This is a genomic window from Sphaerotilus microaerophilus (genome assembly GCF_023734135.1).
Classification (GTDB): domain Bacteria; phylum Pseudomonadota; class Gammaproteobacteria; order Burkholderiales; family Burkholderiaceae_C; genus Sphaerotilus; species Sphaerotilus microaerophilus.
The window spans coordinates 1805689-1863359 of record NZ_AP025730.1 but is presented as its reverse complement, the minus strand read 5'-3'; the positions used below and the strand labels follow the sequence as shown (position 1 = coordinate 1863359).

Below are 57671 nucleotides of genomic sequence, written 5' to 3'. Positions count from 1 at the left end.
GTGGCGCACGAGCTGAACAACCCGATCAGCTTCGTGCTCGGCAACGTGCACGCGCTGGGGCGCTATGGCGAGCGGCTGCGCACCTACCTGGGCGCCATCCACGCCGGCGCCGCCCCCGTGGCGCTGGCCGAGCTGCGCCGCAAGCTGCGCATCGACCACCTGCTGGCCGACCTGCCTTCGCTGATGGAGGGCACGCTCGAAGGCGCGCAGCGCACCGCCGACATCGTCAACGGCCTGAAGCGCTTTTCCGCCAAGGACCGCGGCGAGATCGCGCCGGTGGACCTCAATGGCGTGATCGAGCGTGCCATCCACTGGGTGCAGAAGGGCACCGCCCCCGCCTTCACGGTGCACTGGCAGCCCGGGCCGCCCTGCCACGCGATGGGCAACGCCGGCCAGCTGCTGCAGGTGCTGATGAACCTGGTCCAGAACGCCTACGACGCCGCCGCCGCCCGGGTCCAGGACGGCAGCGGCGCCACCACGCCGACGCTGTGGATCGACGGCCAGTGCGACGGCCCGCTGGCGCGCCTGACCTTCCGCGACAACGGCCCGGGCATCGCCGACGAGCACCTGAGCCGGCTGTTCGACCCCTTCTTCACCACCAAGCCGGTGGGCAAGGGCACCGGGCTGGGGCTGTCGATCAGCTACGGCATCGTCGAGCAGCACGGCGGGCGGCTGCTGGCCGGCAACCACGCCGAGGGCGGCGCGGAGTTCGTGCTGGAGTTGCCGCGCTGCGCCGATCCGACCCCCGCCACGGCGGCTTGAAAGTGGCCGGCCCTGCATGAGCGGCGAAGATCGCGGCCCATTCCGCTCTCCGCTCCCTTCGCTCCCCTCGCTCCCCATGCAAGCCCTGCCCACGCCCCAAGCGCAACCGGACCCGCTCCCGCTCCCGCAACCCCAACTGCCCCGCGACACCCTGCTGGGGATCGTCGAACACACGCCGCTGGTCTCGATCGACCTGATCTGCCACCGCCCGGGCGGCGAGGTGCTGCTGGGCTGGCGGCACAACCGCCCAGCGCAGGCGAGCTGGTTCGTGCCGGGCGGGCGCATCCGCAAGGGCGAACGGGTGGCGCAGGCGCTGCGGCGCATCGCCTCGGTCGAACTCGGCCTGGACGCCGACGCGCTGCCGCCGGTGACCTTCCTGCGCGTCTGGGAGCATCTGTACGACGACAACTTTGCCGGCGCGCCGGGCATCGGCACGCACTACGTGGTGCTGGCCTACCAGCTGACGTTGGACGAGGCGCAGGCCGCCACCCTGCAGCCCGATGCCCAGCACGGCGAGCTGCGCTGGTTCGCGCCCAACGCCCTGGTCGCCGACCCGCAGGTGCACCTGAACAGCCGCGCCTACTTCGACACCGGCATCGACGCCACGCGCATCCCCTGACCGGGGCGCCCCCCGGGGAGCCCATCGCGCCGTCGGTTGTGCTCGATCAGCCGGTCGAGCAGGTCGCTGAAGAGCTGCTGCTCGGCCTCGCTCAGGCAGCCGAAGATGCCGCGGCTGCGCTCGTTGACCAGCTTCACGGTGCGCGCATGCAGCTCGCGCCCGGCCGGCGTGAGGGTCAGCACGACGCCGCGGCCGTCCTCGGCGCTGCCGCGCTTGTGTGCCAGGCCCTGGTCCACCAGCGCCTGGGCGGCGCGACTGGCCTGGCCCTTGTTCAGGCTGCAGGCCTCGGCCAGCGCCACCACCGACAGCGGCTCGAAGCTGCCCAGCGTCGCCAGCGCCCGGCCGTCGCTGGGCGTCAGGCCCAGTGCTTCGAGGAAATCGACCGCGCTGCTGCGCTCGCTGAGCTTGTGCAGCATCAGCAGGCGAAAGCTCAGGGTGCGCTCCAACGGCAGGTCGCTAGGGGCGGTCTCGGGCAGGGGGTCGGACAAGGCGTGCTCGCAGGGCAAGGAAGGCGCAACCGGGTCGCAGAGCCGGCGGGCGCAGTGTAAGCGCCGTGTTCCAGCTCGGGGTTACCCCTGAATCGGCACGGCCTGGGTGACCATATAGTTGCGCACGCAACCAAATTCCTCGCTGCCATGCACCAGCCCACCACCACCCCGCGCCCGTCGATCTACTACCGCTATGAGGTCTTCGAGCCCTGGCTGCCCTCGGCGCACCCGGCCCAGGAGCGGCAGAAGGTGGTCATCGTCGGCTCGGGCCCGGCGGGCATGGTGGCCGCGCTGGAGCTGGCACGCCATGGCGTGCCCAGCGTGCTGCTCACCGCGGAGCTGCAGTTCTCGCAGGGCAGCCGGGCGATCTGCTTCACGCGCCGCTCGATGGAGATCCTGCAGCAGGTTGGCGTGGCCGACCGCATGACCGCCGGCGGCCTGCCCTGGCGCTTTGGCAACTCCTTCTACCGCGGCCAGCGCGTGTTCCGCATGGAGGCACCGCACAGCGAGGACGACCGCTTCTTCCCGATCCTCAACGTGCAGCAGCAATCCATGGAGGAGTACCTGCACGACGCCTGCCGCGCCCAGCCGCTGATCGATGTGCGCTGGGGCAACCAGGTGGTGGCGGTGACGCAGCAGGGCGACCACGCCGAAGTGCGCATCGACACCCCGGATGGCGAGTACACGCTCACTTCCGACTGGGTGGTCGATGCCTCCGGCGGGCGCTCGGTCATCCGCGCCGCGATGGACCTGCAGATGGAGGGCGCCTCCTACGAGGGCTTCTTCGTCATCTGCGACATCCGCATCGACCTGCCACTGCCCACCGAGCGGCTGGCTTTCTTCGACCCCGAGTGGAACCCGGGCAACACCGTGCTGATGCACCGCGAGCCGCATGGCATCTGGCGCGTCGACTACCAGCTGCCCAAGGGCGAGACGCCCGAGCAGGCGCTGCAGCCCGAGTCGCTGAAGGCGCGCATCGACGCGCAGCTGGCCTCCATCGGCCACGGCGGCCTGCCGTGGGAGATGGATTGGTGCTCGGTCTACTCAGCGCGCACGCTGACGCTGCCCGACTACGTGCACGGCCGCGTGATCTTCGCCGGCGATGCCGCCCACCTGCTGCCGATCTTCGGCGTGCGCGGTGCCAACACCGGCTTCCAGGACGCCCAGTCACTGGCCTGGCACCTGGCCTTTGTCGTCAAGGGGCTGGCCAGCCCGGCGCTGCTGGCCAACCACAGCGCCGAGCGCGTCGGCGCAGCGCGCGAGATCATCGATGAAGGCGGCAAGAGCACCCGCTTCATGACGCCGCCGACCCACGGCTTCCAACTGCTGCGCGACGCGGTGCTGTCGCTGTCGCTGTCGCAGGACTTCGTGCGCCCGCTCTACCACTGGCGCACCTCGCGGCCGCACGAGTACAGCCACTCGGCGCTCAACGACCCGGGCGACGACAACGCCCTGTTCACCGAGGGCCCGGCACACGGCGCACCACCGCGCAACGTGCGCCTGGGGGCGGACGACTTCCTGCTCGACCACCTCGGCGGCGCCCACGGGGCGGGCTTCGAGCTGCTGTACTTCACCGAGGCCGCCGAGCTGCCCGCGGCGCTGCGCGAGGTCATCGACGCCGCCCGCGCGCGGGGCGTGCCGCTGCGGGTCATCGCCATCGGCGCGGCCCGGCCGGTGGCCGGTGCCGACGCCACGCTGGCGGACGCCGAGGGCCGCTGCCGCCAGCGCTACGGTGTGAGCGCCAGCGGCGGCGCCTACCTGCTGCGCCCGGACCAGCACGTCTGCGCCCGTTGGCTGGCGCTCGACGCCACCCGCCTCCAGGCCGCCCTGAACCACGCCCTGCCGCAGTGAGCCGACCATGAACCCCACTCCCGCCCCCACCCTGGCCATCGACGCCCTCGAAACCGTCTACGACCAGCTCGCCCAGGCCATCGACCAGGCCGCAGCCAGCGGCCGCACCGAGCTCTTCCTGACCAAGCTGGCGCTCCTCAACGCCAACGCGCTGGGCAGTGCCGAGCGGTTCCAGCAGCAGCTGGAGGCGGCCCTGCGCGACCTCTGATTCACCGCGCAGTCGGTGGAAAGCCGCGCGGCAGCGGTTAAACTGCCGCTCGTCAGGAGAGAGCCGCGCCGTTTCGGGAACCCGCAACGCAGCGCAGCCGCCGAAGGCGCCGGTGAAAGGGATCTCGAGGGATCCTCAGGCCGATCGAACGCTCAGGCAAAAGGACTGGCAAGCGTTCCCGCAGGGAACGTCACCTCACTGGAGAGAGGCTGCGGCGGCAGTGATGCCGCAGCCCACCGAAGGGGCAAGTGCTGCGGCGATCCGATCGCCGCGGTGCCAATCTCTCAGGTAAAGCGGACAGCGAGGGCACCTCCCACACCGGCCACGCCGGGGTGGGTCCAGCGAATGGCCCGTCGGTCGGACGGGCTGCCGCGACCGATGCCCTGGAGCCCTGCCATGTCCGCCGCTGCCTCGTCCCCCACGCCGTCCACCGAGCTGCATCACACGCCGCTGCACGAACTGCACCTCGAACTGGGCGCGCGCATGGTGCCCTTTGCCGGCTACGCGATGCCGGTGCAGTACCCCGCCGGCATCCTGGCCGAGCACCGCCAGTGCCGCGAATCGGCCGCGCTGTTCGACGTCTCCCACATGGGCCAGGTCCGTCTGGTCGGCAGCGATGCCGCCGCCGCCCTGGAGTCGCTGGTGCCGGTGGACGTGCAGGGTCTGTCGCTGGGCCGTCAGCGCTATGCCTTCTTCACCAACGCCGCGGGCGGCCTGCTCGACGACCTGATGATCACGCGCCGGGCCGAGGACCTCTTCCTGGTCGTCAACGCCGGCTGCAAGGACGCCGACCTGCGTCACCTGACCGCACAGATCGGCCACCGTTGCCAGGTCATCGCCCAGCCGGAGCTGGCGCTGTTGGCGCTGCAGGGCCCGAAGGCGGTGGACGCGCTGGCGCGCATCAACGCCGGCGTGGCCAGCCTGACCTTCATGACCGGTGGCTGGTTCGCCCTGGCCGGGGCGGAGTGCTTCGTCACCCGCTCGGGCTATACCGGCGAGGACGGCTTCGAGATCTCCGTGCCCGCCACCCACGCCATCGCGCTGGCGCGCACCCTGCTCGCCCAGCCCGAGGTGCAGGCCGCCGGCCTGGGCGCACGCGACACGCTGCGCCTGGAAGCCGGCCTGTGCCTGTATGGCCACGACATCGACGCGACCACCACCCCGGTCGAGGCTGGCCTGACCTGGGCGATCCAGAAGGTGAGGCGCGAAGGGGGCGAGCGGCACGGTGGCTACCCCGGTGCCCAGGTCATCGACAGCCAGCTCGCCCAGGGCGCGGCCCGCCGGCGCGTCGGCCTGGTCGGGCTGGAGCGCGCCCCGGTGCGCGAGGGCACGGTGCTGGTCGACGCCCACGGCCACAAGGTGGGCAGCGTCACCAGCGGCACCCTGGGCCCGAGCGTGAACCAGCCCATCGCGATGGGCTACCTCGCGGCCAATCACGCGGTCCCGGGCGGCGAGGTCTACGCCGAGGTGCGTGGCAAGCGCCTGCCGATGCGCATCACGCCGATGCCCTTCGCGCCGCACCGCTACCGCCGTTAAGCTGCACACCGGCCTGCAGGTCATCGACCCGCAGCGCGAGGCGGCCCGCTCTTCCCCGGCTCTTTCCGTTTCATTCCGACTTTCTTCCCTCACCTTCCAACGAGGAACGCCCCATGACGACCATGTTCACCCCCGACCACGAGTGGATCAACATCGAGGACCACGAAGCCGCCGTCGTCGGCATCACGCTGCACGCGCAGGACGCGCTGGGCGACGTCGTGTTCGTTGACCTGCCCGAAGTGGGCCGGACCTACAAGAAGGGCGAGATCGCCGGCGTGGTCGAGTCCGTCAAGGCCGCCGCCGACATCTACATGCCGGTCGATGGCGAAGTCGTCGAGGTCAACGAGGACCTGCGCAACGACCCGTCGCTGGCCAACTCCGACCCGATGGGCAACGGCTGGTTCTTCAAGGTGCACGTCAGCAACCTCGCCCAGTTCGAGGAGCTGATGGACCCGCCGGGCTACGACGCCCTGCTCAAGACGCTGTGATGGCACACGCCTTCGCCTGACCCCGCCGCGCCATCGCCACGCCGACGCCACGCCCAAGCCACGCACCCGCCCATGTCCCAGCCTGCCCTGCCGACACTCGCCGAGCTCGAGAACGACGCCGAATTCCGCGCCCGCCACCTCGGGCCCGACGCCCATGACGAGCAGCGCATGCTGGCCGCGATCGGCGTGCACAGCCGTGCCGCGCTGATCGATGCGCTGGTGCCGGCGGACATCCGCCGTGCCGCGCCGATGGACCTGCCCGCCCCCGCCACCGAGGCCGCGGCGCTGGCCGAACTGAAGGCCATCGCGGGCCGCAACCGCCAGCTGCGCAGCTTCATCGGCCAGGGCTATCACGGCTGCCACACGCCCGGCGTCATCCTGCGCAACATCCTGGAGAACCCGGCCTGGTACACCGCCTACACGCCCTACCAGGCCGAGATCAGCCAGGGCCGCATGGAGGCGCTGGTCAACTTCCAGACAATGGTCACCGACCTGACCGGCCTGGCGATCGCCAACGCATCCATGCTCGATGAGGCCACCGCCGCCGCCGAGGCGATGACGCTGGCCAAGCGCTCGGTCAAGAGCCGGAGCAACGTGCTGGTCGTCTCCGGTGACATGCACCCGCAGATCCTGGAGGTACTGGCCACGCGCGCTGGGCCGCTGGGCCTGCAGCTGGTGGTGGCCGATTCGGCCGAGGCCTGGGACGGTGCGCTCGACGGTGAGCTCTTCGCCGCGATGGTGCAGTACCCCGCCAGCAGCGGCTGGCTGCACGACTGGAGCGCCGACGCCGCGCGCGTGCACCGCAAGGGCGGCGCCTTCATCGTGGGCGCGGACCCGCTGGCGCTGGCGCTGCTCAAGCCGCCGGGTGAATTCGGTGCCGACATTGCCTTCGGCTCGACCCAGCGCTTGGGCATGCCGATGGGCGCAGGCGGCCCGCACGCCGCCTACCTGGCCTGCCGCGACGAGTTCAAGCGCTCGATGCCCGGCCGCCTGGTCGGCGTGAGCGTGGACAGCCACGGCAACCCGGCCTACCGCCTCGCGCTGCAGACGCGCGAGCAGCACATCCGCCGCGAGAAGGCCACCTCCAACATCTGCACCGCGCAGGTGCTGCCGGCGGTGATCGCCAGCATGTATGCGGTCTACCACGGCCCCGAGGGCCTCAAGCGCATCGCCCTGCGCGTGGCCACCTACACCGCGATCCTGGCCAAGGGCCTGTCGATCCTGGGCTGGCCGTCCACCCGCACGCACCACCTCGAATATGGCGTGTTCGACACCGTCTGCCTGAAGACCGGTGCCGACACCGAGCGCCTGCTGGCGCGCGCCGTCGAGCGCGGCGCCAACCTGCGCCGCGCCTGGGGCGAATACCTGTGCCTCTCGCTGGACGAAACCACCACCCGCGCCGACCTGGCGCTGCTCTGGGAGGTCTTCGCGCCCGCCGGCACCCCGCTGCCGACGGTCGAGGCGCTGGCCGAGGGCATCGAGCCGATGATTCCCCACGCGCTGCAGCGCAGCAGTGCCTACCTGACGCACCCGGTGTTCAACACCCACCACAGCGAAACCGAAATGCTGCGCTACATCCGCAGCCTGTCGGACCAGGACCTGGCGCTGGACCGCAGCATGATCCCGCTGGGCTCGTGCACGATGAAGCTCAACGCCACGGCCGAGATGATCCCGATCACCTGGCCGGAGTTCGCCCACGTCCACCCCTTCGCCCCGGCCGACCAGCTGGCCGGCTACGCCCAGCTCAACGAGCAGCTCTGCGCCTGGCTGAGCCAGGCCACCGGCTACGCCGGCATCAGCCTGCAGCCCAACGCCGGCTCGCAGGGCGAGTACGCCGGCCTGCTGGTCATCCGCGCCTGGCACGCCAGCCGGGGTGAGTCGCACCGCGACATCTGCCTGATCCCCGAATCGGCCCACGGCACCAACCCCGCCTCGGCCCAGATGGTGGGCCTGCAGGTGGTGGTCACCAAGTGCGACAAGGACGGCAACATCGACCTGGCCGACCTGCGCGCCAAGTGCGAGCAGCACCGCGAGCGCCTGGCCGCGATCATGATCACCTACCCATCGACCTACGGCGTCTACGACACCCAGGTCAAGGCGATCTGCGCGCTGGTGCATGCGCACGGTGGGCGAGTCTACGTGGACGGCGCCAACATGAACGCGCTGGTGGGCGTGGCCGCGCCGGGCCAGTTCGGCGGTGACGTGTCGCACCTGAACCTGCACAAGACCTTCTGCATCCCGCACGGCGGCGGCGGCCCGGGCGTGGGCCCGGTCTGCGTGGTTGAGGACTTGGTGCCCTTCCTGCCCGCCCATCGCAGCGCGGGAGTCGGTGGTGAGCAGAGCGTCGGTGCCGTCAGCTCGGCCCCTCTCGGCAACGCGGCGGTGCTGCCGATCAGCTGGATGTACATCCGCCTGATGGGCGCCGACGGCCTGACCCAGGCCACCGAGACCGCGATCCTCAGCGCCAACTACGTGGCCGCCCGCCTGGCCGACGCCTACGACATCCACTACAGCAGCGGCATCCCCGGCGTGAAGGGCGGCGGCGTGGCGCACGAGTGCATCCTGGACCTGCGCCCGCTGAAGGAAACGTCGGGCGTCAGTGCCGAGGACGTGGCCAAGCGCCTGATCGACTACGGCTTCCATGCGCCCACGCTGAGCTTCCCGGTGCCCGGCACGCTGATGGTCGAGCCCACCGAGAGCGAGCCGCTGGTCGAACTGGACCGCTTCTGCGACGCCATGCTGGCCATCCGCGAGGAGATTCGCCAGGTCGAGGTCGGCGCCGACAACGGGGGCTGGAGCCGCGACGACAACCCGTTGAAGCACGCCCCGCACACCGCCGCCAGCCTGCTGGCCGGCGAGTGGACGCACGCCTACTCCCGTGAAGTCGCCGCCTACCCGCTGGCCAGCCTGAAGCGCCAGAAGTACTGGGCGCCAGTGGGCCGGGTGGACAACGTGTATGGGGACCGGAATTTGTTCTGCTCGTGTGTGCCGGTGAGCCAGTACGCGCAAAGGGAGTGAGCGGTGCCCGTCATCTCGATGTTCTACGGCATCATCATCCGGCTCTACCTGCTGGATACGGTGCATCACAATCTGCCGCACATCCATGCCCGCTACGCCGAGTTTGAAGCCTCGATTGGGATCGACGACGGTGAAGTGCTGGCCGGAGAACTTCCGCGCAAGCAGTTGAGGCTGGTGCAGGCATGGATCGAACTGCACCGAGATGAGCTCATGGCCGATTGGCAGCTCGCTGCCAACGGCGAAACGCCCTACAAGATCGATCCACTGTGAGGTAACCATGCATTGGGATGTCACCTCGGTCAAACCGCTGGATGGCCATCGCATTTACGTCGAACTCGCCGATGGCCGACGTGGAGTCTTTGACCTCACCCCGTACCTGAATCACGGCGTCTTCCGTGAATTGCAGGATCCCGTCTATTTCCGGCGAGTTGGCATTCAGTTTGGTGCTGTGACCTGGCCACACGATCAGGACATCGCGCCGGAGACACTGATCGCTGAAATGACACTGATGGAGCCTTTACAGGCCTGTTGACGCTCGACAGGCTACGGATGCCGGCCCTCCGACGAGCCTGAAGCGCCAGAAGTACTGGGCGGTCGGCCGGGTGGACAACGTCTACGGGGACCGGAATCTGTTCTGTTCGTGTGTGCTGGTGGGGCAGTACGCATCAGGGGAGTGAGTCAAACCCCGGAGTCGCCTATGCACCGGGATGTCACCTCGGTCAAACCGCTGGATGGCCATCGGATCCATGTCGAACTCGCTGACGGCAGGTGTGGCATCTTCGATCTCACGCCCTACCTGGACCACGGTGTCTTTCGCGAACTCAAGGACGCGGCGTACTTTGCCCGAGTGGAGATCCAGTTTGCTGCGGTGACCTGGCCACACGGTCAGGACATTGCGCCTGAAACGCTCATCGCGGAAATGACGCCGACGGAGCCGTCACAAGCCTGCTGAAATCCGACAGACCACGCCTGCTCCCGCGAAGTGGTGGCCGACTCGCGCGCGGCAGAGATCAAACCGGTTGAAGAGAAACCAGTCGGCCAAGAATGACTCGATGCAGGTGCGTAACAAATACCCATGCAGCAATCTTCAAGAACTGCAACGCATGCGCACGGATTGAAATAGACGCGATTATCTCGACGCCATTGGCCTGCGAATACCCCCCAGCCCCAACGGATCACCGCCAAAGATCGTCACTATTCTCAACAAAAGTCCCGAATTTCCCCCGGATTCGATTTTCATGTACGGAATACCACGGCCAGACCGCATAAATGAAAAACGCTCGACATCCTTCCCTCGCCCAATAGATAAACGTCCATTGCCGCTGTCATAAGCCCCTGTCCCGCCATCACCATCGATCGCAGAACAATTATCGGTCAGATGGAATCTGTATCCAACAAATTTCACGGACCGATCCGATGTGAAATCAGGCGCCAGTGCAATATAAGTACGCCCGCAAGCTTTCTCTTTGCTTGGAATCACCTGCTCCACTTCATTGGACTCTATGGCCGACTCATGCCCATCAATAGGTCTTCTCGCAAGTAAACTCCAAGCCACGCTGCTGTCCTCGGTCCATGCGAGGCGGTTTCCATTCTTAGTACGTTTTCGATCAACACGCGGCTTTCCGGTCGCTACCCCAGACGAAAAATAGGCATTTTCATAAGCAAAGAGATCTGCGGACTGCCTATCCCATCGTGTATCGAGCGCCAACAGGTTGATCATCTTATTGAGATATGACAACTTATTGCTTTTGAAAACCTCAGGCCCTCCAGCGCTTTCAAGAGCTGAGCTGATCACAGAATCCATCATTGAACAGTCAAATGCAGCACGACTCTCTGAGGCAGCCTCCGAAAGTTGACCGGACTGTCTGCCCTGAGAACTTCTCACAGCATCCCTTGAACTCCGATCAGAATCTACACAGTGAGAAATGCGAAGTGTACGATCGCCTGCAACGCGCGATCTTCCCCTGCTCTTTTGAACAGCAAGATCATAGGCGAGCCCAACACCAAGTGGATCTTTCTGCAAAAAGACAAGAACACGGTAGGCAATTCCCGATCGATTCACCAGATACGCTTGACCTTCGTCGTCCTGCTTAGCGCTAAAGCATAACCCGCCACCACTAAAGTCCTTCAAACACAGGTTCCCATCGACAACCTCATACCTTGATGATTTGCCAGTCGAAAACACTACATAATTTTCGTCAACAAAATACATTGTAAACATCGCAACCGATGGCATTTCATTGGATTCAGCGGGAGCAGCAGCATATACTGTAGTATCCCTGAAAGTTGACTTGGTCAAAGCAACTGGCTTCAGAGTATCAATTTCAGCCGAACTCTTCAGGCCTTCCGATGATCCGAACATGTTCATACCGGATCGAAGCAGTAGTTCCAATGCTGCAACATCAACTCGCCCACTCGGCCGGTCCCAAGTCGCTTTCGGAAGATCCGCCAGCGCCTTGGATGCCACCTTCAGATTTTCAAGTCTTGAGCCAGACTTGGACTCATGAATGGCACCCTTCACTTTGCCGATTGCTGAATCGATCAATTCATCAGGCCGAGGTACCCTCGGCGGACCTCCAGCGCAGCCAGCAATTACGCAAGCCCACATGAGCAGCCAAGCACTATTGGAAAATTTCTTAATTCTCACACCAACCTCGCAGAAATGATGCTTTATCAAACCAGTAGCCGGCCTTGAATAGGCTACCTTTATACTTAGGACTTACGCAAACGTTTAAATCAAACTAGATTATTTAATATATCGGCGCCGATTTCGTGGTATTTGTGATAATATATTCACCATGAAACCCACGAGCCGAGACTACTGCCAATTTCTGATATCCACACAAATCAACTACACGCAGACCTATTTTGCGGATCACCATCAGAGGTTTTCTCATGACGCCATAAATCGCTACTTGCAGGCTGCCAATATCAGCCCGGCCGATGTCTGGAATCTGGCCCGACGAAACATCGAATTTGACGACGATGCCTGCCTGGTTTTCGATGACAGCGTTCTGGACAAGAACCACTCGCACAAAATCGAGCTGGTGCGCAAACAGTACAGCGGCAACGCCCACGGCCTGATCAAGGGCATTGGGGTGGTCAACTGCCTGTACGTGAACATCAAGACCGGCCACTACTGGATCATCGACTGGCGCATCTATGCGCCTGACGAAGACGGCAAGTCCAAGCTGGATCATGTCCAGGAGATGTTCGACAATGCCATGGCGCACAAGAAGCTGCCCTTTCGCACCGTGCTGATGGACTCCTGGTACGCCACCATGGATCTGATGAAGCACATCCACCGGGCGGGCAAGCACTTCTACTGCCCGCTCAAGAGCAATCGCAAGGTTGACGACAGCCAAGGCCAGCAGCCCTACAAGGCGGTCAGTACGCTGCAGTGGAGTGCCCAAGAACATGTGCATGGCAAACACGTCAAACTGTTCAAGTTTCCCAGTGACATCAAGCTGAAACTGTTCCGGGTTGTGGTTGATACCAATCGCACGGACTGGGTTGTGACAAACGACCTATCTCAAGATTCGACGGACGATACGCATGAGATGTGTGCCGTGCGCTGGAAGATTGAGCAGTACCACAGGGAGATCAAGCAGGTTCTTGGCATCGAAAAATGTCAGTGCAGAATGGCCCGGTCACAGAAGAATCACATCGCCTGCGCGATATTGGCCTGGGTCCACCTCTGCGAGACGGCCAAAGCGCTGAAGACAAACATCTACAGCCTGAAGAAGGGAATCCTCTCGGAATTCCTCAAGAAGGAACTTCGGTCACCAACCATTCGCATGGCACCCATCTGACATATTGAGTCGAAATGGCGAATCATTGCGCTAGCTGAAGTGACCCTGCGTAAGTCCTAATACTAAATCAGCGAGCAGGTGCAAGCTGGACTTCCGAGGCTTTCCGGAGCGACCGCCCATTAAAAACATTCCTCCGCAGCCCCACTGACCTCATTCGATTCGAAGTCGAGGCTGCTGCTGTCATTCCACTGAGGTATGTGGTCGACCGAAATAGTCCAGTAGCGTCGGCATCAAAGAAAAACAAATCAATCGCCTGCCCCATTGTGGTTTCTACCACGTAGAAAAAAGCACTTTGCCGTCCAAAATTAATACCCCATCCACCGCCGTCTACGTAACCAGCGGGATTGGCAGGGAACGATCCGTAGTCTTTCAGTACGGCTCCGTTTACAGGATCCAGCAACTGCAGGCTGGCCCCAGGCTGTTTCGCACTGGTTACACCGCTGCCGACCAGTACGAGCATTCCAACTCCAGAATCTGGATCTGATATAGGACTTACGCAGGGTCACTTCAGCTAGCGCAATGATTCGCCATTTCGACTCAATATGTCAGATGGGTGCCATGCGAATGGTTGGTGACCGAAGTTCCTTCTTGAGGAATTCCGAGAGGATTCCCTTCTTCAGGCTGTAGATGTTTGTCTTCAGCGCTTTGGCCGTCTCGCAGAGGTGGACCCAGGCCAATATCGCGCAGGCGATGTGATTCTTCTGTGACCGGGCCATTCTGCACTGACATTTTTCGATGCCAAGAACCTGCTTGATCTCCCTGTGGTACTGCTCAATCTTCCAGCGCACGGCACACATCTCATGCGTATCGTCCGTCGAATCTTGAGATAGGTCGTTTGTCACAACCCAGTCCGTGCGATTGGTATCAACCACAACCCGGAACAGTTTCAGCTTGATGTCACTGGGAAACTTGAACAGTTTGACGTGTTTGCCATGCACATGTTCTTGGGCACTCCACTGCAGCGTACTGACCGCCTTGTAGGGCTGCTGGCCTTGGCTGTCGTCAACCTTGCGATTGCTCTTGAGCGGGCAGTAGAAGTGCTTGCCCGCCCGGTGGATGTGCTTCATCAGATCCATGGTGGCGTACCAGGAGTCCATCAGCACGGTGCGAAAGGGCAGCTTCTTGTGCGCCATGGCATTGTCGAACATCTCCTGGACATGATCCAGCTTGGACTTGCCGTCTTCGTCAGGCGCATAGATGCGCCAGTCGATGATCCAGTAGTGGCCGGTCTTGATGTTCACGTACAGGCAGTTGACCACCCCAATGCCCTTGATCAGGCCGTGGGCGTTGCCGCTGTACTGTTTGCGCACCAGCTCGATTTTGTGCGAGTGGTTCTTGTCCAGAACGCTGTCATCGAAAACCAGGCAGGCATCGTCGTCAAATTCGATGTTTCGTCGGGCCAGATTCCAGACATCGGCCGGGCTGATATTGGCAGCCTGCAAGTAGCGATTTATGGCGTCATGAGAAAACCTCTGATGGTGATCCGCAAAATAGGTCTGCGTGTAGTTGATTTGTGTGGATATCAGAAATTGGCAGTAGTCTCGGCTCGTGGGTTTCATGGTGAATATATTATCACAAATACCACGAAATCGGCGCCGATATATTAAATAATCTAGTTTGATTTAAACGTTTGCGTAAGTCCTATGATAGACTCATAGCCCCTGAGGACAGCGCCCCCCACAACTCGGCTCCCCCGGCAAGCGTCTGCCGTGCTGAATTATCCGAGCGTATCCATTCCACCGAACTGTACGCCGTTGAATAGGGACTGTCGGTCCAGACCGTTTCACCCACGACGACAACAGCCCCGTAACTGGTAACCCCGAACGGTCCCGGGACGCTCAGGTGAGTCCAACTGGCGGCTCCGCCCTTGGGCAGACTCCACAGCCCAGAGCGTGAGCCATGAGCAACTAAACGCGTCGGCGTCATCAGGAGTTGCTGCACTTGGCCAGGGGTAGGGGTCAAGGCCGTTGCTTGCAGCGCTGAGTTCAGTTTCAGCACGCGGGCATAGCTTCCGTTGTTGATGACAACAAAATTGGTCGTTGCATCACCTTCGGCCAGCACAGAATCTGTACTGACCTCACCGGCCGTCAAGGTTGCGATTTCCACCTTGGATCCGCGTGCTGCAGCGGTATCTAGACCCCAAAGTTTCTGACCGTCACGAAATACCCAGACCGAGCCTGCGAATTCATAGCTACTGAAAGTCGCTTCGTCGACAGTGAACAACACAACAGGGCTCTGCAGATCCGCGTTCAATCGCACGATTTGAGCACCGCTCTTTGCAATCGCCCCCGTCAATGAGTGAGTCACTGGGTCCCACAACCCGAATAGGATGCGGCCATCCAATTGAACCGGCGCATCGGAAGCGGTCATCCCCAACCTTACGGCCACCCAGCGGGTGTTGTCGTCCTCCGGCAAGCATTTTCCATCGCCCCCCGGTGTAGGAAAGTAAATCCAACTCCGAGAAACATCGGCCACATCGAACAATTGCTCGCCGTAGGAATACCGGCCGCAGACAGTTTGGCTCGTCAGCGTTGACACCTGAGAAACGACTCTCGGGTCCGAAGTATGCAGATCACTCCGATAAAGCCGTCCGTCCGGAGCAAAATAAGTGATGTAGCGGTCAGAACCATTACGTAGCACGGTTCCGCCATCCGAGACCTGCGCTTCGGGGAAGACGGTTGCCAATCGATGGCGTCCCGCCGCTGCCAACGTGAGTACGGAAGTCGGATTCTTCGGATCCACCACAACCAGAGCGCCGCTCTCCAGAACTTCAGCACCGTCGGCCCAGGTCACGCTGCCGCTCGACGCCAGACCTGCCCGACCCGGCAACCATCGGCTACCAGACGGTTGTTGTGTGGTGACGGTGAGGGTGACGCTCGCGCTGGTCAGGCTTTGACCTGAACTGTTTCTGATGACCACAGTGAAAACAGCGCCACTGTCTGCGGCCGATGTTTTTGCCGTCACATATGTCGGATTGGTTGCTCCAGCAATGTCGACCCCGTTGCGGCGCCACTGATAGCTGAGCTTGCCAGCACCGATCGCACCGACGCTGAAGCTCGCAGCTTCTCCGATGCCGACTGAAGTGGAAACCGGCTGCCGGGAAATCACGATCGGCTCAGCCAGCACAGACAACGTCGCCGGTTGAGAGACGACTGCTTTGCCGTTGCTGCTGCTGACCAGCACATCGAAGATGGCCCCGTCGTGGGCCAATTGGAGATTTGAAAGCGTCAGGACGGCGTTCCGTCCCTCCGGCGTGATGTTGACGCCATTGCGTCGCCACTGGTAACTCAGCGTACCGCCATAGGATTCGGCCGACACTGCAAACTGGACAGCCCCACCGACGACACCGGTGGCCGAAAGTGGATGTCCGTTGATGACTGGTGCCAGGGCCGGTCCTGTGCTGACAGTCAGCCGGGCCGCATTGCTGGTGGTTGCGCCGGCATTGTTACGAACCACAACCCGGAATGAAGCCTGATCGTCTGCCGTCGTTGCTGTGGGCAGCACCAACACCCTCGAAACTGCACCTGGAATATCTTTACCGTCGCGCTGCCATTGATACGACATCAACGGGGTACCATTCGCCCCCACGGAGAAGAGGGCCGGCCCATTTTCGAGTGCGTAGAAGGGCATCGGATCCTGATACACAACCGGTGCCGCGGCGTCGCGAGTCAAGGAAATGCACGCTGGCAACCGCAACTCATTCAGGATCGGACCGATCGACATGCTGTTGCCCACCTGGTTGCCGGCGATGGCGGCAAGTCGGGTCACACCATCACGCTTCACCCACAGCACAAATTCGCCTTTGGCGTCGGTCACGCCCTCGTCCAGCATCCAGTGATCAACCGCAACCGAAAACACCTGCGCACCCGCCACGCGGGTGCCGACGCCCGATTCAACACAGCCCAGCACGGAAACCACCTCAACGGGAAGCGCCGCAGCCCACCAGCTGAAGTGGCTGACCTCGCCGTGGTAATACTGGTTCGGCTCCGTTCCGCCAAGGAAAGCACTGCCCTCCTGCTTCCAAATGCCGCTGGCCGGATCAAAGGAAAACAGCCCCACTGACGATGGCAACGCCGTTGCACGGGGCGCAACTGGGATGCGGATTTCAGCTGTCTTGCCAGATGCCAGATTGACTGCCCGACCGGTCGAATCGGCAAGATCCACTCTCATGGCTCCGAACGCTTCGAACATGACGGAGGCACCATCGGACGCCTGTGCCCGGTACCGACCTGGAAGGCTGGCTGGATCAACCGCAGGGTTGACCACCCCAAAACCAATGGACACGGATCCGGACGCAGCGGAAGTCGTGCCTGAGACCACCAGCCCATTCGCCGGCAGCACAACGTGTGCCTTGGCGTTCGCTGCTGTCACGGTGCCGCCCACGGCAGCATCAATGGCCCGTTCCACCGCAATGGGTGTCAGCTTTGCATCGCGCGAGACCGACGAGTCGTCAATGACAGCAACCGTGGCCGTCTCCGCCAAATAGCCTGCTTTGGAGAACTGCACCGAGGCATTTCCCACGGGTACCTTGTCGAGCCGATAGCGCCCATCAGCGCCTGTGACCGTCGATCGATCCCCTGAACGGATCGAAACGCCAGTCAGTGCTGACCCGGTTGATGTATCAGTGACTACGCCATCGATTGATCCGACCGGCTCCGGAGGACTGCATGCTCCCAAAAGCCCAGCCAACACGACCAGGAAAACAGCGACCAGCCAGCACTTCAGCCGGCCGGCGATTTCGATCGACCAAGGCCACGGCGCGGCAACAGAGGCACAAACGGAACCAGGACTTTCAGTCGACCAGTGCGTTTCCGCGAGAACACAGTTCGATTGATCGCCAGCGGCACGAAATCGAAGCGAACTGCCGTGCAGAACACGGAAAGGAAATGTCAGTGGTGTTGGTTGGATGTGTGCGGGGGGGGGGGGGTAAACCCGCAGTCCCGCGTTACCCAAACATTGAACCCGATGTTGCCCATTTTGACCCCCATCAAAACGCAAGATCGCACACAGCCAATTGCGGCTCGTGCCTGAGATCACCTCCCCGCGTTTCGAAGTCAACACCTGACTGAGGCCGCGGGCACTTGGCCTGAATCGGCAAATCGAGCAGATTTGCCGTGAGCTATCTCTTTTTGCTTTTTTACGTGTTTTTCTGGAGTCTACGACCGCGTTCAGCAGGTTCCACACGGCGAATACGCGGCATGTTGCGTGAAGCCAACAGGTTGTTTCGGTAGCAGGCTCGGTCTGCGTGCGGAAGGATCTCGTCACCTTCCTGGCCCCCATCGCGATGCATACATCGGCAGAGAACTGAGTGCCGGCACCATCAGCTCCGCGCCACTAGGCAGCGATGCCGAGCAGCAGGATGTACAGCCAGATCGGTGGGTGACGTGGCGCACGAGTGCATCCTCGACCTGCGCCCGCTGAAGGAAACGTCGGGCATCAGCGCCGAGGACGTGGCCAAGCGCCTGATCGACTACGGCTTCCACGCGCCCACGCTGAGCTTCCCGGTGCCCGGCGCGCTGATGGCCGAGCCCACCGAGAGCGAGCCCCTGGTGGAGCTGGACCGCTTCTGCGACGCCATGCTGGCCAGCCTGAAGCGCCAGAAGTACTGGGCGCCGGTGGGCCGGGTGGACAACGTGTATGGGGATCGGAATTTGTTCTGTTCGTGTGTGCCGGTGACCGCTTTCGACCAGGGTTGAAAGTCACCCGTGTCGTTGCACTTGCATCAACCAAGTGATGTAATTGCAGCATGACCTATCCCACCACTGCCCCATCGGTCAGCCGCAGTCAGGCGCGCGCGTCGGTCTGGGCGTTCCTGGATGTCGGCGCCAACGCCAACGCCAACGCCGATACCGCGCCAGGCCTGACCGGCCCGGCCGGGCTGCGGCTCGACACCGTCTCGGCCGACCGCCTGATCCGGCGGGGCATCCCCAGCCGGGTCGTGTCGCCGTTGGGCGAGTTTCTCGGCCTGGCCAAGGGCACGCTGGCGGCCTACCTGGACCTGGATCGCAGCACCGCCTCCCGCCGCGCAGCGAAAGATCAGGTGCTGCCCACCCACGCCGCCGAGGGGGTGGTTCGCTTTCTCGAACTCGACCAGATGGCCTGCGACACCTTCGAGTCCGAGGCCGACGCCTCACGCTGGCTGCGTCAGCCCCACCCGATGCTCGATGGCGAAACGCCCCTCGAAACCGCCAAGACCGGCTATGGCGCGCAGCGCGTGAAGGACATCCTGCTGGCCATCAAGTACGGCGGGGTCGTTTGACGACCGTCTGGCGCATCGGCCACTGCCCGAACCCAGTCCCCGCCGAACCCGCACTGCTGGCTTCGCGGGGGTTTGGCTCCACCCTCGGCAACGGCCGCTGGCATACCCGCGGCCCGCTGCAGGTGGTCTACGCCGCGTCCAGCCGCGCCCTGTGCCAACTCGAAAAGCGGGTGCACTGCAATGGCGCCCATCCAAGAGATCAGGCCTTGATGCAACTCGACCTGCCGGACGATGCGCCCATCCTGGACGTTGTCGACCTCGGCCTGCCGGCCGATTGGCGCCGCAACGAAGCAGCGACGCAGGCCATCGGCATGACCTGGCTCGTTGGCATCGCCAGCCTGGGCCTGTGGGTACCGTCCTTCGTCGAACCAGCCGAGCACAACCTGATCCTCAACCCGGCCCACCCCCGCTACAGCGCCATCCGGCTGAGAATCGAGCGTCAGCCGTTCCAGTTCGATCCACGGCTGTTTTGAATGCCTGTTGTCGATGGACGAAATTGCACTGACGAACTGACTCAATCCATATCGTGCTAATCTGGTCAGCATGACCAGTCTTGAATTGTCCAACCCGTTGCGCGCCGAGGAACAGCCCGTCGCGTCATGGCGGCTGCAGGACGCGAAGGCGCGATTCAGCGAAGTCGTCCGGCTCGCGCATCAGGCCGGGCCGCAGCGCGTCACCGTCCATGGTCGGCAGGCGGTGGTAGTGGTGGACGCCGCCGAGTTCGACCGGTTGCAGGGTGACCAGACCGGCCGGGCGCTGATCGACGCGCTGCAGGCATCGCCCCACCGGGACATCGAGATTGAGCCCGCCCGGTCGACGCCGATGCCGGTGCGAGAGGTCGAGCTGTGAGCGGCTGGCTGCTCGACACCAACGTGCTGTCGGAGCTGCGGCGGCCGCGCCCGGACGCGCGCGTGGTCGACTTCGTCGCCGGCCAACTGCTGGAGAGTCTGTTCGTCAGCGAGGTGACCCTGGCCGAGATCCGCTTCGGCATCGAGTGCGTCGACGACGCCCTGCGCCGCCGCGAGCTGCACGAGTGGCTAGACGGGCGGGTGCGGCCGATGTTCCGTCAGCGCACGCTGCCCGTCTCGGAGGACGTGCTGCTGCGCTGGCGCCTGCTGGTCGAGCAGGGCCGCAAGTCAGGCCACACCTATTCGCAGCCGGATCTGTTCATTGCCGCGACCGCACTGCACCACGGCAAGACGCTGGTGACCCGCAACACGCCCGACTTTCTTCGCACCAGCGTCCCTCTCTTCGACCCATGGACATCCGTACCGCCATGAGCGCTTCCGCCCCGAATCCCCGCCAACACTTCGCCAGCGACAACTACGCCGGCATGTGCCCCAACGCCGAGCGCTGGTTCCACGAGGCCAACGGCAGCGGCCATGAGCCGGCCTACGGCGAGGATCGCTGGACGCAGCGGGTGTCGGACGCGCTGCGCGAGCTGTTCCAGACCGACTGCGACGTCTACTTCGTCTTCAACGGCACGGCGGCCAACTCGCTGGCGCTGGCCTCGCTGTGCCAGAGCTACCACTCGGTGATCTGCACCTCGGTGGCGCATGTGGAAACCGACGAGTGCGGCGGGCCGGAGTTCTTCTCCAATGGCTCCAAGCTGCTGGTGGCCGAGACCTCCAGCGAAGCCGCTCGGCTGGGCAAGCTCACGCCGGACGCGGTGGAGGCCCTGGTCACCAAGCGCAGCGACATCCACTACCCCAAGCCGAAGGTGGTCAGCCTGACGCAGGCCACGGAGCTGGGCACGGTGTATTCGGTGGACGAGGTGCGTGCCATCGCGGCGATCGCCAAGCGCCGGCACCTGAAGCTGCACATGGACGGTGCGCGCTTCGCCAACGCGGTGGCCACGCTGGGCTGCCACCCGAGCGACATCACCTGGCGCGCCGGGGTGGACGTGCTCTGCTTCGGCGGCACCAAGAACGGCCTGCCGGTGGGCGAGGCGGTGGTGTTCTTCGACCGCGCGCTGAGCGAGGACTTCGCCTACCGCGTCAAGCAGGCCGGGCAGCTCGCCTCGAAGATGCGCTTCATCTCCGCGCCCTGGCTGGGCCTGCTGGAGAACGACACCTGGCTGGCCAACGCCCGCCACGCCAACGCGATGGCGCAGCGTCTGTACCAAGCGCTGCTGCCCGTTCCGGGCGTCGAGCTGCTGCACCCGCCGCAGGCCAATGCGGTGTTTGCCAAGCTGCCGCCGGCCGCCATCACGCGGTTGCGTACCGAAGGCTGGCGCTTCTACGAGTTCATCGCCGGAGGCGGCTGCCGATTCATGTGCAGCTGGGACACTCGGCCTGAGTCGGTGGATGCCTTTGCGACGGACCTCCGCGCCGCCTGCTCTGCGGCGGCCGGCTGACGGCGGGTGTCAAAGGTCGAGGGTGTAAACCTGCGCCTCGGCCAGTTCCACCGGGCTGTGGCCTTCGAGGGCCGAGCCCCACTCACCGGCCCGCGCACCCTGCTGGGCATACAGGCCCCTGGTCATCACGGCGACCTCCTCGGAGGCGGCGTCAAAGTCGCTCAGGTGTCGATGTTCGGCATCGAACAGGCGCGCAGTCATCGCACCGGCCGATTCGAGGATGAGGAGGTACTTCGCGGCAGGGCGCATGGAAGTCTCCGGCTGGACAATGAAGCCAGCCTAGCAGATGTGCACCGGCCTGTCCGGACACGCGCGTATCCCTGCCTGGCCAACGAGGGCACAGCACCCCACGCGGCAGACTGTGGGCGCCAAGTTCGGCCGACCAGCCGTGCCCATCCTCGAACGCCGAGTTCAGTTCCGTGAAGCGATGGGAGCGCCGGGCGTCGCTACAGTGTCGCGATGAGCACGACGCCCCCCTCCCCGACCCCGATCGAACTGCTGCCCAGCGACGGCGATGCCAGGCAGCTCTTCATCCTGCTGCATGGCGTTGGCGCCAGCGCCGAAGGGCTGCTGCCGCTGGCGCACTTCCTGCAACGGCAGTTCCCGCAGGCGGCCTTCGTGCTGCCGCAGGGCTTTCACGCCTTTGATGGCGGCGGTGCCGGCCGCCAGTGGTTCTCCGTGCTGGGTGTGACCGAGGCCAACCGCCCGGCGCGCGTGGCCGAGGCACTGCCGGCGCTGCTGGCCTTCATCCGCTCCACGCAGCAGCGCCTGGGCGTGGGCGAGGCAGCCACCGCGCTGATCGGCTTCTCGCAGGGCTCGATCATGGCGCTCGAAGCCATCGCCCAGGCGGATGGCCTGGCCGGCCGGGTGCTGGCCTTCTCCGGCCGCTACGCCTCGCTGCCGGCCCAGCCGCCGCGGCTGACGACACTGCACTTCTTCCACGGCGGGGCCGACCCGGTGATCCCGGCCGCGCACGCCCGCGAGGCCATCGAGCACCTCGGCGCCCTGGACGGGGACGCGACACTGGACATCGCCCAGGGCGTCGGCCACGAGATCCACCCGGCACTGGTCGAGCAGGCGCTGATCCGGCTGACCCGCCATGTGCCCAAGCGGATGTGGCAAGAGGCGATGGGCGCTGCCGCTGGCCGCAGTAGCGACGACGACACCGCCGCGAGTTGAACCGCACCGCTCAGCCCGGCGGCGTCACAGCTCGTCGCGCGGCGCCGCCGGCTGGGCGGACAGCGTTGCCCCTCCTTGCGGGCCCCTGGCAGCCGCGGACCGCTCGCTGCGGCCGCGCAGCTCACGCACCAGGTAGCTGTAGATCACCGGCACCACCACCAGCGTCAGCAGCGTGGAGGTGATCACCCCGCCGATGATGGCGCGGCCCATCGGCGCCTGGATCTCGCCACCCTGGTTGAGCGCCAGCGCCATCGGCAGCATGCCGAAGACCATCGCCATCGTGGTCATCATGATCGGGCGCATGCGCGCCTGGCCGGCCTGGCGCAGCGCCTCGGCCACCGTGGCGCCGCCGCGGCGGGCCTGGTTGGCGAAGTCCACCAGCAGGATGGCGTTCTTGGTCACCAGGCCCATCAGCATGATCAGCCCGATCATCGAGAACAGGTTGATGGTCGACCCCGACAGCAGCAGCGCCCCCATCACGCCGATCAGGCTCAGCGGCAGCGAGGCCATCAGCGCGAGCGGCTGCACGAAGCTGCCGAACTGGCTGGCCAGCACGATGTAGATGAAGATCACCGCCAGCCCCAGCGCCGCAAAGATGGCGCCGAAGATCTCCGCCTGCTCCTTGGTCTGGCCGCCCACGTCGAAGCGGTAGCCCGGCGGCAGCGCGGTGGCCTTGACCAGCTTCTGCACGTCCGCGCCCACATCGCCCACCGCGCGGCCTGATTTCTGGTCCACCCCGGCGTACACGCCCTGGCGGCGCTGCAGGTTCTGGCGCTTGATGACATCCGGATTGGCCACGGGCACCAGCGTGGCCACGCTCTCCAGCGCGATGGGCGTGCCATCCTTCGCGTAGGCCACCGGCAGGCGGGCGAGCTGGGCCACGCTGCGGCGCTGCGCCTCAGGCAGGCGCAGCTGCACCTCCACCTGCTCGCCGTCGGGCGTGGTCCAGTGGGTGGCCACCTCGCCGTTGACGTAGGCGCGCAGGCTGGCGGCCAGCTGCGGCGCGGTCAGGCCCAGCTCGCGCATCGCGTCGGGCTTGAGGCGCACCGCGTAGGCCGGCAGGCCGGGCTTGACCGAGGTCTCCAGGTCGGTGATGCCGGGGATCTTCGCCACCTGGGCGGCAAAGTCGGTGGTCAGCCGCTCCAGCACCGCCGGATCCGGGCCGAGCAGGGCGACGTAGATCGGCCGGTTCCAGCCCAGCGCGATCTCGATGCCCGGCACCGGCTTGAGCGCCTCGCGCAGCGCCTCCTCGACCTGGGCCTGGCGGCGCCGTCGTTCCGCCAGCGGCTTGAGCCCCACGCCCAGGGTGGCTTGGCTGCGGCCGTTCTCGCCGCCGATGCTGGTGGTGAGCGTGCGCACCTCGGGGAAGGCCATCACGATGGCCTCGACCTGGCGGATCTTCTCGTCCGAGCGCGCCAGGCTGCTGCCCACAGGCAGCTTGACGGTGATCTGGGTGTAGCCCTGGTCGGTCTGCGGCATGGTCTCGGCCCCGATCAGCGGCACCAGCGCCAGCGCGCCGGCCAGGCTGGCCGCGGCCAGGCCCAGCACCACGCCGCGCGGCGTCAGCGTGGCCAGCCGCCAGCGGCGCGGCTGCGTGGCATCGCGCCGGCCCCGGGCGTCGAAGGGCCGGCCGTAGACCGGCAGGGGCAACCAGCGCAGCCGATAGCGCCGCCCGCTGAAGGCCCAGCCGATCAGCCCCTCGTAGGCGCGGTGCAGCCCGTCCATCAGGCCGTCGGTCAGCGCGATCGCATGGCGCACCACCGGCCAGCGCCGCACGCGGTCCGAGTGCGGGTCGGGCCAGACCGAGGACAGCATCGGGTCGAGCGTGAAGCTGACGAACAGGCTGACCAGCACCGCCACCGTCACCGTGATGCCGAAGGGGAAGAAGAACTTGCCAACGATGCCCTTCATGAAGGCCACCGGCACGAACACCGCGCAGATCGCGAAGGTGGTGGCCATCACCGCCAGGCCGATCTCGTTGGTGCCGTCTTCGGCGGCACGGTGGTGGTCCTTGCCCATGGCGACGTGGCGCACGATGTTCTCGCGCACCACGATGGCGTCGTCGATCAGCAGGCCGATGCACAGGCTCAGCGCCATCATCGTCATGAAGTTCAGCGTGAAGCCGAAGGCATAGACCGCCATGAAGGTGGCGATCACCGCGATCGGCAGTGTCAGCCCGGTGATCACCGTGCTGCGCCAGCTGTGCAGGAACAGGAAGACGATCACGATGGTCAGCAGCGCACCCTCGATCAGCGTACGCTGCACGCCGGCCAGCGAGTCCTTCACCCAGTCGCTGTTGGCGTAGATCGTCTCCAGCGTCACGCCCGGCGGCAGGCTCTGGCGCAGTTCCTCGGCGGCTTCGAGCACTGCGTCGCCGGTGCGCACCACGTTGGCGTCCTGCTGCTTGTAGACCTGGAAGTTCACCGCCGGGCGGCCGTTGACGCGCGAGATCGATTCCGGCTCGGCCTCGCGGTCCACCAGCGTGCCCACGTCGGCCAACGTCACCACCGCCCCGTTGGCGGCCCGTGCAATCACGACCTCGGCAAAGCGGCGCGGGTCGCGCACGCGGCCCTCCACGCGCAGCACGGCGTCCTCCACCGCGCTGCTGATCAATCCGACCGGCTGGTCGCTGTTGGCGCGTGCGAGCGCGGCCGACACATCGGCCGGCGTGAGCCCCAGCGCGCGCAGGCGCTGCGGGTCCAGGTCGATGCGCAGCTGGCGTTGCGCCAGGCCGGTGCTGACCACCCGGGCCACGCCTTCGGCGCGCTCCAGGCGGCGGCGCACCGTCTGGTCGGCGATCAGCGCCAGCTCGCGCGCGCTGCGGCCTTCAGTGTGCCCCCAGGTCAGGGCTGAGCCCTGCCCGCCCCCCACGGGGGTCAAGGAAACTTGGGGCGGCCCGGCGTTTCCTTGGGAGAGCAGCGCCAGCACCACGGTGGGCTGGGCGTTGTCGTTGTCGAAGCGGCCGACGAAGGGCTGCTTGGCTTCCTTCGGGAAGTTGACCTGCACCTGCGCCACCTTGTCGCGCACCTCCTGGGTGGCGCGCTGCACGTCGGCATCGAGCTGGAACTCGGCCACCGTCTCGCTGCGGCCCTCCCAGCTGTTGGAGCGGATCATCTTCACGCCGGCCACGCCGTTGAGCGCCTGCTCCAGCGGCTGGGTGATCTCGGTCTCGACCGCCTCCGGCGAGGCACCCGGGTAGGCCACCGAGACGAAGACCACCGGCGGGCTCACGTCGGGCAGCTGCTCGACGCCCAGGCGGGCGTAGGCGAACAGCCCGAGCACCGTCAGCGCCACCATCACCATGGCGGCGAACACCGGGTTGCGGATCGCGACGCGCGTCATCCACATGGCTGGAACTCCTGTCGGAAGCGGGGCGCGGCGGTCAACGCGACACCGCCATGGGGACGGGGACGGCCGCCTCGCCACGCACCCGGGCCGGCGCGCCCTCGCGCAGGTTGTCGAAGCGCGCCAGCAGCACCGGCACGCCCTCGGGCAGCCCCGCCAGCAGCTCGACACGGCCGGACGCTGCATCGCGCCGCCCGGTGGTCACGGCCCGGCGCATCAGCTTGCCCGCCTCCAGCGTCCAGACGTGCTCCTGGCCGGAGGCCGAGGTCAGCGCCGTGGCGGGCAGCGTCAGGCGCGGCGTGGCGTCGTCCAGCACGACGCGCGCCACAGCGTAGGGGCCGGCGCGGTAGCGTTCGTCCGGATTGGGCAGCGCCACGGTGACGCCGATCGAGCGCGTGCCCGGCTCGGCCGCCGGGGCGATGCGCTCGATGCGCGCCTGCGCCGGCTGATCGTGCCCCTCAACCTGCACCTGCACCGCCAGCCCAGGGCGCAGCCGCGCCACCTCGTGCGTGCCGACCAGCCCGGCCAGCTCCAGCCGCGCCAGGTCGACGATGGTCAGCACCGCCTGTTCGACGGCCAGCTGCTCGCCCGGCAGCACCTGCCGCTTGGCCACGATGCCGGCGATCGGCGCGGTCAGTGTGGCGTCGCGCTGCGCCAGACGCAGCGTGTCGAGCTGCGCCTGGGCGCTCTGCCACTGGGCGCGCGCAGCGTTCATCTGGCTCAGCGAGGTCTCGAGCGCGGTAGGCGCGATGAACTGCTGCGCCGCCAGCCCCTCGTTGGCACGGTGCTGGCGCTCGGCCAGCGTGAACTGGGCGCGTGCCGCCTCGGTGGCAGCCTCGCGCTCGCGCAGGCGGCTGGCCAGCTCGCTCTGGTCGATCTGGCCCAGCACCTGGCCGGCCCGCACGCGCTGGCCCTCGGCCACCGCCAGGCTCAGCAGCCGCCCGGGGGCCTTGGCGCGCACCACCGCGGTGCCCGGCGCCACCAGGGCGCCGGAAAACTCCACCACGCTCGGCAGTGCCAGCCGCTGGGCGGTCACCACCTCGCGCGCCGAAAACTCCAGCACCATCGGCGCAGAGGCTGCCGCGGCAGCGGACAGCGCCGTCGTGCCACTGGCAGCCCGCGCGGCCCACCAGCCCAGCGCCCCCAGCATGACCAGACTCACCCCACCCACCGCCACTGCACGCCTGCGCATCGCTCACCCCTGACCGGAACGGCACCGGGCCACCACGCCAGCCCGGCAAACGAACCGGCAGTGTAGGCAGACTGTGACAAATGCACAGCGCCCCGTGCGACGAACGGCCGGATGGAAGGGATGAAAGGTGCGAAAGAAACGAACGGCAGGGCGGCCCTGCTCGGCCGGGTCAGGCGTCGCCTGGCGTTGGCGAGGCCGGCAGCGCCTGCACAGCCACCTGCTCAGCCGCCTGCACGTGGACGCAGTTGCGGCCTTCGCTCTTGGCCGCGTAGCAGGCCAAGTCGGCCATTTGCAGCACGTTCGCCACGGTGGCCGTGCCCGGCGGGATGGGCACCACGCCCAGGCTGGCGCCCACGGCCAGCAGCTGGCCGTCGTGGACGAAGCCGATGCTGTGCACCGCGGCACGCACCTTCTCGGCCACGCGCGCGGCGGCAGCGAGGTCGCAATGCAGCAGCACGATGACGAACTCGTCGCCGCCCAACCGGGCCACCAGCTCGTCGCGCCGCACGCTGCCCACCAGGGCGGTGGCGACCTCGCGCAGCACCCGGTCACCGGCGGCGTGCCCGGCGGTGTCGTTGATGGCCTTGAAGTGGTCCAGGTCGATGAACAGCGCCGCCGCCGGGGCATCCGGGCGCACCTGCGGCAGCAGCCGCTGCAGCTCAACCTCGAAATGGCGCCGGTTCGCCAGCCCGGTCAGCGCATCGTGGCTGGCCGACCAGGCGAGTTCGCGGTGCTCAGCGCGCTCGGCGGTGACGTCGCGCAGCAGCCAGATGGTGCCGGCCGTCGGATCCTGGTGCTTCACGGGGCGCCCGCGCAGCTCGCCGACGAAGTGGCTGCCATCGCGGCGGACGAACTCGCAGTCGGTGACAAACTCGAACTGCTGCGCAAAGGCGTCGGCCACACGCCCACCCAGCGCCACGTAGTCGTCCCGGCTGGCATAGATGAGCGAGGCGGGCTCGCCCACCAGCTCGCCGGGGCCGTAGCCCAGCAGCGCGCAGAACTCGTCGCTGACCAACTCGAAGTTGCGGCTGCGCGTGAAGGCGATGCCGATCGGCGCGGTGTGCAGCATCGACTGCATCTTGCCCAGCAGGCTGGCGGTGTCGGCCTCGGCCTGGCTGCGCTGCTGCACCGCCTCGCGCAGCGCATGCACCAGCGCGCCGATCTCACCGCCCGCACTGGGCCAGCCCTCGCCGGGCGCCGGCCCGCCGGGTACCAGCGCACGCGCGCGCCGTTCGAGCTGCTCCAGCGGGCGCATCAGCCAGCCGGTCCACAGCAGGATCAGCCCCCCGGCCAGGACCGCCACCCCCAGCGCGATGGCGGCGACCTCGGTGCGCGCCGCGTCGAAGCCGGCCAGCATCTGCTGCGTCGGCGCCACGCGCAGCACCTGCCACTGCAGTTCAGGCACGCTGGCACTGGCCACGATCACGTCCTCCGGTTCCGGGCGCGCGAGCCCCTCGCCAGCGGCGGCCTGGCCCGCACCGGTCGACGCCGACACCGCCGGTACGAGCGCCGTGGCACGCCACGCCCTGGCCAAGCGCGCATCGTCGCGCACCGAGCGCATCACCATGCGTGCATCGGGATGCGCCAGCACCGTGCCAAAGCGGTCCACCACCACGGTGTCCACGAAACTGCCGGCATCCACGCTCGGCCCGGCCGGCCTCGTCGGCCCCCGCCCGCCATCGCCCCCGCCTGCGCCGCCACCGCCGGTGACCAGATCGATCAGCAGGTCACGCGAGCTCAGGCGCAGCCCCCCGTTGAGGGCTCCCACTACCTGCCGGTCGTCGGCCCGGATCGGGACGGCGAAGAACAGCATCGGCTCGGCGGCCACGCGCGCGATCACCGGGTCTGAGACGGTGCTCACTCCCCGGTCGAGTGCCGCGCGCACGGACGGCCGGTCCGCCAGGTTGATGCGGGGGTGGCGCACACCCGATTCGTCGCGCGCCACCAGGACCTCGCCGCGCCGGTCCACCAGCGTCAGGGTTGCGAACAGCGTGGCCGTGACCTGTCGCTGGTCCATGTAGGCGGCCAGTGCGGCGGTGTCGTCGAAGCGCCCGACCGGCACGACTTTGGCCGCCGAGTGCAGCGCCGCCTGCAGGCGCAGGACACGCTGGCCGAGGATGGCCGCCAGGCGCTGCGCGTTGGCCGCCTCGGACTCGCGCAGGATCTGCGCCGTCTGCGCACGCGCCTTGGCCAGGGCCAGCCAGGCGGCGGTGAACACGCTCGCAGCGATGATGAGCACGCAGGCCAGGGCGATGCGCGCCTTCAACGATGCACCCCAGCGCCGGCCCATCGCCGTCCAGCGGTACCACGGACGCGTCACGGCACCACCGCACGCGTCATCGCATGCCCCATTGCTGCCAACGGCTGTCTCCTGTGGTGATGTTCTGGCAGGAGTGTAATGATTTGCCATCTCGGGGCACCGCATGTCGGCCGGCCGTTTGGCTGCCCGGGCAAGGCGGTGCCCGACGGCTGGCAAGTCAGACCAGCTTGAACTGCGCCATCGCGGCTTCCAGCGTGTCGCCCTGGCCGCGCAGCGCGACCGAGGCGTCGGTGAGCTGGTTCATCAGCTGCACGTTGCCGTCGGTGGCGGTGCCGACTTCGCGGGCCAGGCCAAGCACCTCCTCGGCCTCGGACGTGCTGGCGCGCAGCACCTCGACGATGCGGTTCATGCGCTCGTTGATCGCGGTGATGCGCTCCTCGGTGAGCGTGACCATCTCGCTGGCGCGCCCGCTCAGGGCGTGGCCATCGACGATCTCGGCCGTGGACGCCTCGATGATCCCGGCCACCTGCGTGGCGGCTTCGGCGCTGCGCTGCGCCAGCGCGCGCACCTCCGAGGCCACCACGGCAAAGCCCCTGCCGGCCTCGCCGGCCCGGGCCGCCTCGACCGAGGCGTTCAGCGCCAGCATGCGGGTCTGATGCGCCAGGCCGTCGATCAGGCCGATGACATCGCCGATCTGGCTGCTCTTGCGCTGCAGCGCATCCATGCGCTCGCGCAGGCCGGCCATGCTCTTCTTGCTGCGTGCGGCATCGATGCGCATCGCGCGGGCGTGGTCCACCGCCTCGTCCACCTCGCGGCCGCAGTCGTCCATCTTCTCGGAGAAGGACAGCACCCGGCTGGTCATGCGGTGGATGCCCTGGTCGGCGGTCTGGGTGCGCTGGGCCAGGCCGGCATTGCCGTCGGCCACCTCGTGCACCGCATGCGCCAGCGAGGACACGCCGCGCGTGACGGTGGCGAACAGCTCGTTCATGCGCAGCAGCGACAGGCGCAGGCTGCCCAGCGCCTCGCCCACCTCGTCATGGCCGCGCGGCTGCGGGATCTGCGAGAAGTCGCCCTCGGCCATGCGCGCCGCATGGCTGCGCAACGTGACCAGGCCACCGCTGATGACGCGGTAGCCGCAGACCATGGCGTACAAGGCTGCAGCGGCGCACACCAGCAGTGAAACCAACTCAAGTTTCAGTCCCAGCCAGACCGCCTCGCGCCGAGCGACCAAACCGACCCGTACGGCCGTGAGCGCCGCGTTTCGCGATGCGTCGGCAACACGCGTCAGCTCGGGCAGCACTGGCGGCAATGCGTCGACCAGATGCGCGCTGCCCACTGGCAACTGCAGGGTTGCAAGCCGCGCCAGGAGCACTTCGATGCGATCCAGTTTCGGAAGCAGCTCGCTTCGAACCACCGACTGCCCCGCGGCGTCAGCCAGCTTCAATTCGGAGCGCATTTCATCGAGTTCCTGCCGTGCCATGCCCAAAGTCAGCGCACTGTCGTGCAGGCGCTGCGCGGTCAACTGGCCCTTGTCACGCTCATTGACTGCGACATCTGCGAGTCGATCGGCGGCCTCGACAAGTTCGGAAATGGGCTGCACCGCACCGGCCATCAACGACCGCAAACCCTGGCCGGGCAGCGGCTGCCCCTCTCCCGCATCAAAGATGACTTTCGCCAACTGGTCGGCGGCGTGTTGATAGGCTTCGGCGGCCCTGACGTGCTCCGGCGCTCCGAATACCAGCTTCTGGCCGCCTGATCCTGCCGAACCGGAGTAGAGCGCCAGGAATTGCGCGCGGGCTTTGGTCGCTTCGCCCATGGCAGCGCGCACCACGACAAGGTCTGCCAGTGAACTGCGCTGCAGCGACTGCCAGGCAGCGGCCTCCGCAACCATGCCGTCGGCGGGATTCCGACCAGCGGGTTCAATCGGTACGCCCAGACTGCTGCGCACGGCACGGGCACGCTCAGCACGCACGGCCGCCGACATGCGGCCCACGTCAATCAAGGCATCTACACGAGCCAGATGCAAATCGATCGCATCGACTCGCTCTGACACGCTGCGCAGATAGCTCACGCCGACCAATCCCAACGGAAGCGTCAGCAAGCCCAAGATAACGGTGGCTTTCCACGCCATCGAGAGATTGCGCAGCACCAGCATGCCGGGGCCCCACATCCCGTGGAAGCGCCAGACAGCCCGCAACTCGGCCAGATCGAAGCCATCGGTCCACCGGCGCACGGTGGGCGACGAGGCGTTGGGCGGTGGATGAGTCATATCCCTTGTTGAGATGAAACGGCAGCGGGCGAGCCGCGGTCTGGCGGCGCCCGCCGACGTTATCGGAGCACGCCTGCCTGGGCTTGAACGGCCCGGGGAACGCCAGGCAAGCCTAGCCATCCAGTTGGCGCATCAGCTGCCGATATGGTGCCGACGGCCATGGGTTTTCCAGCCATCACCCCCCGGGTAACGGACCTAAGGTGCATAGCCTGAGCCGACCTGTCCGGTCTGTACACCACCCCAAAATCAAATGGAATCAGGAGCCTCGCCCCCACCCACTGCCGGCGCACCGCCCGGCCCGGCCTGGCGCCAGGCACGCTGGCGGCCAGATGCACGCTCCCTGGGCGCCGGTGCGCTGTCCGCCCTCGCCTGCGCGGCGGCCACCCAGGCCGGCCCCTGGGCATGGGCCGTCGGCCTCGTGGCGGCGCTGGGCGTCACCGCACTGGCATGGCGCCGCGCGAGCGCATCCACCGCCGCACGCCGACCCAACACGGATGGCGATGGGCACGCCAGCGGGCTGACCCGCGAGGTCGTGCCGATCTGGCAACGCAACGTCGACGCCGCCCGCACCGAGGGCGAGCAGCAGGTCAACCTGATCATCGAGAGCTTTGCCACCATCCAGAGCCGCCTGGACGAAGCCCTCAACGCAGGCGGCCAGCTCAGCTCCCCGGCCGGCACGGGCGACGCGCTGATGCAGGCCTGCGAGGCCCAGGTGCAGGCGCTGCTGGAGCCCACACGCCAGGCCTTTGCCCGCCAGGCGACGATGCTGCAGGCCCTGCAGACCACCCGCACCACGCTGGACGAACTGTTGCGCAGCAGCACGCGCATCGGCCAGCTGGCCGGCAGCACCCACCTGGTCGGGCTGAACGCGGCCATCGAGGCCAGCCGGGCCGGCGAACAGGGGCGTGGGTTCGGCTTCGTCGCTCAGGAGGTGCGCCAGCTGGCACGCCAGAGCGGCGACACCGCCGCATCGATCGGCACGCAACTGCAGCAGCTGCTCGAAGGGCTCGACCGCCTGGCCGCTCAGGCCGCGCAGCACGCCTGCGACGACGAGGAAATCGCCTGGCAGGCCGAGGAGCGTGCCCGCGCGGTGGTGCGCCAGATCCTCGATGACCTGCAGCGCCAGCGCGGCAACTCGCAGGCCCTGCGTGCCGCCCGGCTGGACGTGGGCGAGGCGCTGGACCGCCTGTACATGAACATGCAGCACCAGGATCGGCAGAGCCAGATGCTGACCAACGTCACCGCCGACATGCAGCGCCTGGTCGAGTGGCTCGACGAGGGCGGCCGGGCCGACCACGCCACCGTGCAGGAGTGGCTGCACCGGCTGGAGCGCAGCTATTCGATGCGCGAGCAGCTTGACCACCACCACGGCACCGTCAGCGTGCAGGCCGGCCCCGCCGTGGAGTTCTTCTGATGACCGGCCGCCGCGCCAGGCCACCGCCGCCACACCCTTCTTCGCCCCTGAAAGCGCAGATCTGCAAGAGGTTTGCCGCTGATTTCCACGCCTCGTCGATGGCCCATCCCGGCCACAGTACCTGCCAGAGTCTCTAGGAGTCCAGATATGAGCAAGACCATCCTCGTGGTGGACGATTCAAGCAGCTTCCGCACCGTGGTGAAGCTGGCCCTGCAAAAGGCGGGCTACACCGTGATCGAAGCCGGTGACGGCAAGGACGCGAGCGCCAAGCTCAACGGACAGAAGATCAACCTGATCGTCTGCGACGTGAACATGCCCAACATGGATGGGCTGAGCTTCCTGCGCCACGTCAAGACGCAGGCGGCCTACAAGTTCACGCCGGTGATCATGCTGACCACCGAGAGCCAGGAGGCCAAGAAGGCCGAGGGGCGCGCTGCCGGTGCCCGCGCCTGGATCACCAAGCCCTTCCAGCCCTCCCAGCTGGTGGACGCCGTCAACCGCCTGTGCGTGTGACGTGATGGGCACGACGCACACGCTGCGCCTGGAAGGCGAGCTGACCATCCAGACCGCCGCCGACTGGCAACTGGCGCTGCTCACCGGCCTCAACGAGCTGGGCGATGCCCCCGGCGCCTGCCTGGCGCTGGACCTGTCCCCCGTGGCCACGCTGGACAGCGCCGGCGTGCAGTTGCTGCTCGCCACCCGGCGCAGCCTGGCCGCTCGCGGGCAATCGATGCAGCTGGCCGCCAGCAACCGCGGCGTGGACGACGTGCTGGACACCCTGGGCCTGGGCGATGCGCTGTGGGCCGCCCTGCCGGTCGAACCCGAAGGAGTGCTGGCATGACGACCCGCCACGACGACGACGAGATCCTGGCCGCGGCGCGTGCCGGCTTTCTGGAAGAGGCCGACGAGCTGCTGAGCCAGTTCGAGCAGTGCCTGCTCGGACTGGAAACGGACCCGCATGACGCCGAGGTCATCAACGCCGCCTTCCGCGCCGCCCACACGATCAAGGGCACCGCCGGCCTGTTCGGCTGCGACGCCGTGGTGGGCTTCACCCACGAGGTGGAGACCCTGCTCGAAGCGGTTCGCGCCGGCCACCTGGCGGTGGACGAGCCGCTGATCGCCGCGCTGCTGCAAAGCCGTGACCAGATGGAGCGCCTGCTCGACGAGGTGCGCGCCGGCCGCTCCGACACGCCCGACCCCGAACTCGATGCCATCAGCCGTGACCTGGGCGCCCAGTTGCGCACCCTGCTCGGCCTGGAGGCCCCTGCGCAGCAGGCCCACGCGCCGGGTGCCGGCACCGCGGCGGCGGCGGCACCGGTGGGCGGTTCCTGGCAGATCTCGCTGCGCTTTCGCCTGGATGCGCTGCGCAACGGTCTGGACCCGCTGTCCTTCATCCGCTACCTGGCCACGCTCGGCACGGTCGAGCACGTGGCCACGCTGGACGAGCGCGTGCCGGGGCTCGACGCGCTGGACGCCGAGGACTGCCACCTGGGCTTCGAGCTGCGCTTTGCCAGCGACGACGCCGACCGGGCGATGATCGAGCAGGTCTTCGAGTTCCTGATCGACGACTGCGACCTGACCATCCTGGAGCCCGATGCGCCGGCGGCGCGTTGGGATGCCCTGCTGCGGCAGCGCTGCGGCGACGACGACGCGGCCCGCGCCCGGCTGCTGGCCACCTGGGCGGCGCAGGGCGTGGCCCTGCCAATGCGGGGCGCGCCCGCGGCCGCGGCCGGCGCTGCGCTGGAACGGCCCGCCAACGTCGAGGCCGCCGCGACCGGCGAGCCCCCTGCGCCGCAGATCGAACGCCGCGCCGCGGACCCCGCCGAACGCCGCCGCAACGAGCCCGAGCGCCGTGCCGGCAGCAAGGACCGCCGCGGCGACGACACGCGCTTCCTGCGCGTCTCGGCCGACAAGCTCGACCGCCTGATCGACCTGATCGGCGAGCTGGTGATCGCCGGCTCGGGTGCCCAGCTGGTGGCCCAGCGCGAGGCCTCGCCCGCCTTCCTGGAAGCCGCCCAGCGCATCCACGACCTGGTGCAGGAGGCGCGCGACGGTGCGCTCAGCCTGCGCATGGTGCCCATCGGCGAGACCTTCGCGCGCTTCCAGCGCGTGGTGCGCGACGTCAGCAAGGGCCTGGGCAAGGACGTCGAGCTGGAGATCACCGGCGGCGACACCGAGCTGGACAAGTCGATGGTGGAAGCCATCGCCGACCCGCTGATGCACCTGGTGCGCAACAGCCTGGACCACGGCATCGAATCGGCGGAGGACCGCCAGCTCACCGGCAAGTCACCGCGCGGGCGGCTGGCGCTCAACGCCTACCACGAGAGCGGGCTGATCGTCATCGAGGTCAGCGACGACGGCCGCGGCCTGCCGCGCGAGCGCATCCTGGCCAAGGCCATCGAGCGTGGCCTGGTGAGCGCCGACCAGCCAATGACCGACGCCGAGGTGAACCAGCTGATCTTCGCGCCCGGCTTCTCGACCGCCGAGAAGGTCACCGACCTGTCCGGCCGAGGCGTGGGCATGGACGTGGTCAAGCGCAACATCGACTCGCTGCGCGGCCAGATCCACATCGCCAGCACGCCCGGCGCGGGCACCACGATGCAGATCCGCCTGCCGCTGACGCTGGCGATCATCGACGGCTTCCTCACCACCGTCGGCGAGGTGCACTACGTGGTGCCGCTCGAAGGCGTGGTGGAGTGCATCGAGACGCCACCGGCCTGCAAGGCCGACGACGGGCGGCTGTCGGGCTGCTTCGACCTGCGCGGCGAGGTGCTGCCCTACGTCGACCTGCGCCGTGCCTTCCGCCAGGACGGCGAGCGCCCCGCGCGCCAGAGCATGCTGCTGGTGCGCACCCCCACCGGCAAGGTCGGCCTGCTGGTCGACCGCCTGCTCGGCGAGCACCAGACCGTGCTCAAGCCGCTGGGCCGCGTCTTCCAGCACCTGCCCGGCATCGCGGGATCCACCGTGCTGGGCAGTGGCGAGGTGGCGCTCGTGCTGGACCTGCCCAGCCTGGTCGGCCACGCCGCCATCAGCCACGCCGCGCTGCGCCGCCAGGGCCATGCCGGCCTGCGCCCCGCCACCGCCTGAGACCCAGACCACACCCCACCGCCTGAACACTAGGGACCTCCACCGTGCGCACCAATCTCCCGGTCACCCAGAAGGAATATCCGCTGCCCGCGGGCAGCTGCATCGTCTCGCGCACCGACCCCAAGGGGCGCATCACCTGGGTGAACCAGGACTTCATCGAAGCGGCCGGGTTCACCGAGCGCGAGCTGATCGGCCAGCCACACAACCTCGTGCGGCATCCGGACATGCCGGAAGAGGCCTTTGCGGATCTGTGGAAGACCCTGCAGGCCGGCAAACCCTGGTCCGGCCTGGTGAAGAACCGCCGCAAGGATGGCGACCACTACTGGGTGCTCGCCAACGTGACGCCGCTGGAGGAGAACGACCGGCTGGTGGGTTACCTGTCGGTGCGCACCGTGCCCACCCGTGCCCAGATCGACGCGGCAGAGAACGCCTACAAGCGCCTGCGCAACGGCCAGGCGCCAGGCTGGACCGTGCACGAGGGTGCATTCGTGCAGGCCACCGCCGTCCGCCGCAGCGAGCGCCTGGCATCGGCACTGGGCACCACATCCATCGGGCGCCAGCTCACCATCGCCGTCGGGCTGGGTGGCGCGGCCGCCGCCGGCGGGATCGGCATGGCTGCCCTGCAGGCTTGGTGGCTGGCACCGCTACCGCTGGCCGCCGCGGTGGCTTCGGCCTGGGCGGTGCACCGCCTCGGCCAGCGCATGCGCCAGAGCCTGCAGGACATCCGCGAGCACCTCGACCGCTACGCCCAGGGCCGTTTCGAAGGCTTGGTGGGCCGCCTGGACGGGCAGGATGAGCCCGTCGCGGCCCTGCACGCGATCCGGCGCCTGCAGACCCGCCTGGGCTTCGAGCTGGCAGATTCCAAGCGCCGCGCCATGGAGTCCGAGCGCATCAGCCTGGCGCTGGACGTGGCCACGGCACGCATGCTGGTCACCGACGCCGAGGGCTTCGTCGTCTACGCCAATGCCTCGCTGCGCGAGTGGCTGGCCGAGCACCAGGACGCGCTGCGCGTTGATTGGCCCATGCTGGACATGACCCGACTCCAGGGTGCCCGCGTGCATGCCCTGCTGGTCGACCCACAGGGGCAGGCCCTGCTGCCGCCGCTGGACCACCGCCAGCGCGTGACCCGCATCGCCGGCGGCCGCACGGTGGAGCTGACCATCACCCCGGTGCGCACCGGCGACGGGCCGATCACCGGTGCCGTGATCGAGTGGCTCGACCAGACCGAGGCCCTGGCTGCGATCGCTCGCACCGAGGCCGCTGCCGCGGAAGACCGCCGCCAGCGTGACTCGGCGCTGCGCGTCAACCGCGCGCTGGACGCCACGCCGATGCCGATCCGCATCGCCGACGCCAACGGCACCATCGTGTATGCCAACGAGGCGCTGATGGAGACGGTGCGGCGCGACGCCTCGGCCTTCCGCAGCGAGATCCCCGGCTTCGACCCCGAGCGGGTGCTGGGCGGCTCGATCGGCATGTTCTACCGCGACCCGGGTGCGGCGGTCGAACGCCTGCGCGGCCTGCAGTCGCGTGTGACCAGCCGCATGGTGCTGGGCGGCAGGACCTACGACGTCACCACCACCCCCATCGTCAACGCCGACGGCAGCCGGCTGGGCTCGATCGGCCAGTGGCATGACCGGACCGAACAGCTGGCTGCGGAAGCCGATCTGTCCAAGCTGGCCGAGGCCGCCACGCGGGGCGACTTCACCACCCGCATGGATGTGCAACGCCACGAGGGCTTCATCCGCCAGGTCGGCGAGATGCTCAACGGCCTGATCTCGACCATGAACCGCACCCTGTCGGACGTGCGCGGCGCCGCCAGCCGGCTCAACCACGCGGCCAGCGAGACCACCAGCACGGCGCACTCGCTGGCACAGCAGGCTTCCGAGCAGGCCGCCACCGTCGAGCAGACCACGGCGGCGCTCCAGGAGATGTCGGAGTCGGTGCAGCGCAATGCGGCCAATGCCTCGGAGACTGGCCGCATGGCCACCCGTGCGGCCGAAGAGGCCCACGACGGTGGTACCGCCGTGGCCCAGACGGTGGAGGCCATGAAGTCGATCGCCACGCGCATCTCCATCATCGACGACATCGCCTACCAGACCAACCTGCTCGCGCTCAACGCCGCCATCGAGGCCGCACGCGCCGGCGACCACGGCAAGGGCTTCGCCGTCGTCGCCGCCGAGGTCCGCAAGCTCGCCGAGCGCTCCCAGGTCGCCGCCCAGGAAATCGGCCAGCTCGCCGGCTCCTCCGTCCGGATGGCCGAGCGCGCCGGTGACCTGCTGGGCTCCATGGTGCCGGCCATCCGCAAGACCTCCGAGCTGGTCAGCGAGATCGCGCAGGCCTCGGATGGCCAGAACGACAGCGTGGGCCAGATCACCGACGCGATGGACCAGGTCAACCAGGCCACCCAGCGCAATGCCGCCGCATCCGAGGAACTGTCGGCCACCGCCGAGCAGCTCAAGGGCGAAGCGATGCAGTTGCAGAACCTGGTGGCCAGCTTCCAGCTCGCCGAACGCCGCGCCGAGCCCACCGCCCGCAGCAGCGCCTGGCGCCCTGCGGCCGCCACCGCCCGTCACGCCGAGTCCCTGGCCCTGGCCAACTGATTCCGGCCCACCCGTTTCGCCACGCCCCGCCAGCGCCCCGCACCTCTACCGCACACACGCCCCATGAACGCACGCACCTCGTCGGCCGCAACGAGCCATCGCCCATTGCCTTGGTATTTCCGCGCAGTGGCCGCACCGCTCGGGCGCCTGAATCTGGCAGGCAAGTCGATCCTCGTGGGCACGGCGCTGATGATCCCGCTGGCCTGGCTCATCGCCAACACAGGTCTGCGCCAACAGGCCGAACTGACGTTCGCGCGCAGCGAATCGGCCGGCCACCATGCGGTGCACGAAGTGCTCGACCTGTCGATGGACCTCTCGGAAGTGCGGGGGCAGGCGCTGGTCGCACTGGCCACCCACCAGCCGCAGGAGCGGCCGGAGGCGCTGCGCAAGCAGATCGCCGCCGTGCAGTCGCTGGTGAGTGCCAACCCGCAGTGGGGCCTCGACCCCATCTGGTCGGGCATGCGTGACAACCTGCAGCAGCTCGCCAACCCCGTCGCGCCAGGCGCCGACCCGGACCGGCTGATGGCCCAGCACATGCAGTCCCAGCAGCAGATCCGCCTGCTCGCCACCCTGACGGCCGAACAGAGCGGTGTGATCTTCGATCCGGAACCGCTGACCTACCTGCAGATGGACCTGTTCACGGCCGTGCTGCCGCAGCAGATGGACCTGCTGGCCCTCCTGCGCGACAGCGTCACCAAGTCCGCCAACGGGGGCCAGGGCGCCGATGCCATGGCCCTGCGCACGCGCATCGAGACCCTGACCGAACGCATGGCGGAACAGGCCCACCTGGTGAAGATCCGCATGGAGGGGCTGTCGCGCTTCAGCGGTGCGGCACCCGCATCGTGGAACAGCGCTCAGGCCACGCTGGACAGCTACCTGCGCCGCCTGCAGGAATCCGTCGGCCGACCGGGCGCCACCGACCCCGCGGCCCTCTTTGCCGAGGGCAGCAAGGTCATGGCCGCCCTGGATGGCGTGCACGGCGAGATGGGCAAGGCGTTCGAGTCCGGCCTGGAGGCCCGCATCGCGCGCATCGAACAGGAGCGGCTGCTGATGGCCGGCTCGCTGCTGGGCGGACTGGCCCTGGCGATGTACCTGTTCATGGCCGTGCTCGCCTCGGTGGCGCGGGCCGCTGGCGCACTGCAGCACGGCGCACAACGCATGGCCGCCGGCGAGATCGACCGGGCGATCGAGGTGGCCGGGCGCGACGAGTTCGCCCTCATCGCCGGATCGTTCGAGGAAAGCCGCCAAAGCCTCGTGCGGCTGATCCAGGACATGCAGGCGATGTCGGCCGAACACGAACGGGGTGACATCGACGCCGTGATCGACGCGGAACGGTTCAGCGGCGAGTACCGCACGATGGCCGAAGGGGTCAACCAGATGGTCGGCGCCCACATTGCCGTCAAGCGCCAGGCGATCGCCGTGGTCCGGGCCTTCGGTTCGGGCGACTTCAGCCAGCCCCTGCCCGAGCTGCCGGGCAAGAAGCGCTTCGTCAACGATGCCATCGAGCAGGTGCGCGCCATCCTGCGCAGCAATGCCGCGGCAGCCGACGAGAACCTGCGCATCCGCATGGCACTGGACGACGTGCCCAGCGCCGTGCTGATAGCCGACCGCGCCGGCGTGATCCGCTACGCCAACAAGTCCGTCATCGCCCTGCTCACCCGCATCGCCGACGACCTGCGCACCGTGGTGCCGAACTTCGACGTGAAGACCATCATCGGCGCGAACTTCGACCTCTTCCACAAGAACCCCGCCCACCAGCGCCGCCTGGTCGAGGGCCTGACCGGCCCGCACCGCGCCAACTGGAAGTTCGGCGGCCGCGCCATCCAGCTCACCGCCAGCCCGATCTTCAATCACGCCGGCGAGCGCGCCGGTGCGGTGCTGGAGTGGGTGGACCGCACCGAGGAAGTGCGCGCCGAAGAGGAGGTCACCTCCATCGTCGAGAGCGCCGCGCGTGGCGACTTCAGCCGCCGCATCTCCCTGGCCAACGACGCCCCCGCCTTCATGCGCACCCTCGGCAACGGCGTCAACCAGCTCCTGGGCACCACCGAGCACAACCTCGGCGAGGTCAGCCAGACCATCTCCCGCGTCGCCGCCGGTGACCTCACCCAGACCATGACCGGCGACCACGCCGGCATCTTCGGCCAGCTCCAGGGCGACCTCAACCGCATGGTCTCCCAGCTCGTCGAAACCATCTCCCAGGTCACCTCCGCCGCCCAGGCCCTCACTGCCGCCGCCGGCCAGGTCTCCTCCACTTCCCAGAGCCTGTCCCAGGGCGCCTCCGAGCAGGCCGCCAGCGTCGAGCAGACCTCCGCCTCCCTCCAGGAGATGGCCTCCTCCGTGCGCCAGAACGCCGAGAACGCCACCGTCACCGATGGCATTGCCACCAAGGCCGCCCGCGAGGCCGCCGACGGCGGCGAGGCCGTCTCCCAGACCGTCGAGGCGATGAAATCCATCGCCACGCGCATCTCCATCATCGACGACATCGCCTACCAGACCAACCTGCTGGCGCTCAACGCCGCCATCGAGGCCGCCCGCGCCGGTGACCACGGCAAGGGCTTCGCCGTCGTCGCCGCCGAGGTCCGCAAGCTCGCCGAGCGCTCCCAGGTCGCTGCCCAGGAAATCGGCCAGCTCGCCGGCTCCTCCGTCAAGCTCGCCGAAAAGGCCGGCTCCCTGCTCGGCCAGATGGTCCCCTCCATCCACAAGACCTCCGAGCTGGTCCAGGAGATCGCCGCCGCCTCCGGCGAGCAGTCCGACTCCGTCACCCAGATCAACGCCGCCATGGAGCACGTCAACGGCTCCACCCAGCAGAACGCCTCCGCCTCCGAGCAGCTCTCCGCCACCGCCGAGGAGCTCTCCGCTCAGGCCGCCCAGCTGCAGGGGCTGATGAGGTTCTTCCAGCTGGAAGAGGCCAGCGGCCTGCAGCGACACGGCGCGCAAGCGGCCTCAATGGCCTCGGCAGCCACCCACTCGGCGCGGCGCCCAGGCGGCACGGTCGCCATGACCGCGGCGGCAGGCAACCGCCGCAGCCTGAGCGCCGGCGCCCAGATCGACGAGGCCTCCTTCGCCCGCTTCTGATCCAAGGGCGGCACAAGCCTGCCGTCCCGCCCGTTTGAAGAGACAAGCACCATGCGTACCGACCTGTTCCGCAATCTCACCCTGTGGCAGAAGTTCGCCACGGTCACCGCCCTGGCCCTGGCCATGGTCGCACTGCCCAGTGCCTGGGTCGTGCGCGATCGCGTCGACCTCACCCGCCTGGCGCGGCAGGAACAGGCCGGCACCGTACCGGCCGGCGCCCTGCTGAAGCTGATCCAGCTGACCCAGCAGCACCGGGGCATGTCGTCGGCGCAGCTGGCTGGCAACCAGGGCATCAGGGCCGACCGCGAGAAGAAGCAGATCGAGGTCGACCAGGCCCTGGGCGTGGCCGTCGAATCGGTAGGCACGATGGCACAGGCCCTCGACCGCCCGGGGCTGGTCAGCACCGCACAGCGCATCCGCCAGGAGTGGCAGACCCTGGCCGGCAGCGTGTCTGGCGCTGGCATTGACGTGCCGGGCAGCTTCGGCCGGCACACCGAGCTGATCAACGTGCAGTTCGACCTGCTCAGCGCGGTGGTGGACGCCGCCAACCTCGCCCGGGACCCGGACCGCGCCAGCGACAACCTGATCGTCGCCACGCTGGAACACCTGCCCCGCCTGACCGAGAGCCTCGGCCAGGCCCGCGCCCGCGGCACGCCGGTCCTGACCAAGCAGGAGATCAGCGCCGAGCAGCGCGCGTCGCTGGCTGCGCTGGTCGGCTCGTCGCAGCTCAGTCTGCGTCGCGCACAGGAAAGCATGACCCGCTCGATGGAGGCGGACCCCACCCTGCGTGAGCGTCTGGACAAGCCGCTGGCCGACGCCGTGGCGGCGGCCAAGGCAGGCATCAACCTGGTGGACCGGCAGCTGGTGCATGCCGATGCCCTGACCTTCCCGTCGATGCAGTACTGGGCCGAGACCACCCAGGCGATCGATGCCCAGTTCGCGCTCCTCGCGCCGGCCTTCAAGATCGTCAACGAGCGCCTCGACGCCCGCGTGGCCGCCCACCAGCGCACGCTGGTGATGCTGGCGGGCGCCGTGGCCGGCGGGCTGCTGCTGCTGGTGGTGGTCACCACGTTGATCGTCCGTTCCGCCCGCCGCAGCGCGACGCGTGCCATCCATGCTGCCGAGGCGGTGGCCCGCGGCGACCTGTCGGTGCCCGCCGCGATCGATGGCCGTGACGAGTTCGCTGCCGTGGCGCGATCCTTCGAACATGTGCGCCTCACGCTCAACGAGCTGATCGCGCAGATGAACCAGATGTCGGCCGAGCACGAGCGTGGCGACATCGACGTGATGATCGACGTCGGCCGCTTCAGCGGCGACTTCCGCAGCATGGCCGAGGGGGCCAACCAGATGGTCAGCGCCCACATCGCCGTCAAGAAGCAGGCCATGGGCGTGGTGGCGGAGTTCGGCCGCGGCAACTACGACGCCCCGCTGCCCCCGTTCCCGGGCAAGAAGGCCTTCATCAACCACACCATCGAGCAGGTGCGCGCAGTGCTGCGCAGCAACGCCGCGGTGGCCGACGAGAACCTGCGCATCCGCACGGCGCTGGACGACGTGCCCAGCGCCGTGCTGATCGCCGACAACGCCGGCGTGATCCGCTACGCCAACAAGGCCGTCATCGCGCTGCTCACCCGCATCGCCGACGACCTGCGCACGGTGATTCCGAAGTTCGACGTCCGGACCATCATCGGTTCGAACTTCGACATCTTCCACAAGAACCCGGCCCACCAGCGCCGCCTGGTCGAGAGCCTGACCGGCCCGCATCGCGCCAACTGGAAGTTCGGCGGCCGGGCGATCCTGCTCACCGCCAGCCCGATCGTGAACGCCGACGGCAGCCGCGCCGGTGCCGTGCTGGAGTGGGTGGACCGCACCGAGGAAGTGCGCGCCGAAGAGGAGGTCACCTCCATCGTCGAGAACGCCGCCCGTGGCGACTTCAGCCGCCGCATCTCCCTGGCCAACGACGCCCCCGCCTTCATGCGCACCCTCGGCAACGGCGTCAACCAGCTCCTGGGCACCACCGAACAGAACCTCGGCCAGGTCAGCCAGACCATCTCCCGCGTCGCCGCCGGTGACCTCACCCAGTCCATGACCGGCGACCACGCCGGCATCTTCGGCCAGCTCCAGGGCGACCTCAACCGCATGGTCTCCCAGCTCGTCGAAACCATCTCCCAGGTCACCTCCGCCGCTCAGGCCCTCACCGCCGCCGCCGGCCAGGTCTCCTCCACTTCCCAGAGCCTGTCCCAGGGCGCCTCCGAGCAGGCCGCCAGCGTCGAAGAAACTTCCGCCTCCCTCCAGGAGATGGCCTCCTCCGTGCGCCAGAACGCCGAGAACGCCACCGTCACCGATGGCATCGCCACCAAGGCCGCCCGCGAGGCCGCCGATGGCGGCGAGGCTGTCTCCCAGACCGTCGAGGCGATGAAGTCGATCGCCACGCGCATCTCCATCATCGACGACATCGCCTACCAGACCAACCTGCTCGCGCTCAACGCCGCCATCGAGGCCGCACGCGCCGGTGACCACGGCAAGGGCTTCGCCGTCGTCGCCGCCGAGGTCCGCAAGCTCGCCGAGCGCTCCCAGGTCGCTGCCCAGGAAATCGGCCAGCTCGCTGGCTCCTCCGTCAAGCTCGCCGAAAAGGCCGGCTCCCTGCTCGGCCAGATGGTCCCTTCCATCCACAAGACCTCCGAGCTGGTCCAGGAGATCGCCGCCGCCTCCGGCGAGCAGTCCGACTCCGTCACCCAGATCAACGCCGCCATGGAGCACGTCAACGGCTCCACCCAGCAGAACGCCTCCGCCTCCGAGCAGCTCTCCGCCACCGCCGAGGAGCTCTCCGCTCAGGCCGCCCAGCTGCAGGAGCTGATGGCCTTCTTCCAGCTGGAGTCCGGCGGCCGGTCTGACGCTGGCGCCATGGCCGCCATGACCACCACCTACTCACCGGCGGCGCCACGCACCGCAGCCGGTGGCGCCACCGGCGGCGCAGGCCACTCCAGCAGCCACACCAGCGGTCCGGCCAGCGCCTCGCGCCAGCTCAACGCCATGCTGCAGCGCCGCGTCAGCGCGCCCGCACGCAAGGGCAGCAGCAGCCCCGCCGCCCACGGCGAGATCGACGAAGCCTCCTTCGCACGCTTTTGATGCGCCACTGCGCCGCAGGATCCGAGTCATGAACATCCAACCCTCCGCCGCGCCACGCTCGTCGGCCCCCGCCGACGGCGGCACCGACCTCAGCGGCACCAGCCAGCTGCTGCGCCTGGCCGTCGGGCCGCGCATGTATGCGGTGCCCATCGACCGGGTGCGCGAAATCCTCAAGGTGAGCCAGCTCACCGTGCTGCCGCTGATGCCCACCTTCGTGCGCGGCGTGATGAACCTGCGCGGCGCGGTGGTGCCGGTGATCGACCTGGGCGCACGCCTGGGCGGTGCGCCGACCATCCTCGCACGGCGCACCTGCGTGGTCATCGTCGAGCAGCGCAGCGCCGACGGCGCGTCGCAGACGCTGGGCGTGCTGGTCGACGCCGTGCACGAGGTGGTCGAGGCGGCGGGCACCGACATCGAGCCCGTGCCACAGCTCGGCACCGAGATCGCCAGCGAGTTCCTCGCCGGCATGGCCCGGCTGCGGGGCGAAATCGTGCCGGTGCTGGCGATGGAGCGCGTGCTCGATGAAGACGCGCTGACCCAGGCCATCGCCGCACACGCGCAGCCCGCGGGCGGCGCACGGCTGCACTGAGGGGCCAGACCATGTCCATGTCCAACACCTCCTTCGAGGCCGTGGTGTCGATGTTCGAGAAGGTCTCGGGCATCCGGCTCGCGCCCGTCAAGAAACCGCTCGTCGAAGGCCGCCTGCAGAAGCTCGCCCAGGACGCCGGGCTGCCGAGCCTGGACCGCTACGTCGAGCGCCTGATGCGCGGCGACGACCCGGACGAGCTCACCAAGGTGATCGACAAGCTCACCACCAACGAGACCTACTTCTTCCGCGAACCGCAGCACTTCGAATACCTGTCGCGCCGGCTCAAGGAGCACCCGCCACGCGGGCCGTTCCGGGTCTGGAGCGCGGCCAGCTCGTCGGGCGAAGAGGCCTACAGCATCGCCATGCTGCTGGCCGACGTGCTCGGCCAGCGCCCCTGGGAGGTGGTGGGAACCGACCTCTCCACCGCGGTGGTCGAGGCCGCCCGCCGCGCGCTCTACCCGATGGAGCGCGCCCGCCACACGCCACCGGAGTACCTCAAGCGCTTCTGCCTGCGCGGCGAAGGCAGCTACGCCGGACAGTTGCTGATCCAGCGCACGCTGCGTGAACGCGTGAGCTTTCGCTGCGCCAACCTGATGCAGCCCCTCCCCTCGGATCTCGGGCAGTTCGACGTGATCTTCCTGCGCAATGTGCTGATCTACTTCGACGCCCCGGCCAAGGCCCGCATCGTCAGCCGCGTCATCGGACAACTCCACGACCATGGGCACCTCTTCACCGGCCACGCCGAATCGCTCGGCAACCTCGACGTCAAGCTGCGTGCCATCCAGCCGGCCATCTACACGCACGCCTGAGCCAGGCACCGGCGCGCACACCAAGCCCGCGCACCCGGCGGGCACCGCTGCCGCACGCGCCCACGGCGGCCCCAAGCCGGCCGTGGCGGCAACACACCTGCGTGCCGCGCAGGCGGCCCACCCGGCCGTGCATGCCAAACCGCCCGCCAAGGCAGCGGCAGCGGCCGGCCCGCTCGGCCTGGTGCGTCACGCCAAGGCCGACCAGGAGCTGCTGCTGATGCCAGGGCAGCTGTACTTTGGCCGCGAGCCGGCGTCGATCCGCACCCTGCTGGGCTCCTGCGTCGCGCTGACCCTGTGGCACCCGCAGCACCGCATCGGCGGCATGTGCCACTACCTGCTGCCGGAGCGCCAGCGCAGCGCGGGCCAGCCGGCCGACGGCCGCTATGGCGACGAGGCGATCACGATGCTGCTCGAACACCTGCAGCGCGCCGGGACCAGGGCCACCGAATACGAAGTGCACCTGTACGGCGGCGCCGACACCCTGCCCGACCACGTGATGCACCGCACCCAGGTGGGGGTGCGCAACATCGAGCTGGGCTGGACGCTGGTCGACCAGCACGGCTTCCAGCTCGTGGGCGTGGACGTGGGCGACAACGTACCGCGCACCGTGCGCCTGGACATGCGCAGCGGCGAGGTGGCCATGCGCCGCTCCGAACGCTGACGCCACGGATCCAAACCATCTACGGGAACCTGCGATGAAATCGATCAAGGTCATGATCGTCGACGACTCGGCGGTGGTGCGAAAGCACCTGGCCGAACTGCTCACCGCCGCCGGCATCGATGTGATCGCCGCGGCCTCCGACCCGCTGTTCGCCTGGCAGAAGATGCAGGGCCAGTGGCCCGACGTGGTGGTGCTGGATGTGGAGATGCCCCGCATGGACGGCATCACCTTCCTGCGCCAGATCATGGCCGAGCGCCCGACGCCCGTGGTGATGTGCTCCACCCTGACCGAAGCCGGCTGCGAAACCACCATGCAGGCGCTAGGCGCTGGCGCCGTGGCCTTCGTCACCAAGCCACGCATCGGGCTGCGCGATTTCCTGGAAGACCGCTCCAACGGCCTGGTAGCGGCCGTGCGGGCCGCGGCTGGCGCCAACATGCGCGCGGTCAGCGCCGGCCTGGCCGCGCGATCCGCCGGCTCGGCCGGCCTGCCGGGCCGCCCGGGCCCGAAGGCGGCAGCCACCACGCCGGGCGCTGGGGTGGCCGGCGCGGCAGCGGCCGTAGGCGCCGCCCGCCGGCCCGGCAGCGCCGCCGCCCCGATGGCCGCACGCGCCCAGGGCGCCATGGCGGAGACCACCGACCGCGTCATCGCGGTGGGCATCTCCACCGGCGGCGTGCAATCCATCGAGGTGGTGCTCAAGGCCCTGCCCCGCACCGTGCCGGGCATGGTGATCGTGCAGCACATGCCGGAGAAGTTCACCGCTTCCTTCGCCGCCCGGTTGAACAACCTCTGCGAGCTGGAGGTGATGGAAGCGCGCGATGGCGACCGCGTCATCAACGGCCGGGTGCTGATCGCCCCCGGTGGCAAGCACATGCGCCTGAAGCGCAACGGCGCGCAGTACGTGGCCGAGGTCTTCGACGCGCCGCTCGTCAACCACCACCGGCCCTCGGTGGACGTGCTGTTCAAGTCGGTGGCCCAGTGCGCCGGGCGCAACGCCATCGGCCTGATCATGACCGGCATGGGCGACGACGGTGCGCGCGGCCTGCGTGACATGCACAACGCCGGGGCGCTGACCGCGGCGCAGGACGAGGCCAGCTCGGTGGTCTTCGGCATGCCCAAGGAGGCCATCAAGCTGGGCGCCGCCGACCACGTGCTGGGCCTGGCCGACATCGCCGCCTGGCTGCAGCGCAGCAGCAGCCAGCGCACGCCGGCCTGAAACGCCACGGCGGGCACGGGGCCTGCTCACACATCGGCCGCGCTGCCCCGATACTTCGGGGCCAGCCGCCCACCGATACCATGACCACCCCCGCCCCTCCCGCAGCCGCGCCCACCACCACGGCGACGCCCGCCGTCACGATCCGAAGCACCGCGCCGCCTGCGCCGCTGCGCCAGCTGCTGCCGCCCGACGACGGGCTGCGCACGCTCCTGCACAACGAGGTCCACGCCCGGCCGTCGGCGCGCATCCGGCTGCCCGCGCTGGTGGTGTTCGTCGCCGTGCTCAACGAGGGCATCACGCGCGAAGAGGAATGCGCCCACCTGCGCCGGCTGCCCGGCCAGGAGGGCCTCACGCCGGCCGACCTGGCCGACCACTTCCTGCGCCTGCGCCTGGGCGGCTACTCGCTGCGCTGGGAGCGCCACAGCGAGTTCACCCGCTACGTGCTGGTGCAGCCACTGCCCGAACCGGCCGGGCTGGGCGCCGACCAGCCCGACCTGTGCTCCGCCCTGGCGGTGGACCCGGACTGGCTGCGCAACCTGCCCGGGCGCACCGTGGCCGCCGTGCAGCTGGCGATGGTCACGCACGACATCGCCGACCCGCAGGCCGCCCTGGCGCTGGGCCAGCGCTGGTTCGGTGGCCGCACCATCGTCGCCTCGCTGATGGGCAACGGCCACTCGATCGCGGTGACCAACTTCCGCGTGCGCGAGGACGGCTTCGAGCGCATGCTGGTGATCGCCCCGCCCGGCACCAGTGAGACGCGCGCCGGGCGCATCTCCCAGCGGCTGCTGGAGCTGGAAACCTACCGCCTGATGGCGCTGCGCGGCCTGCCGGTGGCCAAGACGCTGGGGCCGGTGCTGGCCGAGGCCGAGGCCGGGCTGGCCGAGGTCACCGCCCAGCTGGAGGCGCGCCACACCTCGGAGGCCGACCTGCTGGACCGGCTGATCCACGTCGCCGCGGGCATCGAGCGCGCCAACGCCGAGCACGGCTACCGCTTCTCCGCCACCGAGGCCTACCACGGCATCGTGCGCCAGCGCATCGGCGAGCTGCGCGAGCGCGCCATCCCCGGCACCCAGACCATCGGCGAGTTCATGCAGCGGCGCCTGTCACCGGCCATTGCCACCGTCAGCGCCACGGCCCAGCGGCTGGCGGCACTGTCGCAGCGCATCGAGCGCGCCAGCGCCCTGCTGCGCACGCGGGTGGACATCGCCACCGAGACGCAGAACCAGCAGCTGCTGGCCCAGCTCACGCGCGGCCAGGAGCTGCAGCTGAACCTGCAGACCACCGTGGAAGGGCTGTCGATCGCGGCGATCTCCTACTACGTCATCAGCCTGATCCTCTACGGCGGCAAGGCGCTGAAATCGGCCGGCCTGCCGATCAACCCCGAGATGGCGGCCGGGGCGCTGATCCCGCTCGTGCTCTGGGGCGTCTGGAAGGCCACCCAGCGCATCCACGCCCGGCTGCACGCCGGGGCTGGGCACTGAGCCCGCCTTCGGTCCTGCTGCCATTGCTGTCGCTGCCGCCATGATCTCGATCCCGCTCGGCCCCATCGCCCTGCCAGCCGCGCCCCTGGTGCTGCTGCTGGCGGTGTGGGCCGGCTCCTGGGTGGCCTCGCGCATGGTGCGCGGGGTGCGGCAGGTGCAGGGCTCGCCGGAACCGAACACCCTGACAGCGCAGGCCGCACGCGCGGGCAATGCACTGATCCAGGCCGCGGGCGTGGGCCTGCTCGCTGCCCGACTGACGCACCTCGGTGGCCATGCCGACCTCTACCTGGCCGAGCCCTCCGCGATCATCGACCTGCGCGATGGCGGCTGGCACGCCCCGGCCGGCTGGCTGATCGGTGCCACCTGGCTGGCCGGCCATGCTTGGCTGGACACGGCGCTGCGCCGGCCCCTGCTGGCCGGCGGCCTGACCCTCGCCCTGGGCTGGGCCGTGGGCACCTGGGCATTGGGCACCCAGGCCCGAGCGCCCCTGCCCGCCCTGGCGCTGACCTCACTCGACGATGGCACCTCCCAGGCATCGCTCGACCGCCTGCCGCGCGGCCGCCCGGTGGTGGTGAACCTCTGGGCCAGCTGGTGCGGCCCCTGCCGGCAGGAGATGCCGGTGCTTGCTGCGGCGCAGCAGCGCGAGCAGCAGGCCGGCAACGATCGGCGCGTGGGATTCCTCTTCATCAACCAGGGCGAGCCGGCGCAGACGGTGCACGCCTACCTCGCCGCCCAGGCGTTGCCGCTGCGCGAGGTCTGGCTCGACACCGGGTCACGGCTCGGCCCGGCGGTGGGTTCGCGCGGGCTGCCCACCACGCTGTTCTACGACGCCGACGGCCGCCTGCTGGCCAGCCACTTCGGCGTGCTCAACGCCGCTGCCCTGGAAGCGCGCCTGCGGCAGTTGCGCGGCACGGCCACTCGCTGACCAGGGTCAACGCCGGCACGGGCCGGCAGGCGTCAGATCGGTGCATGCCCGCGCTGCCCGCCTTGCCCATGTCAACGGCCCAATGGTCACTTCTTCGGACCGGGCGGCACCAGCGGCCAGCCCTTGGCGGCCCAGGTGCTCATGCCGCCCACCACGTAGCGCACCTGCGTGTAGCCGCGCTCACGCAGCGCCTCGGCCACCTTGCGGGAGCGGTTCTGCGTGTTGCAGATCAGCAGCACCGGCTGGTCGGCGGACTTCGGGATCTCGGCCAGCCGGGCGCCGATCTGGCTCATCGGCAGCAGCCGCATGCCCGCCGCCACACCAGTGGCGTGTTCCTGCGGCTCACGGATGTCGAAGACCACCGTGCGCCCGTCGGCCAGCGCGGCACGGGCGGCGTCCAGGCTGACGGCCAGGGGGTCGCCCGCCTGGGCAACGGCCCCACCGGCCAGGCCGGCCAGCAGCGCCGCTGCCATCAAGTTGAAACGACGCCGCGCGCTGGCGCACGGCACATGGGAGCTTGAGCATGAAGACATCCCTGATTTATACACCCAAGGGTATGAAACACCTCTTGTCGAGGGTCACTCGGCTGCGGCCTGACCTGGTGGTGAGGCTCCCCCTGCTCCTGCTGTTCGCGCTGCTCACGCTCGTCATGCCCAGCCTGGCGCAGACCGGCGCGGCATCGGCCCCCGCACCGACCGGCCCGGTCACGCTGGAGGTCTTCGTGCGCCAGGGCTGCCCGCACTGCGCGGACGCCAAGGTGTTCCTGGCCGAGCTGCAGCGCCAGCGGCCGACGCTGCAGGTGCTGCTGCGGCCGATCGACCGCGACGCCGAGGCCCGCGAAGCGTTGATGGAGCGCTCGCGCCAGGCCGGCGTCTGGCCCCCGGGCGTGCCCACCTTCGTGGTGCATGGGCGCGTGCTGGTGGGTTTCGACGATGCCGAGCATCTCGGCCGGCAGTTGGTGGCGCTGATCGATGCCGGCCCGCCCGCGCCAGCAGCCAGTTCAGCCGCACCGTCCGAGCCTACCGGCACGGCGGGCACGGTCGAATCGGCCTGGTTCGGCCGCCTGAGCGCCGCGCGCCTGGGCCTGCCGGCCTTCACGCTGGCACTGGGGCTGCTGGACGGCTTCAACCCCTGCGCGATGTGGGTGCTGCTCTTCCTGCTGGCGCTGCTGGTGCGGCTGAAGGACCGTCGCCGCATGGCACTGATCGCCGGCACCTTCGTGGCCGCCAGCGGCGCGGTGTACTACGCCTTCATGGCCGCCTGGCTGAACGTTTTCCTGGCGGTCGGCCTGTCGCAGCCGGTGCGCTGGACGTTGGGCGGGGTCGCGGTGTCCATCGGCCTGATCAACCTGAAGGAACTGGTCGCCTGGAAGCAGGGGCCCTCGCTGACCATCCCCGAGTCGGCCAAGCCGGGCCTGTACGCACGCATGCGCCAGGTGGTGCAGGCGCCGGGCCTGCCGGCCTCGCTGGTGGCGGTGGCCGCCCTGGCGGTGGTGGTCAACTTCGTCGAGCTGCTGTGCACCGCCGGCTTTCCGGCCGTCTACACCGCCGTGCTGGCGCAGCAGCAGCTCTCGCCACTGGCGCATTACGGCTACCTGGGCCTCTACATCCTGGGCTACATCGCCGACGACACGCTGATGGTCACGCTCGCCGTGCTGGCGCTGGGCAGCGGCAAGCTCACCGAGCGCACCGGCCGCTGGCTCAAGGGCCTGAGCGGGCTGGTGATGCTGGCCCTCGGGGTGGCGCTGCTGTGGCACCCCGAATGGCTGGGCTGATCACGCGAACGCGCCCACGCCCGAGCACGAACACAGGCTCGCCGGTCACGCGAGCTTGAAGCGCGACGACTGCTCGCTGACCTGCAGGCTCTGGCGGCGCAGCTCCTGGGCGGCGTCGGTCATCTGCTCGGCCAGCTTGGCGTTCGACTCGCTGAACTGGTGCAGCTGGTCGAGCGAGCCGGCCATCTGGCGGGCGTTGTGCTGGCCCTCGCTGGTCAGTTCGGTCAGGCGCTGCAGCACCTTGTTGACGCCCAGCACCTCCGCCTCGGTGCCGACCACGGCCTCGACGGTGCGCTGGGTGATCGCCCGGCCCTGCTCGATCTCGGCGATCGAGGCGGCCACGATGGCACTGATCTGCTGGGCCGCGTTGGCCACCCGCACCGAGAGCTGCCGCACCTCGTGCGCCACCACGGCAAAGCCCTTGCCGGCCTCGCCGGCGCGGGCCGCCTCCACCGAGGCGTTGAGCGACAGCAGGTGGGTCTGGAAGGCGATGCCGTCGATCATGCCGACGATCTTGCCGATCTCGCGGCTGCGCTGCTGCAGCCCGGCGATGCGCTCGGAGAGCGTGCCCATCACGCGCCGGCTGCGGCCGGACTCGGTGCGCATCGCCCGCGCGCGCTCCACGGCCTGCTGCACGCACTGTTCGTAGCCTTCCAGGTGGCCGACCATCGAGCCGATGCCCTCGCGCACCGAGGCCACCGAGGCCAGCGCCGCATCAGAGCCGCGCGACAGGTCGCCACTGGCGCTGGCAATTTCGGTCGAGGCGTGCGCGACGGAGGCCACGCCGCGCCGCACCACCGAGAACAGGCCGCCCAGGTTGCCCAGCGATTCGGTGATCAGGGCCAACGTCAGCGCCGCCTCGTCACGCCCCAGCGGGCTTGGGCGCCGGCTGAGGTCGCCCTCGGCCACGTACTGCACCTCGCGCTGGATCTGCCGCATGCCGCCGCGCAGGACGTGGAAGAAGGCGTAGAGGACATAGATCGCCAGCGCGAGCATGAGGGCCAGCAGCGCGCACGAGCCAATGAAGGCGTTGCGCTGGTGACGCCAGTGGCCTTCCAGGTCGTTGGCGAAGCGTTTCATCATGGCGGACTGCAGGTGCAGCAACTCGCTGCGCTGGACCGTGACGGCAGCCCGCTCGCTCTGCAGTTCGGCGACGTCCGGGCCTGCCACCACCAGCCGATGCAGTGCGTCAGCGCGCTGCTGGACACGATCAAGCACCTGGATCAACCGGGCAGACTCCGAAATCCCTTCGTGGGCCGGGTTGCCATTGCCTGAAGGTGAATCGTCCAGCCCCAGGGCTGAGGTACGGGCTCGTTCCACCAGCGATGGCAGCGAGTGAAAGACGGCGGCGTAGGGCTGGTACGCAGCCACGCTGTGGTCACTTTGAGCCGCCAGGCGCTGCGCCCGGGCCAGGATGGTGCCCAGGGACTGTTCTATTCGCGGCAACAGGTGCATTGCCAGCCGTGCCCTGTGCCGGGAATCGGGCAAGTGGTCGCGCCCGAGGGCGGTGTCCAACAGCAGAGCCTCATTGAAATCCAGCAGGTGACCAATGAAGTCGGTACGCTGCCTCACCGCCTCGCCCTGTGAGCCCTCGACGCGCGGGCCTGTCAGGAGTGGAAAGTCCTCAACCAGCGCGCGGAAGCGCACGTCGACCGCCCGCGCGTCCGCGCCTGCCACGTAGGCCTGCTCCAGGTGTTGCCAGCCTGCCTCGATGCGACGCGCTTGTGCGTCTGCCTCGGCTGGTGCCAGGTGGGCGCCGCGAAAAAGGGCACCGCGTTGGGCATTGACAGCGCGCAGCAGTTCGTCGGCAGACTGCGCCAGCACCAGCATCTCGCGCGCCTTGCTGAGGTCGGCCAGCTCGCGCCAGGCCGCACTGAACTGCAGCAGGGCGAGCACCGCGGTAGGCACGATGAAGGCCGCCGACACCAGCATGGCTTTGGCGCGGAAGTCCAGCCGCCGGTGCAGGCGCACACCCGGCGCCCAGACCCCATGGTGACGAAAGAACTCCCGCCAGGACGAGCGCAGTGCACGCAGACGCGCCAGGGGCTGGCTCGCGCCGCCGCCCAGGATGGCGGATGTGGCAGAAAACTCGCGCCAGCGGGTGGAGAAACTCATGTGGGCACCTTCCAGCCAGGGTCCGGCGGGCGCGCCGGATTGCGCGCGCGCCGCCAGCAATGGCAACGGTAGGCATTAGAGGCTTGGGGCGCGAACCTGCGTGCGCCGAAATGGGGTGGCGCGTGCGGGCATTTCACCAGATCGGGGCCCGGCACGCCCGGCGACGATCCCTGCCATCAGCCGCAGTGGGTTGGCATGCGCCTTGGCCGCACGCCCTTGCTGCCGGCACCCTGTACTCAGCCGCCCGTGCCGGTCGCCCGGTCCGAGTCCCCCGATGAGCCCCTCCGCCACCTCCCCTCACACCCCGCCAGCGCCGCTGCCGCCCGTTACCGCGGCAGCTGGTGGCGCACCGCCGCGCCCCGGCCGCCGCATGCACGCCTGGCGGGCTGCCAGGATGGGCCTGTGGGCGGGTGCCCTGGCAGCCGCCACCGGCCTGGCCACGCAGCTGGGCGGCGGCTGGCCGGCCAGCCTGGCCGGCGCGCTGGTCGCGGCCCTGCTCATCGGGCGGCTGGCGGCGGCGGGCCAGGCCGCGGCGGGCGAGGACGCGCCACCGGAGCAGCACGTCGCACTGGTCGAGCAGGTGGTGCCGGTCTGGCAGCGGCAGATCGAATCCGCCCGCGAGCATGCCGAGCGCAGCACCGGCGAGATCCTGGGCGCCTTCTCGATGATCGACGAGCGGCTGGAGCAGGCCGTGCGGCTGGCCGAGCAGTCTTCGATGGACCTCAGCGGCGCCAACGTCGACGCGCTGATCGACGACAACGACGCCGTGCTGGCCAACCTGCTGGAGCCCGTGCGTGCCGCAATCGGCCAGCGCGACGAGGCGCTCGCCGAGATCGAGCGCGTGGGCGCCGCCGTCGACGAGCTGCGCCAGGGCGCCGCGCGGGTGCGCCAGCTGGCCAGGCGCATCAACATGGTGGCCATCAACGCCTCGGTGGAGTCGGCCCGGGCCGGCTCGCGGGCCGGCAGCTTCGCGGTGCTGGCCGAGGAGGTACGCGCCCTGGCCCAGCAGTCCACCGCGGACGCCAGCCGCATGCTCAGCCAGTCCAACCAACTGGAAGAGCAGCTGCGCGGGCTGCGCCTGCAGGCGGCCACGCGCGACAGCTGCGACGAGGAGCTGCGGGCCCAGGCCGACGCCAGCGCACGCCGTGCCATCGGCGGGCTGCTGGACAGCGTCGGACAGGTCAGCCGCTCCAGCCGGGGTCTGCGCGAGGCGGGTGCCGCCGTGCGTGCCGAGGTCGAACGCGTGCTGATGGGCTTCCAGGCCCAGGACCGGTTCAACCAGATGCTGGGCAGCATCAGCGAGGACATGGAGCGCTTGCAGGACTGGCTGCAGCAGCGCGGCGACCTCAGCAGCAACCAGGCGGCCGTCTGGCTGGCGCGGCTGGAGTCGGGCTACACGATGGAAGAGCAGCGCACCCAGCACCACGGCCAGAAGATCATCGAGCGCGAGGCGCAGGTCGAGTTCTTCTGACCGCCCGGCCCCGTCCACCTGGTTCGCACGGATCGACCGCATGACCCCCTCCTCCACCGCCCGGTTCGCCCGCCTGCTGCAGCCCGGCCTGCTGCTGATGCGGCGCTTCACGATGGGCACACGCATCCTGGCCTGCTGCGCCCTGGCCCTGCTGCCGCTGGGCGGCATGACGGGTTGGGCCGTCTGGCAGCAGTTCCAGGACATTGCCGAAGTGCACCAGGAGCTGGCCGGCATCGAGCAGATCGCCGCGCTCGTACCGGTGGTGCAGCTGGCCCAACAGCACCGCCTGCACGCCCGCCTCGCCGCACTGGAGCACCCTGGTGCAGCCGACCGACTGGCAGAAGCCCGCCAACGGCTCGGCCAGGCCCTGGGCCAGGCGGACGAGCTGATCGCCGGTGGCACCGACGCCTTGCTGCAGGAGCGCTGGCGCGCCAGCCTGGGCGCCTGGAAGCGCTTCATCGCGATGGACGCCCAACACCTGCCGCCGGCCCTGTGGGATGACCAGTCGACCCAGATCGACCGCCTCAGCGAGCTGATCCAGCTGGCGGCGGAGCGCTCCAGGCTGGTGCTGAACCCCCAGGGCAGCGCCTACTTCCTGGTCGACCTGGCGGTGCAGCACGTCGTTCCCTGGGCCGAATCGCTGGCGCGGCTGGGCGAGATCGGCGCGGCCGGCATCGCCCAGGGCGGCTGGATCGACGCCGACCAGCACCTGCTGTATGCCCATGCGCTGCACACCCGGCTGCGGCTGCAGACCATCGAATCCCGCCTGGCCGCCCTGCAGCGCATGGGCGAGCCCGTGCCGGCGGGCTGGGAGGGCGCGCGCCACAGCGCCCTGCAGCTGGCCCGGCAGACGGAAGATGCCGCCGCCAGCGCCTACGACCCGGCACGCGCCACCGCCCACGCCGTGCTGGCGGAGCAGACGCTGCACGCGGCCGCCCACGTGAACGTCTCGGTGCTGCGGCGCCTGGAGCAGCTCAGCCGCGAGCACATCGACCAGGTCAGCCGCGTCATCGCGCTGCAGGTGTCGATCTGCGCGGGCGTGGGCCTGGTGATGGGCTACCTCGGCCTGTGCCTGTACATCAGCTTTGGCAGCGCGCTGGGGCGGCTGGACCAGGCGGTGCAGGCCGTGGCCGCCGGTGACCTCACCCACCGCTGCGAGGTCGATGGCGACACCGAGTTGCAGGCCATCGGCCATGAACTGGGGCACATGTCGCAGCGCCTGTCGGGCACGGTGGCGGAGATCCGCAGCACCGCCGCGCGGCTGGCGATGTCCGGCGAGCGCCTGTCCAACGACACCACGGCACTGGCGCAGCGCACAGAGTCTCAGGCCACGGCACTGGCGCAGACCGCCGGCGCCGTGCGCCAGATCAGCGACACGGTGGACCACACGGCCCGCAGCGCCCGCGCGGTCTCGCAGCGGGCCGAGCAGGCCTGCGCGATCGCCGACGAGGGCCGCCAGTCAATGCGCGAGGCGGTGGCAGCGATGCAGGAGATCGAGGCCTCGGCACGCCGCACCGGCGAGATCGTCGGCCTGATCGAGGACATCGCCTTCCAGACCAACATGTTGTCGCTCAACGCCTCGGTCGAGGCCGCCAAGGCGGGCGAGGCCGGGCGCGGCTTCGCCGTGGTGGCCGAGGAGGTGCGCAAGCTCGCCAAGCGCAGCAGCGACGCCGCCCAGGAGGTGGGCAA

General features: G+C 68.5%; 45 protein-coding genes, 1 pseudogene and 2 riboswitches (2 of these 48 only partly in view). Of the genes and pseudogenes, 34 read left to right on the top strand and 12 right to left on the bottom strand.

Annotation, left to right across the window (positions count from 1 at the left end; all coding sequences use genetic code 11):
• Both NGK70_RS26450 and NGK70_RS08225 read left to right on the top strand, forming a co-directional pair.
• Positions 1-762 carry the 3' portion of a sensor histidine kinase gene (locus tag NGK70_RS26450; protein ID WP_310742588.1) on the top strand. It extends 651 nt beyond the left edge of the window, so only the last 762 of its 1413 coding nucleotides appear in the window; its start codon lies beyond the left edge, outside the window; its stop codon occupies positions 760-762.
• A gap of 76 nt (positions 763-838) precedes the next feature.
• Positions 839-1381 carry a GDP-mannose mannosyl hydrolase gene (locus NGK70_RS08225; RefSeq protein WP_251972766.1) on the top strand — a complete coding sequence of 181 codons (543 nt, stop codon included), beginning with the start codon at positions 839-841 and terminating at the stop codon, positions 1379-1381.
• Here the strand turns inward: NGK70_RS08225 and NGK70_RS08220 are convergent.
• On the bottom strand, positions 1342-1869 hold the full coding sequence (locus NGK70_RS08220; RefSeq protein WP_251972765.1) for a MarR family winged helix-turn-helix transcriptional regulator: 528 nt from the start codon (positions 1867-1869) through the stop codon (positions 1342-1344). The genes NGK70_RS08225 and NGK70_RS08220 overlap by 40 nt on opposite strands.
• Positions 1870-2016: 147 nt before the next feature.
• On the opposite strand from NGK70_RS08220, the gene NGK70_RS08215 reads away from it, so the two are divergent.
• The 8 genes from NGK70_RS08215 (at position 2017) to NGK70_RS08180 (ending at position 9922) form a co-directional block, all read left to right on the top strand.
• Positions 2017-3720: an FAD-dependent monooxygenase gene (locus NGK70_RS08215; protein WP_251972764.1), complete on the top strand. Its 1704-nt coding sequence runs from the start codon at positions 2017-2019 to the stop codon at positions 3718-3720.
• Between the two features lie 7 nt (positions 3721-3727).
• Positions 3728-3928 (top strand): DUF2783 domain-containing protein, encoded by a 201-nt coding sequence (locus tag NGK70_RS08210; protein WP_251972763.1) that lies wholly within the window; start codon positions 3728-3730, stop codon positions 3926-3928.
• A 43-nt stretch (positions 3929-3971) separates the two neighbouring features.
• A riboswitch (glycine riboswitch) is annotated at positions 3972-4106 on the top strand.
• A 10-nt stretch (positions 4107-4116) separates the two neighbouring features.
• Positions 4117-4239, top strand: a riboswitch (glycine riboswitch).
• Between the two features lie 85 nt (positions 4240-4324).
• Positions 4325-5464, top strand: a complete 1140-nt coding sequence (gene gcvT, locus NGK70_RS08205; protein WP_251972762.1) for a glycine cleavage system aminomethyltransferase GcvT — start codon at positions 4325-4327, stop codon at positions 5462-5464.
• Between the two features lie 113 nt (positions 5465-5577).
• Positions 5578-5952 carry a glycine cleavage system protein GcvH gene (gene gcvH, locus NGK70_RS08200; protein WP_251972761.1) on the top strand — a complete coding sequence of 125 codons (375 nt, stop codon included), beginning with the start codon at positions 5578-5580 and terminating at the stop codon, positions 5950-5952.
• A 72-nt stretch (positions 5953-6024) separates the two neighbouring features.
• Complete coding sequence (gene gcvP, locus NGK70_RS08195; RefSeq protein ID WP_251972760.1) at positions 6025-8970, top strand: aminomethyl-transferring glycine dehydrogenase; 2946 nt, start codon at positions 6025-6027, stop codon at positions 8968-8970.
• A 3-nt stretch (positions 8971-8973) separates the two neighbouring features.
• Entirely contained in the window at positions 8974-9240 is a 267-nt protein-coding gene (locus NGK70_RS08190; protein ID WP_251972759.1) for a DUF4160 domain-containing protein, read from the top strand.
• Between the two features lie 7 nt (positions 9241-9247).
• Positions 9248-9502: a DUF2442 domain-containing protein gene (locus NGK70_RS08185; protein WP_251972758.1), complete on the top strand. Its 255-nt coding sequence runs from the start codon at positions 9248-9250 to the stop codon at positions 9500-9502.
• A 165-nt stretch (positions 9503-9667) separates the two neighbouring features.
• The gene (locus NGK70_RS08180; RefSeq protein ID WP_251972757.1) at positions 9668-9922 is read left to right on the top strand and encodes a DUF2442 domain-containing protein; all 255 of its coding nucleotides are present in this window, start codon (positions 9668-9670) and stop codon (positions 9920-9922) included.
• Between the two features lie 177 nt (positions 9923-10099).
• Here the strand turns inward: NGK70_RS08180 and NGK70_RS08175 are convergent, their stop codons facing one another.
• Positions 10100-11515 carry a hypothetical protein gene (locus NGK70_RS08175; RefSeq protein WP_251972756.1) on the bottom strand — a complete coding sequence of 472 codons (1416 nt, stop codon included), beginning with the start codon at positions 11513-11515 and terminating at the stop codon, positions 10100-10102.
• A 253-nt stretch (positions 11516-11768) separates the two neighbouring features.
• Between NGK70_RS08175 and NGK70_RS08170 the strand changes: the two genes are divergently transcribed.
• Entirely contained in the window at positions 11769-12782 is a 1014-nt protein-coding gene (locus NGK70_RS08170; protein WP_251969112.1) for an IS701 family transposase, read from the top strand.
• Positions 12783-12849: 67 nt separating this feature from the next.
• On the opposite strand, the gene NGK70_RS08165 is transcribed toward NGK70_RS08170, so the two are convergent.
• The 3 genes from NGK70_RS08165 to NGK70_RS08155 all read right to left on the bottom strand — a co-directional run bounded on the left by NGK70_RS08165 (position 12850) and on the right by NGK70_RS08155 (position 18062).
• Positions 12850-13242: a hypothetical protein gene (locus NGK70_RS08165; RefSeq protein WP_251972755.1), complete on the bottom strand. Its 393-nt coding sequence runs from the start codon at positions 13240-13242 to the stop codon at positions 12850-12852.
• Positions 13243-13327: 85 nt separating this feature from the next.
• Positions 13328-14341, bottom strand: coding sequence for an IS701 family transposase (locus tag NGK70_RS08160; RefSeq protein WP_251969112.1), 1014 nt, complete (start codon positions 14339-14341; stop codon positions 13328-13330).
• A gap of 82 nt (positions 14342-14423) precedes the next feature.
• A complete protein-coding gene (locus tag NGK70_RS08155) occupies positions 14424-18062 on the bottom strand; it encodes a carboxypeptidase regulatory-like domain-containing protein (RefSeq protein ID WP_251972754.1) in 3639 nt (1212 codons plus the stop codon).
• Between the two features lie 98 nt (positions 18063-18160).
• Here NGK70_RS08155 and NGK70_RS08150 point away from each other — a divergent pair.
• From NGK70_RS08150 to NGK70_RS08125, 6 genes and pseudogenes are all read left to right on the top strand, one after another.
• Positions 18161-18478 (top strand): annotated as a pseudogene (locus NGK70_RS08150) (glycine dehydrogenase (aminomethyl-transferring)); the annotation flags it as partial.
• Between the two features lie 50 nt (positions 18479-18528).
• Complete coding sequence (locus tag NGK70_RS08145) at positions 18529-19041, top strand: antitoxin Xre/MbcA/ParS toxin-binding domain-containing protein (protein WP_251972753.1); 513 nt, start codon at positions 18529-18531, stop codon at positions 19039-19041.
• Positions 19038-19514, top strand: coding sequence for an RES family NAD+ phosphorylase (locus tag NGK70_RS08140; RefSeq protein ID WP_251972752.1), 477 nt, complete (start codon positions 19038-19040; stop codon positions 19512-19514). Before NGK70_RS08145 ends, NGK70_RS08140 begins: the two co-directional genes overlap by 4 nt.
• A gap of 70 nt (positions 19515-19584) precedes the next feature.
• Positions 19585-19890 carry a type II toxin-antitoxin system Phd/YefM family antitoxin gene (locus tag NGK70_RS08135; RefSeq protein WP_251972751.1) on the top strand — a complete coding sequence of 102 codons (306 nt, stop codon included), beginning with the start codon at positions 19585-19587 and terminating at the stop codon, positions 19888-19890.
• Entirely contained in the window at positions 19887-20321 is a 435-nt protein-coding gene (locus tag NGK70_RS08130; protein ID WP_251972750.1) for a type II toxin-antitoxin system VapC family toxin, read from the top strand. The genes NGK70_RS08135 and NGK70_RS08130 overlap by 4 nt, the downstream gene beginning before the upstream one ends.
• The gene (locus NGK70_RS08125; protein ID WP_251972749.1) at positions 20318-21397 is read left to right on the top strand and encodes a threonine aldolase family protein; all 1080 of its coding nucleotides are present in this window, start codon (positions 20318-20320) and stop codon (positions 21395-21397) included. Before NGK70_RS08130 ends, NGK70_RS08125 begins: the two co-directional genes overlap by 4 nt.
• A 9-nt stretch (positions 21398-21406) precedes the next feature.
• Here NGK70_RS08125 and NGK70_RS08120 read toward each other — a convergent pair whose 3' ends face one another.
• The gene (locus NGK70_RS08120; RefSeq protein WP_251972748.1) at positions 21407-21646 is read right to left on the bottom strand and encodes a hypothetical protein; all 240 of its coding nucleotides are present in this window, start codon (positions 21644-21646) and stop codon (positions 21407-21409) included.
• 210 nt (positions 21647-21856) lie between these two features.
• Between NGK70_RS08120 and ypfH the strand changes: the two genes are divergently transcribed.
• Positions 21857-22576, top strand: coding sequence for an esterase (gene ypfH, locus NGK70_RS08115; protein WP_251972747.1), 720 nt, complete (start codon positions 21857-21859; stop codon positions 22574-22576).
• A 24-nt stretch (positions 22577-22600) separates the two neighbouring features.
• Here ypfH and NGK70_RS08110 read toward each other — a convergent pair whose 3' ends face one another.
• From NGK70_RS08110 to NGK70_RS08095, 4 genes are all read right to left on the bottom strand, one after another.
• Complete coding sequence (locus NGK70_RS08110) at positions 22601-25924, bottom strand: efflux RND transporter permease subunit (protein ID WP_251972746.1); 3324 nt, start codon at positions 25922-25924, stop codon at positions 22601-22603.
• Between the two features lie 34 nt (positions 25925-25958).
• Positions 25959-27113 (bottom strand): efflux RND transporter periplasmic adaptor subunit, encoded by a 1155-nt coding sequence (locus NGK70_RS08105; RefSeq protein WP_251972745.1) that lies wholly within the window; start codon positions 27111-27113, stop codon positions 25959-25961.
• Between the two features lie 169 nt (positions 27114-27282).
• Positions 27283-29433, bottom strand: a complete 2151-nt coding sequence (locus NGK70_RS08100; protein ID WP_251972744.1) for a sensor domain-containing diguanylate cyclase — start codon at positions 29431-29433, stop codon at positions 27283-27285.
• A gap of 157 nt (positions 29434-29590) precedes the next feature.
• Entirely contained in the window at positions 29591-31528 is a 1938-nt protein-coding gene (locus tag NGK70_RS08095; RefSeq protein ID WP_251972743.1) for a methyl-accepting chemotaxis protein, read from the bottom strand.
• A 364-nt stretch (positions 31529-31892) separates the two neighbouring features.
• On the opposite strand from NGK70_RS08095, the gene NGK70_RS08090 reads away from it, so the two are divergent.
• From NGK70_RS08090 to NGK70_RS08025, 13 genes are all read left to right on the top strand, one after another.
• Entirely contained in the window at positions 31893-33056 is a 1164-nt protein-coding gene (locus tag NGK70_RS08090) for a methyl-accepting chemotaxis protein (RefSeq protein WP_251972742.1), read from the top strand.
• A 147-nt stretch (positions 33057-33203) separates the two neighbouring features.
• Complete coding sequence (locus NGK70_RS08085) at positions 33204-33569, top strand: response regulator (protein WP_251972741.1); 366 nt, start codon at positions 33204-33206, stop codon at positions 33567-33569.
• Positions 33570-33573: 4 nt separating this feature from the next.
• Complete coding sequence (locus tag NGK70_RS08080) at positions 33574-33897, top strand: STAS domain-containing protein (RefSeq protein ID WP_251972740.1); 324 nt, start codon at positions 33574-33576, stop codon at positions 33895-33897.
• Positions 33894-36143 carry a chemotaxis protein CheA gene (locus NGK70_RS08075; protein WP_251972739.1) on the top strand — a complete coding sequence of 750 codons (2250 nt, stop codon included), beginning with the start codon at positions 33894-33896 and terminating at the stop codon, positions 36141-36143. Before NGK70_RS08080 ends, NGK70_RS08075 begins: the two co-directional genes overlap by 4 nt.
• A gap of 44 nt (positions 36144-36187) precedes the next feature.
• A complete protein-coding gene (locus NGK70_RS08070) occupies positions 36188-38743 on the top strand; it encodes a methyl-accepting chemotaxis protein (RefSeq protein ID WP_251972738.1) in 2556 nt (851 codons plus the stop codon).
• Between the two features lie 63 nt (positions 38744-38806).
• Positions 38807-41818: a methyl-accepting chemotaxis protein gene (locus NGK70_RS08065; RefSeq protein WP_251972737.1), complete on the top strand. Its 3012-nt coding sequence runs from the start codon at positions 38807-38809 to the stop codon at positions 41816-41818.
• A 51-nt stretch (positions 41819-41869) separates the two neighbouring features.
• Positions 41870-44944: a methyl-accepting chemotaxis protein gene (locus NGK70_RS26445; protein ID WP_310742587.1), complete on the top strand. Its 3075-nt coding sequence runs from the start codon at positions 41870-41872 to the stop codon at positions 44942-44944.
• 28 nt (positions 44945-44972) lie between these two features.
• On the top strand, positions 44973-45533 hold the full coding sequence (locus tag NGK70_RS08050; protein ID WP_251972736.1) for a chemotaxis protein CheW: 561 nt from the start codon (positions 44973-44975) through the stop codon (positions 45531-45533).
• A gap of 17 nt (positions 45534-45550) precedes the next feature.
• The gene (locus NGK70_RS08045) at positions 45551-46342 is read left to right on the top strand and encodes a CheR family methyltransferase (RefSeq protein ID WP_310742586.1); all 792 of its coding nucleotides are present in this window, start codon (positions 45551-45553) and stop codon (positions 46340-46342) included.
• A gap of 82 nt (positions 46343-46424) precedes the next feature.
• Positions 46425-47003, top strand: coding sequence for a chemotaxis protein CheD (locus NGK70_RS08040; RefSeq protein WP_251972734.1), 579 nt, complete (start codon positions 46425-46427; stop codon positions 47001-47003).
• Between the two features lie 34 nt (positions 47004-47037).
• Positions 47038-48216 carry a protein-glutamate methylesterase/protein-glutamine glutaminase gene (locus NGK70_RS08035; RefSeq protein WP_251972733.1) on the top strand — a complete coding sequence of 393 codons (1179 nt, stop codon included), beginning with the start codon at positions 47038-47040 and terminating at the stop codon, positions 48214-48216.
• A gap of 80 nt (positions 48217-48296) precedes the next feature.
• Positions 48297-49697 carry a DUF3422 family protein gene (locus tag NGK70_RS08030; RefSeq protein WP_251972732.1) on the top strand — a complete coding sequence of 467 codons (1401 nt, stop codon included), beginning with the start codon at positions 48297-48299 and terminating at the stop codon, positions 49695-49697.
• A 40-nt stretch (positions 49698-49737) separates the two neighbouring features.
• Entirely contained in the window at positions 49738-50622 is an 885-nt protein-coding gene (locus tag NGK70_RS08025; RefSeq protein ID WP_251972731.1) for a TlpA family protein disulfide reductase, read from the top strand.
• A gap of 86 nt (positions 50623-50708) precedes the next feature.
• On the opposite strand, the gene NGK70_RS08020 is transcribed toward NGK70_RS08025, so the two are convergent.
• Positions 50709-51095, bottom strand: coding sequence for a rhodanese-like domain-containing protein (locus NGK70_RS08020; RefSeq protein ID WP_251972730.1), 387 nt, complete (start codon positions 51093-51095; stop codon positions 50709-50711).
• Positions 51096-51226: 131 nt separating this feature from the next.
• Here NGK70_RS08020 and NGK70_RS08015 point away from each other — a divergent pair, with 131 nt between their 5' ends.
• Positions 51227-52396, top strand: a complete 1170-nt coding sequence (locus NGK70_RS08015; protein ID WP_251972729.1) for a glutaredoxin family protein — start codon at positions 51227-51229, stop codon at positions 52394-52396.
• Between the two features lie 45 nt (positions 52397-52441).
• Here NGK70_RS08015 and NGK70_RS08010 read toward each other — a convergent pair whose 3' ends face one another.
• Positions 52442-54511 carry a methyl-accepting chemotaxis protein gene (locus NGK70_RS08010; protein WP_251972728.1) on the bottom strand — a complete coding sequence of 690 codons (2070 nt, stop codon included), beginning with the start codon at positions 54509-54511 and terminating at the stop codon, positions 52442-52444.
• A gap of 274 nt (positions 54512-54785) precedes the next feature.
• Here NGK70_RS08010 and NGK70_RS08005 point away from each other — a divergent pair, with 274 nt between their 5' ends.
• Entirely contained in the window at positions 54786-55982 is a 1197-nt protein-coding gene (locus NGK70_RS08005) for a methyl-accepting chemotaxis protein (RefSeq protein ID WP_251972727.1), read from the top strand.
• 40 nt (positions 55983-56022) lie between these two features.
• Positions 56023-57671, top strand: partial view of a methyl-accepting chemotaxis protein gene (locus NGK70_RS08000; RefSeq protein ID WP_251972726.1) — the 5' portion only. 787 nt of this gene lie beyond the right edge of the window; only the first 1649 of its 2436 coding nucleotides appear in the window; it begins with the start codon at positions 56023-56025; the stop codon falls past the right edge of the window.

Bases quoted from the DNA above. Each gene is read 5' to 3' on its own strand.
- NGK70_RS08225 (WP_251972766.1), top strand. From the start codon at position 839: ATGCAAGCCCTGCCCACGCCCCAAGCGCAACCGGACCCGCTCCCGCTC.
- NGK70_RS08215 (WP_251972764.1), top strand. From the start codon at position 2,017: ATGCACCAGCCCACCACCACCCCGCGCCCGTCGATCTACTACCGCTAT.
- NGK70_RS08210 (WP_251972763.1), top strand. From the start codon at position 3,728: ATGAACCCCACTCCCGCCCCCACCCTGGCCATCGACGCCCTCGAAACC.
- gcvT (WP_251972762.1), top strand. From the start codon at position 4,325: ATGTCCGCCGCTGCCTCGTCCCCCACGCCGTCCACCGAGCTGCATCAC.
- gcvH (WP_251972761.1), top strand. From the start codon at position 5,578: ATGACGACCATGTTCACCCCCGACCACGAGTGGATCAACATCGAGGAC.
- gcvP (WP_251972760.1), top strand. From the start codon at position 6,025: ATGTCCCAGCCTGCCCTGCCGACACTCGCCGAGCTCGAGAACGACGCC.
- NGK70_RS08185 (WP_251972758.1), top strand. From the start codon at position 9,248: ATGCATTGGGATGTCACCTCGGTCAAACCGCTGGATGGCCATCGCATT.
- NGK70_RS08180 (WP_251972757.1), top strand. From the start codon at position 9,668: ATGCACCGGGATGTCACCTCGGTCAAACCGCTGGATGGCCATCGGATC.
- NGK70_RS08170 (WP_251969112.1), top strand. From the start codon at position 11,769: ATGAAACCCACGAGCCGAGACTACTGCCAATTTCTGATATCCACACAA.
- NGK70_RS08165 (WP_251972755.1), bottom strand. From the start codon at position 13,242: ATGCTCGTACTGGTCGGCAGCGGTGTAACCAGTGCGAAACAGCCTGGG.
- NGK70_RS08160 (WP_251969112.1), bottom strand. From the start codon at position 14,341: ATGAAACCCACGAGCCGAGACTACTGCCAATTTCTGATATCCACACAA.
- NGK70_RS08155 (WP_251972754.1), bottom strand. From the start codon at position 18,062: ATGGGGGCCAGGAAGGTGACGAGATCCTTCCGCACGCAGACCGAGCCT.
- NGK70_RS08145 (WP_251972753.1), top strand. From the start codon at position 18,529: ATGACCTATCCCACCACTGCCCCATCGGTCAGCCGCAGTCAGGCGCGC.
- NGK70_RS08135 (WP_251972751.1), top strand. From the start codon at position 19,585: ATGACCAGTCTTGAATTGTCCAACCCGTTGCGCGCCGAGGAACAGCCC.
- NGK70_RS08125 (WP_251972749.1), top strand. From the start codon at position 20,318: ATGAGCGCTTCCGCCCCGAATCCCCGCCAACACTTCGCCAGCGACAAC.
- NGK70_RS08120 (WP_251972748.1), bottom strand. From the start codon at position 21,646: ATGCGCCCTGCCGCGAAGTACCTCCTCATCCTCGAATCGGCCGGTGCG.
- ypfH (WP_251972747.1), top strand. From the start codon at position 21,857: ATGAGCACGACGCCCCCCTCCCCGACCCCGATCGAACTGCTGCCCAGC.
- NGK70_RS08110 (WP_251972746.1), bottom strand. From the start codon at position 25,924: ATGTGGATGACGCGCGTCGCGATCCGCAACCCGGTGTTCGCCGCCATG.
- NGK70_RS08105 (WP_251972745.1), bottom strand. From the start codon at position 27,113: ATGCGCAGGCGTGCAGTGGCGGTGGGTGGGGTGAGTCTGGTCATGCTG.
- NGK70_RS08095 (WP_251972743.1), bottom strand. From the start codon at position 31,528: ATGCTGGTGCTGCGCAATCTCTCGATGGCGTGGAAAGCCACCGTTATC.
- NGK70_RS08090 (WP_251972742.1), top strand. From the start codon at position 31,893: ATGGAATCAGGAGCCTCGCCCCCACCCACTGCCGGCGCACCGCCCGGC.
- NGK70_RS08085 (WP_251972741.1), top strand. From the start codon at position 33,204: ATGAGCAAGACCATCCTCGTGGTGGACGATTCAAGCAGCTTCCGCACC.
- NGK70_RS08080 (WP_251972740.1), top strand. From the start codon at position 33,574: ATGGGCACGACGCACACGCTGCGCCTGGAAGGCGAGCTGACCATCCAG.
- NGK70_RS08075 (WP_251972739.1), top strand. From the start codon at position 33,894: ATGACGACCCGCCACGACGACGACGAGATCCTGGCCGCGGCGCGTGCC.
- NGK70_RS08065 (WP_251972737.1), top strand. From the start codon at position 38,807: ATGAACGCACGCACCTCGTCGGCCGCAACGAGCCATCGCCCATTGCCT.
- NGK70_RS26445 (WP_310742587.1), top strand. From the start codon at position 41,870: ATGCGTACCGACCTGTTCCGCAATCTCACCCTGTGGCAGAAGTTCGCC.
- NGK70_RS08050 (WP_251972736.1), top strand. From the start codon at position 44,973: ATGAACATCCAACCCTCCGCCGCGCCACGCTCGTCGGCCCCCGCCGAC.
- NGK70_RS08045 (WP_310742586.1), top strand. From the start codon at position 45,551: ATGTCCAACACCTCCTTCGAGGCCGTGGTGTCGATGTTCGAGAAGGTC.
- NGK70_RS08035 (WP_251972733.1), top strand. From the start codon at position 47,038: ATGAAATCGATCAAGGTCATGATCGTCGACGACTCGGCGGTGGTGCGA.
- NGK70_RS08030 (WP_251972732.1), top strand. From the start codon at position 48,297: ATGACCACCCCCGCCCCTCCCGCAGCCGCGCCCACCACCACGGCGACG.
- NGK70_RS08025 (WP_251972731.1), top strand. From the start codon at position 49,738: ATGATCTCGATCCCGCTCGGCCCCATCGCCCTGCCAGCCGCGCCCCTG.
- NGK70_RS08020 (WP_251972730.1), bottom strand. From the start codon at position 51,095: ATGGCAGCGGCGCTGCTGGCCGGCCTGGCCGGTGGGGCCGTTGCCCAG.
- NGK70_RS08010 (WP_251972728.1), bottom strand. From the start codon at position 54,511: ATGAGTTTCTCCACCCGCTGGCGCGAGTTTTCTGCCACATCCGCCATC.
- NGK70_RS08005 (WP_251972727.1), top strand. From the start codon at position 54,786: ATGAGCCCCTCCGCCACCTCCCCTCACACCCCGCCAGCGCCGCTGCCG.